This is a genomic window from Shewanella sp. SR43-8 (assembly GCF_014163775.1).
Classification (GTDB): domain Bacteria; phylum Pseudomonadota; class Gammaproteobacteria; order Enterobacterales; family Shewanellaceae; genus Shewanella; species Shewanella vesiculosa.
Map to the genome: position 1 here is coordinate 1 of NZ_JACJDX010000002.1, position 57,671 is coordinate 57,671.

The 57,671-nt window shown below is 40.6% G+C and carries 43 protein-coding genes, 3 tRNA genes and 1 other RNA gene (1 of these 47 running past the window's edge); 29 read left to right on the forward strand and 18 right to left on the reverse strand.

Annotated features, from left to right (window positions below; translation table 11 throughout):
- Positions 1-401: 401 nt before the first annotated feature.
- Entirely contained in the window at positions 402-2,051 is a 1,650-nt protein-coding gene (locus H5114_RS02450; RefSeq protein WP_220492423.1) for a restriction endonuclease, read from the forward strand.
- A 782-nt stretch (positions 2,052-2,833) separates the two neighbouring features.
- Here the strand turns inward: H5114_RS02450 and panP are convergent.
- The 8 genes from panP to H5114_RS02490 all read right to left on the reverse strand — a co-directional run bounded on the left by panP (position 2,834) and on the right by H5114_RS02490 (position 16,764).
- Entirely contained in the window at positions 2,834-4,474 is a 1,641-nt protein-coding gene (panP, locus tag H5114_RS02455; protein ID WP_182722109.1) for a pyridoxal-dependent aspartate 1-decarboxylase PanP, read from the reverse strand.
- Between the two features lie 369 nt (positions 4,475-4,843).
- Positions 4,844-6,013: a glycerate kinase gene (locus H5114_RS02460; protein ID WP_182722110.1), complete on the reverse strand. Its 1,170-nt coding sequence runs from the start codon at positions 6,011-6,013 to the stop codon at positions 4,844-4,846.
- Between the two features lie 20 nt (positions 6,014-6,033).
- The gene (locus tag H5114_RS02465; RefSeq protein WP_182722111.1) at positions 6,034-7,392 is read right to left on the reverse strand and encodes a GntP family permease; all 1,359 of its coding nucleotides are present in this window, start codon (positions 7,390-7,392) and stop codon (positions 6,034-6,036) included.
- 130 nt (positions 7,393-7,522) lie between these two features.
- Complete coding sequence (locus tag H5114_RS02470) at positions 7,523-8,680, reverse strand: sugar diacid recognition domain-containing protein (RefSeq protein WP_124016375.1); 1,158 nt, start codon at positions 8,678-8,680, stop codon at positions 7,523-7,525.
- A 472-nt stretch (positions 8,681-9,152) separates the two neighbouring features.
- Positions 9,153-11,240, reverse strand: a complete 2,088-nt coding sequence (locus H5114_RS02475) for an MtrB/PioB family decaheme-associated outer membrane protein (RefSeq protein WP_182722112.1) — start codon at positions 11,238-11,240, stop codon at positions 9,153-9,155.
- 12 nt (positions 11,241-11,252) lie between these two features.
- Positions 11,253-12,242 carry a DmsE family decaheme c-type cytochrome gene (locus H5114_RS02480; protein WP_124016377.1) on the reverse strand — a complete coding sequence of 330 codons (990 nt, stop codon included), beginning with the start codon at positions 12,240-12,242 and terminating at the stop codon, positions 11,253-11,255.
- A 96-nt stretch (positions 12,243-12,338) separates the two neighbouring features.
- Complete coding sequence (locus tag H5114_RS02485; RefSeq protein WP_124016378.1) at positions 12,339-14,300, reverse strand: OmcA/MtrC family decaheme c-type cytochrome; 1,962 nt, start codon at positions 14,298-14,300, stop codon at positions 12,339-12,341.
- 289 nt (positions 14,301-14,589) lie between these two features.
- A complete protein-coding gene (locus H5114_RS02490) occupies positions 14,590-16,764 on the reverse strand; it encodes an OmcA/MtrC family decaheme c-type cytochrome (RefSeq protein WP_182722113.1) in 2,175 nt (724 codons plus the stop codon).
- Positions 16,765-17,358: 594 nt separating this feature from the next.
- Between H5114_RS02490 and ffs the strand changes: the two genes are divergently transcribed.
- The 7 genes from ffs to H5114_RS02525 all read left to right on the forward strand — a co-directional run bounded on the left by ffs (position 17,359) and on the right by H5114_RS02525 (position 24,223).
- Positions 17,359-17,455, forward strand: an RNA gene (gene ffs / locus H5114_RS02495) — signal recognition particle sRNA small type.
- Positions 17,456-17,699: 244 nt separating this feature from the next.
- Positions 17,700-17,891 carry a TnsA endonuclease N-terminal domain-containing protein gene (locus H5114_RS20635; RefSeq protein ID WP_310736382.1) on the forward strand — a complete coding sequence of 64 codons (192 nt, stop codon included), beginning with the start codon at positions 17,700-17,702 and terminating at the stop codon, positions 17,889-17,891.
- Positions 17,892-18,193: 302 nt separating this feature from the next.
- Complete coding sequence (locus tag H5114_RS02505) at positions 18,194-18,331, forward strand: hypothetical protein (RefSeq protein ID WP_182722299.1); 138 nt, start codon at positions 18,194-18,196, stop codon at positions 18,329-18,331.
- A gap of 398 nt (positions 18,332-18,729) precedes the next feature.
- Positions 18,730-21,564: a TonB-dependent receptor domain-containing protein gene (locus tag H5114_RS02510; RefSeq protein ID WP_182722114.1), complete on the forward strand. Its 2,835-nt coding sequence runs from the start codon at positions 18,730-18,732 to the stop codon at positions 21,562-21,564.
- A 282-nt stretch (positions 21,565-21,846) separates the two neighbouring features.
- Positions 21,847-22,296, forward strand: coding sequence for a hypothetical protein (locus tag H5114_RS02515; protein WP_182722115.1), 450 nt, complete (start codon positions 21,847-21,849; stop codon positions 22,294-22,296).
- Positions 22,297-22,520: 224 nt separating this feature from the next.
- A complete protein-coding gene (locus tag H5114_RS02520; RefSeq protein ID WP_182722116.1) occupies positions 22,521-22,670 on the forward strand; it encodes a hypothetical protein in 150 nt (49 codons plus the stop codon).
- Between the two features lie 14 nt (positions 22,671-22,684).
- Positions 22,685-24,223 carry a sialate O-acetylesterase gene (locus H5114_RS02525; RefSeq protein WP_182722117.1) on the forward strand — a complete coding sequence of 513 codons (1,539 nt, stop codon included), beginning with the start codon at positions 22,685-22,687 and terminating at the stop codon, positions 24,221-24,223.
- A 628-nt stretch (positions 24,224-24,851) separates the two neighbouring features.
- Here H5114_RS02525 and H5114_RS02530 read toward each other — a convergent pair.
- From H5114_RS02530 to dinG, 6 genes are all read right to left on the reverse strand, one after another.
- Positions 24,852-25,148 carry a late competence development ComFB family protein gene (locus H5114_RS02530; protein WP_182722118.1) on the reverse strand — a complete coding sequence of 99 codons (297 nt, stop codon included), beginning with the start codon at positions 25,146-25,148 and terminating at the stop codon, positions 24,852-24,854.
- A gap of 68 nt (positions 25,149-25,216) precedes the next feature.
- A complete protein-coding gene (locus tag H5114_RS02535) occupies positions 25,217-26,128 on the reverse strand; it encodes a histone deacetylase (RefSeq protein ID WP_182722119.1) in 912 nt (303 codons plus the stop codon).
- A gap of 2 nt (positions 26,129-26,130) precedes the next feature.
- Entirely contained in the window at positions 26,131-26,832 is a 702-nt protein-coding gene (locus H5114_RS02540; RefSeq protein ID WP_124016382.1) for a DUF2057 domain-containing protein, read from the reverse strand.
- A gap of 9 nt (positions 26,833-26,841) precedes the next feature.
- A complete protein-coding gene (locus tag H5114_RS02545; protein ID WP_124016383.1) occupies positions 26,842-27,504 on the reverse strand; it encodes a primosomal replication protein in 663 nt (220 codons plus the stop codon).
- Complete coding sequence (locus H5114_RS02550) at positions 27,501-28,274, reverse strand: TSUP family transporter (RefSeq protein ID WP_182722120.1); 774 nt, start codon at positions 28,272-28,274, stop codon at positions 27,501-27,503. The genes H5114_RS02545 and H5114_RS02550 overlap by 4 nt, the downstream gene beginning before the upstream one ends.
- Positions 28,275-28,282: 8 nt before the next feature.
- Positions 28,283-30,358 (reverse strand): ATP-dependent DNA helicase DinG, encoded by a 2,076-nt coding sequence (gene dinG, locus H5114_RS02555; RefSeq protein WP_182722121.1) that lies wholly within the window; start codon positions 30,356-30,358, stop codon positions 28,283-28,285.
- Positions 30,359-30,451: 93 nt separating this feature from the next.
- Between dinG and H5114_RS02560 the strand changes: the two genes are divergently transcribed.
- From H5114_RS02560 to glnS, 15 genes are all read left to right on the forward strand, one after another.
- Positions 30,452-32,872, forward strand: a complete 2,421-nt coding sequence (locus H5114_RS02560) for a DNA polymerase II (RefSeq protein WP_182722122.1) — start codon at positions 30,452-30,454, stop codon at positions 32,870-32,872.
- Between the two features lie 538 nt (positions 32,873-33,410).
- The gene (locus H5114_RS02565; RefSeq protein ID WP_182697038.1) at positions 33,411-36,023 is read left to right on the forward strand and encodes a TonB-dependent receptor domain-containing protein; all 2,613 of its coding nucleotides are present in this window, start codon (positions 33,411-33,413) and stop codon (positions 36,021-36,023) included.
- A 252-nt stretch (positions 36,024-36,275) separates the two neighbouring features.
- Entirely contained in the window at positions 36,276-37,238 is a 963-nt protein-coding gene (locus H5114_RS02570) for a class I SAM-dependent methyltransferase (protein WP_124016388.1), read from the forward strand.
- A gap of 380 nt (positions 37,239-37,618) precedes the next feature.
- Complete coding sequence (locus tag H5114_RS02575) at positions 37,619-38,401, forward strand: DUF3450 domain-containing protein (RefSeq protein ID WP_124016389.1); 783 nt, start codon at positions 37,619-37,621, stop codon at positions 38,399-38,401.
- Positions 38,401-39,756, forward strand: a complete 1,356-nt coding sequence (locus H5114_RS02580; protein ID WP_182722123.1) for a MotA/TolQ/ExbB proton channel family protein — start codon at positions 38,401-38,403, stop codon at positions 39,754-39,756. Before H5114_RS02575 ends, H5114_RS02580 begins: the two co-directional genes overlap by 1 nt.
- Complete coding sequence (locus H5114_RS02585; RefSeq protein ID WP_124016391.1) at positions 39,756-40,283, forward strand: MotA/TolQ/ExbB proton channel family protein; 528 nt, start codon at positions 39,756-39,758, stop codon at positions 40,281-40,283. Before H5114_RS02580 ends, H5114_RS02585 begins: the two co-directional genes overlap by 1 nt.
- A gap of 13 nt (positions 40,284-40,296) precedes the next feature.
- Positions 40,297-40,701 (forward strand): biopolymer transporter ExbD, encoded by a 405-nt coding sequence (locus H5114_RS02590; protein ID WP_124016392.1) that lies wholly within the window; start codon positions 40,297-40,299, stop codon positions 40,699-40,701.
- 1 nt (position 40,702) lies between these two features.
- The gene (locus tag H5114_RS02595; protein ID WP_124016530.1) at positions 40,703-41,320 is read left to right on the forward strand and encodes an energy transducer TonB; all 618 of its coding nucleotides are present in this window, start codon (positions 40,703-40,705) and stop codon (positions 41,318-41,320) included.
- Between the two features lie 3 nt (positions 41,321-41,323).
- Positions 41,324-42,571 (forward strand): tetratricopeptide repeat protein, encoded by a 1,248-nt coding sequence (locus H5114_RS02600; RefSeq protein WP_124016393.1) that lies wholly within the window; start codon positions 41,324-41,326, stop codon positions 42,569-42,571.
- A gap of 356 nt (positions 42,572-42,927) precedes the next feature.
- A complete protein-coding gene (locus H5114_RS02605) occupies positions 42,928-44,757 on the forward strand; it encodes a DUF885 family protein (RefSeq protein ID WP_182697036.1) in 1,830 nt (609 codons plus the stop codon).
- 93 nt (positions 44,758-44,850) lie between these two features.
- On the forward strand, positions 44,851-45,129 hold the full coding sequence (locus H5114_RS02610) for a peptidylprolyl isomerase (protein ID WP_124016395.1): 279 nt from the start codon (positions 44,851-44,853) through the stop codon (positions 45,127-45,129).
- A 69-nt stretch (positions 45,130-45,198) separates the two neighbouring features.
- A complete protein-coding gene (locus tag H5114_RS02615) occupies positions 45,199-45,735 on the forward strand; it encodes a GNAT family N-acetyltransferase (RefSeq protein ID WP_182722124.1) in 537 nt (178 codons plus the stop codon).
- 196 nt (positions 45,736-45,931) lie between these two features.
- A complete protein-coding gene (locus tag H5114_RS02620) occupies positions 45,932-46,171 on the forward strand; it encodes a FeoA family protein (RefSeq protein ID WP_011638067.1) in 240 nt (79 codons plus the stop codon).
- Positions 46,164-48,476, forward strand: a complete 2,313-nt coding sequence (gene feoB, locus H5114_RS02625) for a Fe(2+) transporter permease subunit FeoB (RefSeq protein WP_182722125.1) — start codon at positions 46,164-46,166, stop codon at positions 48,474-48,476. The genes H5114_RS02620 and feoB overlap by 8 nt, the downstream gene beginning before the upstream one ends.
- Before the next feature lie 158 nt (positions 48,477-48,634).
- On the forward strand, positions 48,635-50,305 hold the full coding sequence (gene glnS, locus H5114_RS02630) for a glutamine--tRNA ligase (protein ID WP_124016398.1): 1,671 nt from the start codon (positions 48,635-48,637) through the stop codon (positions 50,303-50,305).
- A 65-nt stretch (positions 50,306-50,370) separates the two neighbouring features.
- Here glnS and H5114_RS02635 read toward each other — a convergent pair whose 3' ends face one another.
- Positions 50,371-50,967 carry a Yip1 family protein gene (locus tag H5114_RS02635; RefSeq protein ID WP_124016399.1) on the reverse strand — a complete coding sequence of 199 codons (597 nt, stop codon included), beginning with the start codon at positions 50,965-50,967 and terminating at the stop codon, positions 50,371-50,373.
- Positions 50,968-51,322: 355 nt separating this feature from the next.
- Between H5114_RS02635 and miaE the strand changes: the two genes are divergently transcribed.
- Positions 51,323-52,090 carry a tRNA isopentenyl-2-thiomethyl-A-37 hydroxylase MiaE gene (gene miaE, locus H5114_RS02640; RefSeq protein WP_182722126.1) on the forward strand — a complete coding sequence of 256 codons (768 nt, stop codon included), beginning with the start codon at positions 51,323-51,325 and terminating at the stop codon, positions 52,088-52,090.
- A gap of 64 nt (positions 52,091-52,154) precedes the next feature.
- Here the strand turns inward: miaE and H5114_RS02645 are convergent, their stop codons facing one another.
- The gene (locus H5114_RS02645; protein WP_182722127.1) at positions 52,155-52,880 is read right to left on the reverse strand and encodes a UDP-2,3-diacylglucosamine diphosphatase; all 726 of its coding nucleotides are present in this window, start codon (positions 52,878-52,880) and stop codon (positions 52,155-52,157) included.
- A 2-nt stretch (positions 52,881-52,882) separates the two neighbouring features.
- Positions 52,883-53,377, reverse strand: a complete 495-nt coding sequence (locus tag H5114_RS02650) for a peptidylprolyl isomerase (protein WP_124016402.1) — start codon at positions 53,375-53,377, stop codon at positions 52,883-52,885.
- A 143-nt stretch (positions 53,378-53,520) separates the two neighbouring features.
- On the opposite strand from H5114_RS02650, the gene cysS reads away from it, so the two are divergent.
- On the forward strand, positions 53,521-54,900 hold the full coding sequence (cysS, locus tag H5114_RS02655; protein ID WP_124016403.1) for a cysteine--tRNA ligase: 1,380 nt from the start codon (positions 53,521-53,523) through the stop codon (positions 54,898-54,900).
- A 71-nt stretch (positions 54,901-54,971) separates the two neighbouring features.
- On the opposite strand, the gene folD is transcribed toward cysS, so the two are convergent.
- Positions 54,972-55,826: a bifunctional methylenetetrahydrofolate dehydrogenase/methenyltetrahydrofolate cyclohydrolase FolD gene (folD, locus tag H5114_RS02660; RefSeq protein WP_182697030.1), complete on the reverse strand. Its 855-nt coding sequence runs from the start codon at positions 55,824-55,826 to the stop codon at positions 54,972-54,974.
- A 290-nt stretch (positions 55,827-56,116) separates the two neighbouring features.
- On the opposite strand from folD, the gene H5114_RS02665 reads away from it, so the two are divergent.
- The 4 genes from H5114_RS02665 to tig form a co-directional block, all read left to right on the forward strand.
- Positions 56,117-56,193, forward strand: a tRNA-Pro gene (locus H5114_RS02665).
- Between the two features lie 86 nt (positions 56,194-56,279).
- Positions 56,280-56,356 (forward strand) — tRNA-Arg (locus H5114_RS02670).
- Between the two features lie 8 nt (positions 56,357-56,364).
- Positions 56,365-56,440, forward strand: a tRNA-His gene (locus H5114_RS02675).
- Positions 56,441-56,832: 392 nt separating this feature from the next.
- Positions 56,833-57,671 carry the 5' portion of a trigger factor gene (gene tig, locus H5114_RS02680; RefSeq protein WP_124016531.1) on the forward strand. The gene runs 466 nt beyond the window's last position, so 839 of the gene's 1,305 nt are visible here — the first part of the coding sequence; its start codon is at positions 56,833-56,835; its stop codon lies beyond the right edge, outside the window.

Here is a 57,671-nt window from a genome sequence, read left to right on the forward strand (position 1 = left end):
TGAAGCTTGAAGCTTGAAGCTTCAATGCAGTCAATCACCTGCAGTGGGCTTATGTGCAGATACTGCTTCGGGACGCTTAACGAAAACGTCCCTGTTTTCGATACCCTCAGTCGCATCTACACTGGTTCATGCTATCTCTTCGATTTAGCTTCATTTGGTACGAATGTTAAGTTAACAGCGAACTTGGTTTTGCCCCGAAGTTTGTTAGTGGCGAGTTTTTTTCTAAGCGTCTGTTCTAGCTAGTTGACCAAATTTTCGTAATGCGAAAAATTTGCTACTTTAATTGTGACGATTCACATAAAATCTTGAATAACGTATTAGAATAAGTGAAGTTTAAAAATAGTAATCTAACATATATGCTTATTTCTTTTTACAGGGAGTTTTAGACTATGGCGCGACAAATGTGGGAAATCGAAGTTAGACACGATGGATTAAATAAATATCGGCATATTCGAGGCTCAGATCGAAATGTTGTCGTCCAGAAGGCATATGTTCAAGAGTTGAAATGGAAAGAAGAATGGGAAAAAAAGAAGATCGCGGATCAGATAAAAAGGGAAAAAATTCAGGTCGCAAAGAACAAAGAAATGAAACTGGATGAAGCTGCTAGTAGAACAGAAGCCGCAGAAGCTTATTTAGCTTCGATGCAAAGCACGCTGAAACACACACTCTCTGTGAATGACGCCATTGATTGGGATCAACTTATTAAACATGAGCGATATACGCTTGCAGAGCCTAAGGCTCCCGAACCAAAGTCAATACCAATAGAACCCCTTCCAAGTAACGAAAAATATATTCCACAACTTGGATTGTTTGACAGAGTCTTCAATAAACGTAGGGCTAGGCGAGAGGAAGAAGCTAAGACGCTATTTCAAGAAGACTATAAAAAGTGGTCAACAACAAAGACAGCAATTGATGTTGCCAATCAAGAAGCGTTCCATATACATCAGAAAAACCATGACAGATGGTTAGATACATCAAGTCAATTCTATGAAAAACAACGAAAGAGCAATGAAGCTATCAAGGCTAAACAACAAAGTTATTTGCATGGTGAAGCCGAAGCAATAGTGGATTATTGTGACATGGTACTAAGTAACTCAGAGTACCCTGAAAACTTCCCTCAAAACTGGGAGTTGGAGTATCAAGCTGACACTAAGCTACTCGTGGTTGATTATTCTCTGCCAAATCCAGATTCCATCAATCGCCTCAAAAGCGTGAAATATGTCGCCACTCGAGATGAGATGGTGGAATCATATATCTCAGACGCGACTCTGAAATCACATTACGATGATTTGCTTTATCAGATGGTATTACGCTCTATCCATGAACTATATGAAGCTGATTTGATAAATAGTATCTACTCTATCTGTTTTAACGGTTGGGTGTATTCAGTCGATAAAGCAACCGGCAATCGGGTTAATGCTTGTATTATGTCAGTTAGCGTTAGCAAAGATGAATTTTTGGCCATTAACTTAGACTTAATTGACCCTAAGTTATGCTTTAAGCAACTGAAAGGGATTGGAAGTAGTAAATTACATGGTCTTTCGCCAGTGGCGCCCATTGTGACGATCAATAAGGAAGATCGCCGTTTTGTATCAGCTTACGAAGTTATTGATGGTATCGATGGGGGTGATAACCTAGCGGCAATGGACTGGCAGGACTTTGAAAATCTCATCCGAGAGATTTTCGAAAAAGAATTCTCCATGAATGGTGGAGAAGTAAAAATTACACAAGCCAGTCGTGACGGGGGTGTAGATGCGATTGCCTTCGACCCAGATCCTATTCGTGGGGGCAAGATTGTAATTCAGGCTAAACGCTATACCAACGTGGTTGGAGTTTCAGCGGTTAGAGACCTGTTTGGTACCACCGTTAACGAAGGAGCTACCAAAGGCATTCTTGTCACGACTGCCAATTTTGGTCCTGATGCATATGAATTTGCCAAGGGGAAGCCATTGACATTATTAAATGGGAGTAACTTGCTTCATTTGCTAGAAAAGCATGGCCATAACGCAAGGATCGATCTCCAAGAAGCCAAGCTCAAACTTAGAGAGTAATTACCCCAAATTCGTGTCAACTATGCCATTCAGCCTATGTCAGTTGACCAATTTTTCGACTTGGATAAAAATAAATTATTATTCTCTAAGCGAAATGTTGAGGCTATAAATGAGGAGTACACTGTACCTTCGTGGATAGAGGAGATTAGGGGTGGGTAAGCTAGCTTATAACAAGCCACAGCACTCGGAAATTTTAATCCGAAACTCACGAATTAGATTTAGGAATCTAACGCGTTTCTGTGCATAAATGATTTAGATTCCCTGATTGAAAAGCCTAAATTCAGCTTTGAACTTGAGGCCGTTGAAGACTTTTTTATAAAAGAATGCGTGAGCTGGCCATGGATGGCTCGCTAGCTTTCGCGGTACAGGTCGTTCCTTGGCATCCTGCCATCACGACATTCGTGAATCCATTCACATCAGATGTACCATCGGAAGCGATAGCATTTTCACTCTTTACTGCAAGATGGGCCGTGGCAGGCTGCGAAGTCAAAAGCTGGATCGTACCACGTAGCGAAATTATCGCTTTTTAGATAATTTTGATGTGGCGGCTGGGCCAATTCTTTTATAAAGAGTAAAGAGGGAACAGCCGTTGGTTTCCTCTTGGTCTGGTGTGGGCGAAGCGCCACGACGTTAGTGGCCGTAGGCCATGAGTACAAAAGTACAAAAGTACAAAAGTACAAAAGTACAAAGAAAACACCGGGATCCCGGCTTAAAAACACTGCCGGGATGACGAGAAGGTCGCTAACAAGCTATAAACATCGAAGTTATTATGAGTCTGTGCTCTACAACGCCAACAGCTGTGGTAAATATTCGCTGTCTAACGCTGCAATTTCGACTTGTTCGGTGAGCACATCATGCAATATTTGATGACTGGTCAACGGATTAGCGAGTACCACTCGAAATACAGTGGTTTGTTGGCGCAAGTATTTTGCCGGTTTAATCCGTGTTCGTGACACAAATGATTTGCCTTGTTCACGTTGATGTTTTTGAATGAATTGAGTTAATCCATCCAGTAGTTCGTTGATTGTTGCAATTAACTCAGTGTCTTGATTCGATATGGCTGTTGTTAATATTGCTTGTACCGATCCGGGGACGTAGCGATAGGTTAGTAAACATAACTCAGGCGCAGTGACTAATTCAAAATCCTTATGTTGCTCAATAATCGTTGCAAAATAACGGGCTTTTTCTAGGCTGTTATTAATGAGTATTTCATAGCCATCGCGACCAATTATCTGTAGGCAAGCGTGCACTAACATCGCCATGCCTGGGCGCGAACCTTCCAGCGTTTGACTGCCTAAATCTTTTGAACCCACGCGTAAAATATATTCAGCATGATGCACAATGGCTTTGGCCAGTTCTGGGTCTTTAAATAGCACCATACCGGCGCCCATTGGCACGTACATTTGCTTATGGGCGTCGATCGTGACTGAGTCAGCTAGCTCGATGCCTTTTAGTAAGTGGCGATATTTGTTGGATAATAAACTCGCGCCGCCCCAAGCTGCATCGACATGAAAGTGACAATTTAACTCGCAGGCTAAAGCGGCTAACTCAGTTAATGGATCGACATTACCGGTTTCGGTTGTGCCAGCCACGCCGACAATCGCCATCACTTTGATATTTTGTTGTGCTAGTTTAGCCGCGGTTGCACGCATGGCGGCAACATCGACTTTATGATGTTCATCCGTAGGGATACTAATGATGTTATCTCGGCCAATACCTAATAAATCGGCCGTTTTACCTAATGAGTAATGACCCCGATCAGACACTAATATGGCAAGGTCTTCATAACCATAAAATCGTAATGCTTTCGTCATGCCTTCACGAGTAATACCTTTAAATTCGCCGCTAGGTTGCAATAATCGGTTTCGGGCTATCCACAGGGCGGTAATGTTGGCTACCGTGCCACCTGAACAAAATGCGCCAAGCGAATGATTTGCGCTGTGCATCCATTGGTCATAAAAGTCGTTTGATTGTTGATAAACCAAGTGGTGCATCATGCCTAATACTTGGCGCTCAAGAGGCGTAAAGGCTTTTGATGTTTCGATTTTAACCAAGTTTTGGTTCAGTCCTACCATCATCTTCGACAGCGGTAACACAAAATAAGGCAATGCTGATGTCATATGACCAATAAAACTCGGTGCAGCGGTATGAACTGAGTGCGCCACTAAATTTTGCATGATTTCGTCGGCATAATCAGAAACGAACTTAGGATCGGTGGGGATCTGATAAGCGTTAAAATCGGTTTCTATTTCTGATAGCGGCTTTTCCAGTGCGGCGATGCTATTACCTAAAAACCCCGCAAGGTCTTGTGACAACTTCTGTTCAATAATGCTCAACGTCGAGGTTGAATCTTCAGGTGCGGTAAAAATACGCAGTAAGCTGTCTTCTGAAGCGTATGCTTGACGGGTGATTTTCGAGGTCATTTTGCTTGCCGTAATGATGAAAACTCCATCCTGTTAGCATTGACTGATGCATTACGATTAACGCTGCACCTTCAGGACGAAATGAGGGTGCTAACTTTACTGTATGGCTGGTTAGGCTTCAAGTATTTATCGTGTTAATGCTGATGGTTAGGGTAGAAAAAATACTGATGACTGCTTATCTGTTGTGGTAGGAATACTTATGGTGGTAATGCCGGTGACATTGTGGTTATTGGTCGGCGCATGTGTGACTCGAGATCAATACTAGGTTATTCATCTAAAACGGATATCAATAGGGGAGACCTATTGCGATAAATTTCATTAGCATTGTAAAGTCAGCATAAATATCAATTGATATTTATGCTGACAGGATTACTTTTTCACTAATGATAATGACAACATTGCCGCAATATTACGGGCGGTATTGGTGAGATTCACCTGTGCTTCAGACAACACTTGTTCTAATGGCTGTAGTGCCGGAATAATAGCGAAAATAGCGTGCATGCCTTCGGCTAAAATAGCATCTGCATTTGGGCCTAGGCATCCGGAAATGCCAATCACCGGAATATTGAGCTGTTTAGCGACATGTAATACGCCCATGGGGGTTTTACCAAACACAGTTTGACCATCAATACGACCTTCACCTGTGATGACTAAATCGGCATTGTGGCAATACTCTGCTAATTTAACACTGTTGGTGACAATATCGACCCCAGGTTTTAAGGAGGCATTTAATATTGTCATCACGCCAAACCCCATACCTCCAGCCGCGCCAGCCCCAGGGTGCAGTTGGCACTGAGTATCAACAGATTGATAAAGTTGTTGGTTAACCATGTGAGCAAAATGGCCTAGAGCATGATCGAGCTGTTCAATCATCTCGGTTGTGGCCCCTTTTTGTGGACCAAAAATCGCACTGGCACCGCGAGGACCACACAATGGGTTATCGACATCGCAAGCGACCTCAATAACACACTCTTTTATGGCAGGATGGCACGACTGAACATCAATATGATGCAATGCGGCAAGGGCAGCTCCACCAAAAGGCAGTGGCTCATTAGCCATATTGCTCAGTGTTACCCCTAAGGCTTGCATCATTCCTGCGCCTGCATCATTGGTGGCACTGCCACCTAAACCTAAGATGATATGACGGATGCCGCGATTTAACGCATCGGCAATTAACTCACCTGTGCCAAAGCTGGTGGTCAATAACGGATTGCGTTGATTGACGGGCACCAGATGTAGCCCTGATGCCGCAGCCATTTCAATCACTGCAGTTTGCTTACCGTCTTCATCGAGTTGCCCCAACACACCGTAAAAAGCGTCAACAGGTAACCCCAGCGGGCCAGTAACAGTAAGATTAATGATTTGCCCTTGAGTAGCATCAACCATGGCTTGTACTGTACCTTCACCGCCGTCTGCCATCGGCACTTTGCAATATTGTGCATCAGGAAACACCTGTTTAAAGCCATCTTCAATGGCATTAGCCACTTCAAGGGCGCTTAAGCTTTCTTTAAATGAATCTGGAGCAATAACGATTTTCATATAAGACTCTGAATAATAAATTACAGTAAAATTAAGCTCAGTAGATAAACGGTGATCATCGCCGTGATACCTTGAATTAATGTCGCCATGGTTTGCGCGCGGTAAGCTTGTTTGACGCTCATGCGGCTAAACTGAGTTACAACCCAGAAGAAACTGTCGTTGGCATGTGACACTGTCATTGCCCCAGCGCCAATGGCCATAACGGTAAGGACGCGGCCCATTTCTGAGGCTAAGCCTATATCGCCTAATAATGGAGCCACTAAGGCCGAGGTGGCGACTAAGGCAACGGTTGATGATCCTTGTGCCGATTTGAGCGCGGCCGCGACGATAAATGGCATAAAAATACCCACGCCCAATGCCGATAAACTGCTACCCAAAAATGCACCAATTTCAGTGGCTTTTAACACCGCACCGAAGGCTCCACCAGCACCGGTGATCAATAGAATTGGCGCCGAAACTACTAAGCCTTGGCTAATACGTTCACTAAACTCTTTAATTTTTTCAGTCCCTTTAAGTAAAAATAATGATAAAAATAAGCCAATCATTAAGGCGTTTACCGGTTGGCCTAAAAAGACTAATAAATCGAATAAACCTTGTTCACCAAGCGGTTTTGAAGGGAAATTGGCAATAGAACCTAAACAAATGAAGATAATAGGCACAAAAATTGGCGCAAAGGCTTTTAGCGGGCTAGGTAATTCGCCGTATGCCTTTTTCAGATCGTCAAAGTCTGGTAGTTGTGCATTAAGTTCTTCAGCCCCTTCGCCGTCAGGTTGTTCGTTGGCAAAACGGTTGGCCCATAACATACCTGCAAAAGCGGCAATCGCGGCAACAAACACACCGACGGCAATAACTAAACCCAGTTGTGATTCAAGGCCTAAGTTACCAGCAGCTGCAATAGGGCCTGGCGTTGGCGGTACAAAGGTATGAGTGGCATATAGTCCCGTTGCGAGGGCGACACTCATGGCAACCTGAGACACTTTCATGCGGTTAGCCATTGATTGCTTTAATGAGTTTAAAATCACAAACCCTGAATCACAAAACACAGGGATAGACACCAAATAGCCAATCATTGACATGGTTAAGGTTGGAAAGCGTTGACCAAACAATTTAATGACAACATCTGCCATGGTGATTGCTGCGCCGCTTTTTTCAAGGATAGTGCCAATAATTGTTCCTAATACTATGACTAGGCCTATATAACCTAAAATACCACCAAAACCACCTGTGATGGTTTTAGCGATTTCGTTACTGGGTAAGCCATAAGCAAATGCGGTGAGAAACGACGCTAAGATAAGGGTTAAAAAAGGGTGAAGTTTGAATCTGGAGGTGGCGATGACGATGAAGGCGATCACGCCGAGTAAGATCAAGATTAGTCCCATAGAGTACTCGTTATTTATTGTTATTGGAGTGGTTTAGTTATTCATCATGGTAAACCTTTAGTGATAAATTACTTTGTTCATCCGCACTAATAACAATGCTCAAATAGACTATTTTTGTACTAATGCACAACTAAGCGCTGGGCTGGTGGATGAGCTGACCTAAATACAAACTCAGTAATCCATTAAAGCTGTGCAAATCAATATTGGTGATGGTTTGAATTTTATCTAATCGATAACGTAATGTGTTTCTATGGATAAATAGACTGTTAGCACAGGTTTGTATATCACCCATATGTTCAAGATACGCGGCGAGTGTTTTTTGCAGTTGTTGGTTTTTATCTACTTCAATCAGTTTCATATAGGGACTTGCCAGTGCGTTACCGCGCCAGTGATGACGTAAGCCGGATAACAGCACCTGTAAGCTGTAATCTTGGTATAAATATTTGCTTTTTTGCGGATGCAGTTTCTTGCCAATGTCCATGGTTTCTTTGGCCGTACGGTAAGAGTAACTGATGCCTAAATCACCACTGAAATAATGGCCTAAGGAAATGTGCAAGCTAAGTTGCATGTTTGCGGGCAAGCGTTTGAGTAATTTATTGATGCGTTGATTTTCAAGTTCAGGATCAAATTGTTTTCCGTCTAAAAAAGCGGGTTTCAAAATAACCAGTTGAGTGAGCGACGTCATGGCAATTAAGTTATCTCGTACCGGATTTTGTAATAAATACAGCACTTGTTTCAATGCCTGGTTGTCTTGCTGATACAAAGGGTTATGACTGTCGAGTTCAATAATCGCCGCCACTCTAGGTACGCTAAAATCGATACCTAATTGCAGCGCCCATTGTTTTAATGAGGGTAAGTCTTGCTCATTTGCATGAATCAACTGAGCAATAAACTCTTCTTTTTGACGGTTTTGCCATTGTAATTGTTCTTGTAGGTTAGCTTGTTCAACAATCATTTCGGCAGTCATTTTAAGCAGCTCACCATAGTGGCTCAATGTGTCTGGTTCACCCGTGATGCCAATCACACCAACAACTTGACCTTGATAATGTAACGGCAAATTAAGCCCGGGCTTCACTCCTTGTAAATTTGAAGCGATGGTTTGATTGATTTCAACATTGCGATTTTGGCTAATAGCCAATAATGCGCCCTCATGTATGGTGCCAATTCGCTCGACTTCGCCTGAACCGAGTATGACGGCTTGCGCATTCATGACATTGATATTATGGCCAATAATTTTCATGGTCCGGTTGACAATTTTAGCGGCAATTTGGGTATCAATCTGAAACATGAATTTCTCTGAGTCATCAATATCGGTATTGAATGATACCTGATGTTGCTTAAATAGTGGGAGTTGGTTGATGTGAATGTGGACTTGATGAGTAAAAAGTCCGTTACTGTTAATCCTAAACAATACGCCTATAAAGCACCTGATCATAACCGATAAGATAATAAAGATTAGCAGTGCTAATTTTGACGGGGGAGGCGAGACATAAAACAATTAATAATAAAATGGGGGGCAAAATCCTTTTGCCCAATTTTCAATCACAAGCAATTCACTTTGTTAATATAATGTTAAATGTATATGGATTGCAAGTTTTTTATACAGTGAAGCTTTAAAATTAATTGATGAGCTTAAGCGCTAGGCGAGAAAGCTATTTACGCGATAGCTAATGTCAAACCGACAGATAGCAAAACGCCAACCTAAAGAGGTTGGCGTTTTCTGTAATATGACTGACTTTGTCACATCATTATTATTTTACTTACAGTTTATAACTGACGTTGAGCATAATCATGTGTGCTGTGTAGTCATGCTGTAAATTGCCGAAACTCATCACATTCCAAATGGTATCGGGTTCGATATCATTGGCGTCGTCATTATCAAGATACTTTTCCATTTTGTAGTCTATTCGCAAGGCTACTTTTTCGGTTGCTTGATACTGTGCATAAACATTAATGTTATGTACTTTGGCAAAATAGTCGCCGTAATCACCACTAATACCTTGTCTGACTTGGGTCGTGCTGTCTGAGTCTGAGTAAGTATAATCTACGCCTAAGCGTAAACGACTGTCCATTAAGTTGTTATAACTTAGGCCAGCACCAACCACATCAACTGTATCTTCTATCTCGGCTTGCCAAGTTGCAATATTCAAATTAGCACTGCCAGATTGAGCGGATGTTATGATTTGATGGTTATAAAATGTGCTCGCATTGATATCGTCATTAATCATGTAGTTAATATTGATATCGTAGTTAGTGTCTTTGGACTCAGTCAAGCCTATCTGGGTGTTGGTATAGTCATCTAGAGCATAACGAACTCCAAAATCGACATTCAAATTATCCATAGGACTATGATTAACGCGGGCCTCAATTTGAGTGCGGTCGCGATCAGCTAAGTAGTAGCGGCGCAATAATGGATTTTGCTCCGCTGATGATGATTCTGATGCTTTATATTCAGAACCATCTCTTTTGCTGAAACTGCCTTTAAGCCACATGTCCCACATATCAAAATTATTAAGGCGTAAACGAGCCCAAACGTTATTGTCGTCAGTGGTTTCTCGACCTTGATTGCTGCGCTCATCGCGCCTGAAATCATAACCAGCATCGAGTTTGATACCATGGCTGATACGGTAGTCAGTTGATAATTTAGCTCTATGAGTGGTGAGATCGTATGGGGTGTTATCCCTTACTTTGCCGGTAACATCGCTAATGCTAATTTGGGTCCATTGTTCAATTTGGGTATTATTTTCACGGTCGTTATAATCATAGCTACCAGTGAGGCGCCATGCACGACTGAGTTTAGTTACCGCTTTAAGTGTCATGCCAGTGATATCGACTTTGGCATCAATACTGTCTGCAGGTAATGAGTAGCTATACCCTAATTGGGTCAATTGCTGATCTTGCGTCATTTGGCCTAAGAGTAAACGACCACTTAGAATGGTAATGGAATCGTTATATTGACCTAACAACGAAATGGTATGAGCTTCGTTATCGGGATCTAATGCAATATAACCTCTATTTTGTGCGCCAAAGGTTGGATTAAAAGCACTGTCAAAGCCGAGTTGCTGGTTATTATTACTAAATACTGAACCATTGTAGTTAATACTAGTAAACCAGTTGTCACCGCGGAGTTTAATTCCAGCGTTTAAAATGTCTGTAGTGTAATCAACAGGCTCTGGCAACATCATCGATTGAGTGAAGAAACTGCCTGAGGTGATCTTAGTGCCCGTTTTTTCTTCGCGCTGAAAATTAACATAAGTGGTGAACATTGATTCAGTTTGATATTCAAACCCAAGTCCAGCACGTTCACGTTTAAGCGACAATTCAAATGGGTTTAAACTGCTATACAGCATTGGCATGTCTGAACTTGCACCTGCGGTAATCCAGTTACTGGCTAAAGTTAGGTTATCGCTACCGATATTTTGGTAAGGGCTTAATGCATTGTTACTTTGATAGGTCGCAATGGATCGATAGCCAAGGTTGATTCGATACAACCCTAGTTTACCAACATCAATTTCCATGCGGCCGTTGTCCATACCTAAGTTATTGGCTGCCACGTTTGCTTGATAGCCATCACTCCCGCGATAGCGAATATCAGCATCTACTTTGCCTGCAGTTTGATTGCTGCTATGAAATGCATTCGCGGATTGAACATCATCTTCACTGTTGTAACCAATACCCACACCTACAGTGCCAGTGGTACCAGTTGCGATAACACAGCCTTTACATTTCCAAGCATCATATTTGATGTTGTCAGTTTTAGCGTTTACTAGGCCATACCCATCAGCCATAAGACTAAAGCTGGTGCTAGTGAGTAACGCTAAGGTAATGAGGTTTAATTTAGTATTCATAATATTATCTCCTTAGCGCTGCAGTAATTTACCAGAAGGATGGTTTGAACCATGTATCTGAGTATGACAATTTAAGCAGCTGCGACCACCCGTAAAGGTATTGCCATTGACAGTTGAACCCATATCCGTGTTACCTAGATAAGCGTTGCTGGTATGGTTGTCACTTGCATGACATTGCTGGCATAACTGTGGCGCGCGAGTTTTAAGCATAGCGTCGTTGACCGAACCGTGTGGGTTGTGGCAATTGACGCAATTTTCGGTAACGGGTGCATGTTCCCAAAGCTTTGGTCCCCGTTTTTCAGCATGACATGAGTAACAGGTTTCATTAACCGTTGGTTGAACCAGATCTGAGTCACTCAAACTGCCATGTGGATTATGGCAATCACTACAGGTCATTTGGTTCCATTTCATAGGATGACTTGAGCGCTTGTTCATATCGGCTTTTTGTTTGGTATGGCAGCTGGTACACACTTCCATTTCAGTTTGCTTTGACAATACAGGGTCGTGAGCAGCATGCACGCTATGACAAGATGCACAAGCTACATCAGCATTGGCATGATGGCTGCTGTCCCATGCTACCCGCTTATCATCTTGGTGACAGCTCATACACACACTATTTTGCTTATCTGCAGCGAGTGTAGAGGTAGGGCCAAAGGTGATCATGGGTTCTTTACCACCACGATTATGTGAACCTAGTGGGCCGTGACAAGCTTCGCATTGCAAGCCTGCCATTGGACTTTTCGAAGAGTCGATAGCGCCATGAACGCCTTTAAATAAGTCCATCACTTTTTCAGACTTTTTATGGCACATCAGGCATGAGTCGGCGCCTTTAGGCGAGTATTTGCCTTCGGCGAATTTTTTATCTAACGTGGCTTCAACTTCTGCCGGCGTCATGCTGGCATCCCATTTTGCCGCCTGTACGTGAGTCGACACAAAAACAGTCGAAGCTGTTAGACACAGTAGAGCGAAAAATAAGGTATTGATTGAGTTTGTGGTCTTCATAAGTAGACTTCCTAATTTGTCCATTTTGATGATCAACATTTGATGAAGTAAGTCATAGCATGAGAGAGAAGCTGTGCTTCTCTCTCAATGAACAAATTAAAATTTCACTTGTGTGTGATTTTCAATGGTAGGTGCATGGCAGAATAAACAGGTTTCTAACTGCGCAGCATCATTGGCTTCTTGATAGCTACCATTCACAATTGCGCCCTGACTTTCAGCATGTTGTTTAATCGTGTCAAAACCATGACAAGAAGCACATGTCGCTGTGATAGGCGTGGTATAGAGGCCAGCAGAAGTGGCGAGTGCACCTTTAACTTTGAATGCATCAAGATTAAAGTCGTTATGACACTGGGTACAGTCTTTGATAATGCCTTGTTCACCATGAACACTGTGAAGTTTCATTTCAATCGCGCCTTGATTAGCCCCAGATGCATAAGTGCCATCGGGAGTATGACAAGCCACACAACCGTCTAAACCTACGGTAAGTTCGCCATTAAGCTCACGGCCTAATTGTTCTGACATGACAAAACCAGCATGGTGACCTTTGTGGAGCTCAAACGTGTCGCCATGACAATTATCACATGAATCAAAATTGACCGAGTCAGTGTGACGATAGCTAGGGGCATTACCAGAGAAAGTGCCAACGGTAAGTTCAGCTTTCATGCTGGTGGTTGCTACGCCGTCTGCACAATCAATGGCTTGGATACCATCGTTACACATTTCAAGACCGATAAAGCTAAAGGCTGTATCTGTGTCGCCGGCACCAAACGGTAATGATGGAATGGTATATACCAAGTTACCTGATTCAATGACCACATCCGCTTGTAATAGACCCGCTTTGATAAAGTCTTTGCTGATTTTAGCTAAACCACTGCCTGGGCTAGGGTTATATCCCATAATCGGGAAGTTAGGACCAACGTTAGTTAGCGTTTCAACTCGTTGAATTTTGCTGACTAAGCTTGCAGCATCAATGGCTACGCCTTTAGCATCTAAAATCGTTACCGATAGCGTTGCTGATTTGTCTTCAGGGCTAGATTTATTCGCGGTCAATGTGGCGGTCATGCCATATGAGTCGATAAATGCTTTTTTCTGAGTATATGAAGTGGTGTGTATTTCTTCTGTCCAGCTTGCATTATGGCATGCAATACAATTTGAATTGTCCACTTGTTGTGGATGGCCTTGACCTGTTTTAAAGTCAATATTGGTATGGCAGCTTGAGCAGGTTTCCATGGTTGGAATTCGAGACCAGTTGTTCGATTCGCTTAGTTGTTCTGAATCGACATGACAAGTGGTGCAATTGTCTTGGACTATCGCATATGCTGCTTCTGCACTCTTGTCTAAGTTGCGGCCATACATTTTGGCATTGTTATGAACATTATGGATCAAATGGCTAAATTCAACTTGAACCTTGTCTTTTTCAATGGCCATTTCGTTGGTATGGCAAGATGTACAGGTTTCTAAGTCCGTGTAGCTATGATAAATGCTTTCACCCTTTGCATGGCAGGTATTACAAGTGGCTCCGCTTACTATGTTTTTGGTGTATTTAGCTTGAAACCCTTCGCCGTCAAAATCTTCGGTGATTTCGGTACGCGGAACACTGGTAACCCCGTCTTGCAAAGTAGAAGCACTTGCTATGACGTTGTAACGTTGTGTCAGCTCTGGATTAAAACCTTCAACATTGACGGTAAAACTGTAATTTCCGTTACCGTGGTCGGTAAAGGTTTTTTCGGATCCAATAAATTGCCATTGCGCTGAATTACCCGGTCCGCTAGCGCCAACTGGAATCAATTGAACCACTTTTTTCACTTCCAAGTCTTTAAGGCCTGCAATCGGAAGGTCTTTTTCATTGGTTGCAAAAACTTCAATAGTCGGTTTGTTGTCTTGATAAGTGACTTTGGTGATATCTAAGTTTAGTGTTTTGATCGCTTCAGCAGGCTCGCCGCCAGGGTTGCCAGGATTGCCAGGTTCACCATCATCGCCTCCGCCACACCCTACTAGTGTCATTGACGCTGACATAGCAAGTAACAATGCCATTTTTGTGTATTTTGTATTCATCATATTTTTCCCTGCAAAGGTCATCCATCTAACTTACTGGCAGTATCTTCTGCAATTATCTTTTTCAGTTAAGTTGATGTTGGAATTAATTTTCCCAACACTAAGATTACTTTACAAACGGCAACTCGTCTGTAAAGCGAACGTAATTGTGTGATGGCGATCTGCCTATTAATTAAGGGGTACATAAAATACAGGGTTTGTAGGGGAATGATTGTTCTCGCTAGAAAAAAGACCTTAGCAATATGCTAAGGTCTTTGATGGGTAAAACAATTTAAGTATTTATATATTAAGCTTAGAAACCATGGGTTTTAGTGACTCGTTCAACCGTATGACAGGTTGAACATATTTCAGATGCACGAGTATGAACATCGTCTTCACTCATACCATCAACAATACCACCATTGGACTCAATATGAGACACAGTGGCATCGGTACGATACTTTTGATGACAGCTTAAACATGCTCCAGTATCTGATGACATCCACACATCTGCACCCGTTTCTATGTCGCCATAACGCCATACTCTGTCAGCGGCTCTACCAAGTTGTATCCCATCAGCCGTGTGGCAGGTTTTACAGTCGGTTTTTAACACAGTGCCAGATTCTACACCGGCATGCTTGAGGTAATGCCCTTCAGCACTGTGAGCTTTAAAGGCAAAGCTGGTTGATTTTTTGCCACCAGGATAAGTGTTGTCAGTCTTAAGAGTCTTATCTGCGGTATGACATGTTTGGCAATTTACACCATTATCATAGTGATACACTTCTTGGTTGTGACAACCTTGGCAGCTTTGGGTATTGATAATATTTCTACGTACGGCAGCGGTTTGGCTATCGTCTATTGCACTTGCAGCCATAACAAAATGATAAGGCTCACTTTTGATTTCCACTGTTTGGATATCATCAGCACTGCAAGCCGTGAGTTTAACTTCCGGTCTACCGTAGCCACCATGATTAAAGCAGGCTGTGACTGCTGACCATAGTTCAAATGTTTTACCCACATAATCTGTTGGTAAGGTGACCTTATCCCAAACTAACGTCCAGCTATTATCTGTGTTGGCAGTACCTTCACTTAATTTAATACGACGATTGCTGTAACTGGCATCTTGATACGTAGGGTAGTTTTTGTCACTGTCCCATGCCATGACAATACGACTACCGTCATCAATATACTCAGCGGGTAATATCTGACCACTGGCATCAGTAAAGCTCACGTTAGTACTGAACTTGTTATCAGCTGTCACGGTAACATCGCTAAAGACTACCTTCATGGTTTGGGTTTCATTATAGGCTTTCATGACATCGCCATGAGCTTCTTTTGCACTGCGACCATAGCCTTCTTCCACATGGCAAGAAGTACAATTTGTACCGACACCAACATGTTGTTGAGACGCCAACTCTGTATGGCATGCAATACAAGCGGTATCACTTTTATTGGCATTAAACAGCGCGGCATCTTTGGGAGCATTAGTCCCTTCAACATGACATGCACTACAATCTGCAGCAGGCTTTTGTGGGTACATAACCTTACCGTAATCGTGCAATCCGCCGCCATAACCAATGACTTTGTAAGGGGCAGCTACTTCGCCGTCTGCGGTACTGGTGACGCGATCTTGACCTTTATGAATCGCATGGATCATATAGGTAAAATCAACACTGTTGCCGGTTTCAGGATCGCCTGATGTTGCGGTATGACAAGAAGCACAGTTTTCAAGATCGATTCGACGACCACCGTGTAATGCTAAGCTTTCCGGTTGATGACAGGTATAACAAGCCGTTATCGATACTACATCCCGTGACACAATACCTTCGGTTAAGCCGGTTGAAGGTTGGAAATCATAATGGGCATTTGCAGTGATTAGTGGCTGCTTTAATTCTAAGGTAATACGCTGAGTGTCATCAGCTTGGTAAGTAATACTTATTGGGTCTGTTACTTGAGCAATATTAGTTTGAAAAGTGTATGAGTATGAACCATCGAGATTATCCACTAAGCAGTCAACACACTTTGATGCAGCTTCAACCTCAGCTTGATATTGTGCTGAAGGAGATATGTTGGTTTCACCATCAGCTATCCAGCTAGCATTAGGTTGTTTGGCCGAGTTGATATAAGACTGCCATTGATAACCACGGTCAACTTCAACTTTAGCCCCCTCAGTACCAACCATTTCGGTCACTGGGGTTAATTGGGCAATACCAAAACGGAGATCATGATCTTTTGTTAGTCCCAATACCGCAACGCCATTGGCATTTTTAAGGTTAAAGGCAACACTGACTTTCCCATCGACGATGCTTGCGTCAGTAAAAGTTGCTTTTAAGGTCGATGTTGCATCAATATTGACACCAATAATGCCGTCAGGTCCGTCCTCGCCATTAGTTCCATCGCTGCCTCCACACCCTGTAAGCGCAAAAGCAATAAGCCCTGCACTCAATACCGCCTTTGTAGCGGGACTAACTGTTATTGTCTTCATCATGTATTCCCTGCATTTTTTGTTATCTCGCATTCACTGTTGGTTAAACGTATGCGGATTTTATTCAATTCTTATGTTAGCTAACCTTGGCGACTTACTCATTGAATTAAGTCTAGAGTTGTGACTAAGATCTGACTATTCCTTTGTGGGTAACAATACTTGATGAAGATTGGCCTATGTTGATAGGAGATATCGCATTAGCTTAAGACGTGAGTACAGGTATTAATGGATCCATTAAGCAGTAATATGGTTCTTGTTTTATCTCGTCGATGAAGTTAAGGCCTATGCAATTACTCTTTGTCGATATCTTCTGCTTAAATGGACGGCCAGCTGCTGAGATATGCTGCGTAAATGAGTCTTGTTAGCCAATAAATGGGGGAGTTTGATATAGATGATCTAAAAATGGATAAATTTTTGTCGGTTAACCCTGCAGTTATTACATGTTGAATTTCGCGTTAAGGTTAAGTATTGCGCAGTTAGGTAAGTGATTGAGAACTTATTAAGATAAAGGCTTGATCAAGGCAATAGGTTAGGGGATAATCGCCCCGTTCTGACACATAAACGTTATATTTCATGTTTCAGAAGTCAATGGTGACCCTAGGGTCCCCCCGCAATGATAACTTGTGAACTCGGCCAGGCCTGGAAGGGAGCAACCGCAGCAAGTGACTCGTGTGCCGGGGTGTGGCTCTAGGGGAACCTCCAATATTCCCCCCAATGATGTTGTTTGAAGTATTAGTTGGTATATTTGTACTAAGAAGATGGCATAGTCTAGTATTTAATCAAATGGTTAGATAATTGACTCACATGTACAGAAGAAAACTCAAAGATTCTCGTGTCAAAAACCTCCATAAATTTGCTAGTTAAAAAATAAATCTACCTGTTTAGTTGAATCCTCCTTAAAGTTCGATTCTTGTTTTTATTTTGAATTTTCACCATCAATAGATGCATTCGAAGCACAACCACTAGGTTATGAATATGAGTTTGATAACCGTATTTGCCGTTACAAACCTGACTTTTTACTAAACCACACTGACAGCACACAAAAATTTATAGAAGTAAAACCGCAAAGCAAAATTGCTGACGAAGACTTTCGTGCACGTTTATTGAAAAGCAAGCCATCGTCAAGCTAGATGGACGCGATTTAATACTGGTACCGATAAATAAATCCTTGTACATATTACACTTAATAACTTAATAACTTAAAACTTTTACATCGCTACTCTGGTTTTCAGTCCCTAGCAGGGTTGCAATCATCTGTATTAGAACTTGTTAAGCTATACTGCTCTATCAAAGCCGGTCAGTTAGTCAGCTTTTTAAAAGTAACTGCCGCTGAGCTACTAGCAACGGTGCTTCGCTTAATATCTTTAGGGCAGTTATTTGCAGACTTAACTACAAATGTTTCTACCAATGGAAACAGCAATTTGGTCTAACAATGATTGATGACGGTTTGTTTGATAATGAGTTTAACCAGCCATTACCCAAAGTAGAAACCAAACTACCTCAAAACTACACTAAAGACTTACAAGCCCTTCCTGAAAAAATAAAAACAACAACTTTTTCAAAAAATTAATTATATTCAATGACTTGATGGTGATGTTCAAGGCGGTTGGACACAACAAATAACAGACGAGCTACAGTGGTCATCGCGTTTATTAGTAAGGCGACAATTGCACACTGAATGATGGAACAATAGCTATTTAATATGAAGCAACGGGTAGTACCCATATCAAATTTATTAACTTCAATATCAATGCAGTAAATTAACTTCCCCTTAAATTAAGCTGTCACTGGATTACAGTCATAACTGCTTAATTTTTAAAATCCTTTTTTTTCATAACCTTAGAAAAAATTTATTGTTTTTCTATTAGATCCTTTTGACAAAAATTAAACGACTGGTATTCTGGTATAACAGGTTAACAATTATACAGCATTTAAAGCTGACAAAAATCTATCAACAGGGTACATAACATGACTAATAAATTGACCAGGCTATTTTCAAAATCGTTCCTCAGCTTTTGCGTTGGGGCAGCAGTAAGTAACTGTGCATTTGCTGAGGAGCAACCTGCAGCACACTCCGAAGTTGAAAAAATCCTAGTGACCGGTTCGCATATCAGAAAAGGTGATTTTGAATCTCCATCACCAATTAAGGTTATAGATTCTGATGATATTGAAGGTGTCGGTGCAGTGAATGTAGGTGACTTGCTTGGTAAAATTCCATCTATTGTTGGTGATACAACATCTTCCAGCTCAAACTCAAGTGAGCAGGATGGTGGTTTAAACACTGTAGCGTTAAGAAACTTAGGCTCTTCAAGAACTTTGGTTTTGGTTGATGGTATGCGTTATGTTTCAGGCATGTCTGTTGGTTCTGGCTATGGTGTAGATTTAAATACAATCCCTACAACTATGATACAGCGTGTTGAAGTATTAACAGGTGGTCAATCAGCTGCCTATGGTTCAGATGCAATAGCTGGTGTAGTGAACATTATTCTAAAAAAGAACTTTAATGGAGTGGCAGTTAAATTACAAAAAGGAGAAACAGAAGCAGGTGCTGCCGGTACAACTGATTTAGAATTTACTGTAGGCCACAACTTCGATAGTGGTAACGCCTGGTTTTCATTAGGTTACTCTGATGATGAAGGTTTGATGGCGACAGATCGTGACTACTCAAGTGTTCATTTAGATTCTGTTGATACTGATGGTGATGGATTAGTCGATACACCACAGTTCGTTGGTTCATCACATATTCCTGAGGGGCGCATTGGTAGTTATATAGGTGATGGTACTCCATTTGTACGAACTGAAGATGTTGCAACATCAGATGCATTTAACTTTCATGAATATCGTTCAATGATCACTCCATTAAATAGAACATTTGCAGCTACAGGTTTATCACTAGATTTAGATGATATATCACGTCTTAACTTTACAGCTAATTATTCACGTGTTGAGTCACGCACGCGTATGGAGGCAATTCCTTTAGATACTCGTAATGATATCTTTAAGTTATCACGTGGTGGCAGCACCGGGATTGATATTGCGACTCACCCTTGGTTTGCAGGCACTGACCTCGGCAATGCGTTACTGCAAGATGGTATAACAAATCTTGATGATGTTAGCTTAACTTTTAGACGTCTATATGAGTTTGGAGATCGCGGTGCAGAAAATGTACGTTCTACGTTTCGTGTTGCAGGTAATTATGAGTATGACCTGACTGACAGTACTTATCTAAATGTAAGTGCTACTTACGGGGTTACTGACCAAAATCAAAAAAATCATGGAGATATTAACCTTGAGCGTGCACGCTTCGCGCTTGATGTCGTGAGCGATGGTGCGGGTGGATACCAGTGTGCTGATGATATCGCGCGGATTAGTGGTTGTGTTCCATTTAACCCATTCGCATATGATGGCATTTCACAAGAAGCTGTCGATTATCTCTCTGCGGATACCGGCTTAAATGGCTCTATAGAGCAATATGTAGTGACATCAGTTATCGCGGGGGATATTGATTTTGCCTTCAGCGATGATGTAAATAACTTAGGTTTTGCAGCAGGTGTTGAGTATCGAAAAGAAAAAGGTCAAGAAACTCCAGATCCACTAAGACAAGCTGGCATAGTTCGCGGTAGTCGTATTGCAAAAACAAAAGGTGAATTTGATGTTGTTGATGTTTTTGCCGAACTCCATGTTCCAATCTTAGAGCAGCTTAACCTTGATTTTGCTGTACGTGTAGGTGATTACTCATCAGTCGGAACTACTACAAATTGGACTGTGGGTATTGATGCACCGATTTCAGACTCAATTAAGTTACGTGGTGCTGTAGCTACTGCGGTAAGGGCACCAAATGTGAGCGACCTATTTGCAGGTGGTACAGCTACCGCAGCATTTGTTGTCGATCCATGTAACGGCATCAGCAATGCGGATACCGGCAACATTGCTGATAACTGTCGCTCAATCAGTGCAATCCAAAATCGTATTGATAGTGATGGTGCATTTTTATTGACACAAGTTGAAAGTCAAAACACTTCAGGTCTATTAAGTGGTTCTGAAAATGTAAAAGAAGAGAAAGCTGACACACTAACTTTAGGGGTTGTATTGACGCCTGAGTGGTTAGATGACTTACAGATGTCGATTGACTATTACGATATTGAAATTGATGATGCAATTGCTAATACAGATCGAACAGTGTTATTAAACCGTTGTTACAGTGTGTCTCCAAGTGAGTTTGATCCTAATTGTGGTAGTTTAGTCCGTCGTGATGGGCGCTCAGGTGCCGCATTAGATGTTAACTCAGCATCAGGCAATGAAAATATCATTAAAACTAGCGGTTTTGACTTAGATATTTCATATCAAACAAGTTTTGATATTGGTGATTTATACCTAGGGTTAGCTGCTAACTACATTGATGAATACAGCATTACAGGGATTGAGTCTGGCGATACACAGCATCTTGAAGGGGAAGTGTTATTCCCTAAACTTCGCTTTAATATGAACGCTTCTTATAGCATCGAAAACTTCAATCTTTATTGGCAATTACGTTACTGGGATAGTACTAAAGATCGTAACGACAACAGCTTGATGACAGACGAATTAAATGAGATTGAGTCTCGCACGTATCATGACGCACGGATCAGTTATAGCTTTTCAGACTCAGTTAATGCCTATTTTGGCATTAAAAATATCTTTGACAAACAACCTCCACAACTTACTCAAACTCATAAATATTATCAGGTTGGAACACTAACCAATGGTACTGCTTATGACTTGTTTGGTCGTTCTTTTTACGCAGGTTTAAAGCTTAACTTTTAACCCTACTCAACTCAGATGTGGGCTATATGCCCACATTTCAAAATGATGGAAGACTGATGATTTTTAAGCCTACCCAGCTCTTTGATGGTGTGAAATTCCATGATGATAAATCAATAAGAGTTGTCAATGACAAAGTTGCAGAGCGAGTAACCTACTACCATGAGCCGTGTATCGAACTTGATGGCGTCATAGCTCTGGTACCCAAGTAATGGAGGCTGTGGAGCGTTATTCAACCATGGAACAACATTAGAGACGCTGCAAAAAATGGTTACAGCGCACGTAATGTTTGGTTCAACAAGTCTCTTACCGACGTTGATTAAAAGTGACATAACCAAGCTAGAGGAAGCTGCAGATGTTGTAAGCCAAGCTATTAGGCAAAGTATGCCCGGTATTATTGGTGTTCACTTTGAAGGGCCTCATTTGAATGTGACCAAAAAAAGCATTCACAACAATGAGCATATTAGAAAAATAAGTAAAGATGAATTGCAAACCTATTGTCGCAAAGATTTAGGTAAAGTGCTTGTGACGGTTGCTCCTGAGTCAATTTTACCTGAGCAAATTTCCTCAGTTACCCCAGAGCAACCTTTTTATTACTATCGTATTCCTGCCTGTACAGGTGTATACGTTTCGATGCTTGCTTTATTAAAAGCTGTTGACGGCCGAATCGCAAACTTTGCAGGTATTAAATATACCTTTAAGCCTTTACTAATACACTCAGTGTCGACGCTATAAAGATGGCAAGTTCGATATGCTTCATGGTCAAGATGAAACTCTACTCCCTTCTTTAGCATTTGGCGGAGCAAGGGTTTGTATCGGTGGCATATTTAATTATGCGGCAGACTTGTACACAGGTATACGAAAAGCATATGCAGAAGGTTATTTAGAAAAAAACATAACATCTACAATACCAGTCGTTTGATTTAATTGATGTTATCGCAAAGTACCATGGAAATATTGTGTCAGGTAAACAAATTATGAAAGTAATAGGTTTAGATTTAGGTGGCAACAGAGTTCCTTTCCAAAATCTTTCCGATGAAGAGTTTAAAGTAATGTCTGCAGAGCTTGAAGCGATTAACTTCAAGTCATTTGCTAACAAAGTAGATTAGAAACGAGGCTTGGTATGACTAAATTTAAAGTTGTTTTGTATTTTTGTTTATTAATTAACTCTATAACACCTGGTTTTTGTTTAGAATTGCCGAGTGTATTTAGCGACCATATGGTTTTACAGCAAGGAAAACCTATCCGGATTTGGGGGAAGGCTGAACCAAAACAGATTGTTAAAGTTAGTTATGCCAATCAGCTTAAGATTTCGAAAGCTAATAAGTATGGGGAATGGCAAGTTGTCCTCGATGCTATGGAGGGTGGGTATCAAGCATATAAGTTGGTAATAACGACATCAAACAACCAACTTACTCTAAAAGATATTTTAATCGGTGAAGTTTGGTTGGCTGCAGGCCAGTCTAATATGCGTTTTGAAGTAGCAAAAACTATAGACGCAAATAGTGAACTCTCGAAATCTAGCAATAATTCGATTCGTTTACTGGATTATAACGGAGACGATTTGTATCCAGATGACGTTATTTTTGATATAGATAAATTAAGCAAGCTTAATAGTGAAAATTATTTACATACAGAAGGTTGGAAGCTTAGTACACAGAAGAACAATGCAAGTTTCTCGGCGGTAGCATTCTATTTTGCGGCTAAATTACAAAAGCAGTTAGATGTTCCCGTAGGAGTAATAAATGTGTCGGTAGGGGGCACTATGACTGAGAACTTTATTAGTAAATCAACTCTTGCTTCTACCCCTGAACTGTCTCCACTTGCAGAGCATTGGCTAACTCATATTATGCCTTGGTGCAAAGAACGTGCACTACTTAATTTATCAGCTTGGATAGAGCATTTTCCTGAAAAACCTTTACCTCATCATCCTTACGAACCAGGTTTTATGTTTGACTCAGGAATTAAACCTCTATCTCCTTTTCAAATAAAAGGGGTTATATGGTATCAAGGTGAATCAAACGCCCCAATTACAGAAAATCAAAGGCTTGATAGTTATTTTTCAAAAGAGCTGAATAAACTCAAGCTAAAAACCATGGTCAAGGAATGGCGTCAGATCTGGCAGGAACCATCACTACCTTTTAATATAGTGCAATTACCTGGCATGAACAGACCTTGGGCTGAGTATAGACAATTACAGAGTGAAATTTCAAATGAACTGTCCAATGTATCCCTGGTGGTTAGTTATGATCAAGGCGATGCTGCAGATGTTCATCCTAAAAGAAAACGTATTTTATCAGAAAGAATCGCGAGGTTAACCCTTTATAAAATTTACGCTAAAAAGCAGCATTACATAGATACAAATATACACCGGGTTGATTTTAGAAATAAGCAAGTTGTAATGAGTTTAACCGATCCAATTTTTATCAACAAGCAGCTTTCAAATTCTATTATAGGAGTTGAAATTGGTGATGAAAATGGAAAGTTTTATAGGGCACAAGCTATGCTCAATGGTAATTCATTAGTTGTTTGGAACGAGCATGTAAGCGAGCCCAAAGCTGTCAGATATGCATGGTTTGATGATCCAAAAGACAAAGCTAACTTAGTGACAAAGTTAAGTGATCCTATTGCGCCATTCTTATATTTTAAACATTTAAAATAGCAGTCTAATCATGACTTACGTCATGCGCTGTTACCTTAATGCAAAAGCGTGTTAAGCATAACAATATATAGTGAGGATTAGGGCATTGGAGGCTATTCCCTTTTTATTTCTAAAATCACGGGATGTTATCCAGAGGATGGTTACTAACGAGCGAAATAGGAAGTTCTATTAAAGTTTTCTTGAACCTAGTTTATGTAGCTCAGTCAGATTAAATGTGAGTTTTTATTTTCAATATTGAAATCTTATTTTATACCTGACCAGATAAGTTCAGATAGACTTTTCTGAACCCACAAGCAACCCTTTATACGCCAGTTAAATAATTAGCTAATTTATGGTAAATACGAAAAGACTAAAAAGGGAAAACAGATAATGTTGTGTCTAAATAGCTAAAAAAATTAGGTGGTCACTGTTCGTTCATGCCACATAGCAGCCCACAGTGGCTGACTGTACTTTCAAGGAATCTCACTTCAAACAACATATGACTTACTCAACAGCATCAATCAATGCGCTTAATAAATACCTTAATCTAGCGACTATTGAATAATAAACACCTATTAGTCTATTTCAACTCATAGCTAAAGCACCAACTTAACTTATTAGTTCCAGTTAATCATGGTTTCGCCATACATTACTGCTGGCCAGCAAGTTCAGCTTCTTCTTGTAAGCGTTTTTGCAAATTCATTTTTAGAAATTTTCTTGAACGTTCCAGTGCTTCACTTATCTCAGTTTTCATCTGTTTGAGTTCTTGATAATTTTCAAAAAAATAGGTGTCGACTAAATGACGAATGTACCTAACCGGTAACTGATTCAATGTGACGCAACATAAATCGGCTAAGTATTCTTCTGGCAACTCGTCCATTAAGCCTTCATCTCTCAGCATTTCCATTAATAGAACTTCATAATAGTTTCGGATCTCTAATTGCATTATTACGCTCCATTGAGACGGTTCGATTTATCGACATTCACTTCGATGTCGAGAGTGTTTTTACTCTGCTACAACCATAATTGATTTGCTGCAATTAACAATTGGCTATGTCTGAGTGTTAATTCATCTTCATTACGACTATAGCCTCCACCTATAACCGCTGCAAGTGGGATGTTGTGCATTTTTGCGATCGATATGACTTGTTTATCTCTATCGAGAATACCTTGAGTCGAAATAGCGAAGTAGCCAAGGTCATCATGCTGATGAATATCGACTCCAGCATCATAAATGATCAGGTCAGGCTGATGCAGACGAATGAGGTATGGCAATATTTGTCTTATGTGGTCAAGATAATCACTATCAGTACAGCCTTTATCGAGATCGATGTCGTGGTCAGATTGCTGCTTTCTAGATGGAAAATTTTGCGCGCAGTGTATTGAACAACTAATGATGTCTGAGTGACCTTGAGTCAATGTGGCGGTGCCATCACCTTGATGCACGTCGCAATCAAAAATAAGTACTTTATCTGCTTTTTTAGCATCAATGGCCGATCTGGCCGCGATGACTAAGTCATTAAAGATGCAAAAACCACTGCCAAAATCGTAATGTGCATGGTGATAGCCACCAGTTAAATGAACCGCTATACCATGCTCAAGCGCTAGCTCAGCACACAAACGAGTTCCATTTACGGCGTGTAAAGTTCGCCTGACTAACTCATTGCTCCACGGGAAGCCGATACGTCTCTGGACTTTGTGATCTAAGGTGCCATTAATAAATTGTTCTACGTACAGAGGACAATGAATGCCATACAGTATTTCTTTATCAATTGGCGAAGGAGTTTGGCGATACTGCTCAAATAACAATTGATGCTTGAGTGCATGCTGGTACAAATTATGATATTTGCTGGTTGGAAAACGATGGGTGCTAGGCAACGCCAGCTGTGAATAGCTGGCGTGATATACAAAGGGAATATACTTCAAGACTAGAGTTGCTTGATGGCCCAGCCCATAAACTCTTTACGGGTTTTATCGTCGGCCTGTAACCACCAATACTGGAGCATTTGTTCTGCTTGGGCTGGGGTGGTTTTTTGAGCCGCTGCTGCAGGCACTGTTGCGATAACTGGTGCACTGATTGTTGTAGCCGATGCAACATCTGATTGTACTGCTACTGTTTGTGTTGGTTGAATACCGCTACCCGTTGCCGAAGCCGATAGGGTTTCAATATCATTTTGGTTTTTTTTGTTAAATAGGCTGGTAATAAATGAGTCTTCAGTAAAATTAGTTTGTTCAACGCTGTAAGTTACAGCCATATTATCTTGACGCTTAATGTTGATTTGTGGTTTTTTTGCAAATGCTTTTGGATTCTTAATCACGTCACCTTGAGCGGGTTGCAATAAGTACTGATGATCGCCATCCACCGTTAAGGTAACAATTAACGGGGTTGATTTTATAAACGTTTGACTATCGCTAAAGGAATCATCGACCACATCATGATAACGAATCGCAATCTTATGGGTGCCATTGGTTAAGGCTAAATCCGATTGGTGATTGAACATGCTCGTTTCAACTTCTGTACCATCAAGTGCAAGGTACTCAAAAGACATTGGGATGGTTAAATTAGCAGCTAATACCGATGATGATGTTAAACATGCCAAAAGCGCACTTGTTGTAAATAAAGATTTCATTGTTTCTCCTTAACGTGGGTAACTTTGGCGAGGTCTTTCAAAAAGTTGAATACGCTCTTCAATATAACTGGTTGCTTGTTTGCATTTCCCTAAGCGACGATGCATTGAAAGGATATCATTTTGCAATTTTATTTTGTCATTACTATGACAGAATTCAAGCGTTGCTTCCATTTGTTGTATTTTTTGCTCTATTTTTTTCGCCCAATTTAAATGTTTATTGAGTTCGGCATAGAGTTGATGGCTGTTTTGCATCACATTACTGGCTATCCAGCCAAAACCACTGTCTTGAATAGCTTGTTGTTGTTTTTTGGCGTATCGAGCCCGATTACTGGCTTTGCGCTGTTGTTCGGATTTAAGATTGATATCTGTGGTGAGCAATGCTCTGCGCAAGGCACTAAATCTGTCTTGAATACGATTACAACTGAGTTGAATAACATTACCACCCAACTTAAGAAATAGTTGTTTTTCAAGTTGTTTAATGTCTTGGCGCAACTGAATGATGCAAGGGCTTAATTGAGCGCCTTGTTGAGCAAACAGTTGACTGTTAAAACGTTCAATGTCGATTAATGATTGCCGTTGTGACGGTGCTAAATTTTGGTCGTGGATTAACGCATCTTGCTCAAGTTGTGCAAGCTGCTGTTTTAACATTGAGACCAATTGTTGGGTGTTCATGCCCAGGCACTCCACGTAAGATGGACCGCTATCGACAATACCATAATAATAAATATTGGTTTAATAAAAGGTATTCCAAATCGAATCGCACTTCTTGCGCCGATAAACGAACCTGCCATCATACATATCCCCATCCATAAGCCCAGCATCCATTGCACTTGACCCATCGATGCAAAAATGATTAATGCGGTGATGTTACTCACTGCTGTCATGACTCGTGCTAATCCACAACTCTGCAGAAGAGGCAGCTTATACAGCGAAATAGACGATACCGTCCAAAAAGCACCAATACCTGGGCCGGCAAAACCATCATAGCCACCTAAAATAAATCCTTGGCTAATTTGTTTGTACTTAGATGAGCTAAATTTTGGCGCGGGTATATTTTCTTGGCCCATCGCTTTGGGGCTAAATAAAGTATATATCGCGATACTAATAATGAGCAGTGGTAATATTTTATCTAACCATTGTGGGTCAATCAAAAACACTAAGCCACAACCTGCTATCGATCCAATAAGGGTAGCAAAAAAGCACGTTTTCCATAATGCGGGGGTAAACAATTGTTTTTTGTAGAAGGTGTAACTTGAGGTAAAGGAGCCAAAACAAGCTGCCAGCTTATTTGTTCCTAACGCTAGATGAGGTGGAATACCTACAGTCAGTAATGCAGGAATAGAAAGCAGCCCACCACCACCAACAATAGCATCAATAAAACCAGCAATAATACCAATGACCGCTAATACAGCCCAGTGGCTAGGGTCTAATAATAAATCCAACTCAATACCTATTCAATGACACGTCTAAAAGGAGGAAGGGCATCAATCAATGATTTGCCATAACGTTTAGTGACTAAACGACGATCTAAAATGGTCACACGACCATAATCTTGTTCTTTGCGTAGCAGTCGGCCACAACTTTGGACTAATTTACGTGAAGCATCAGGAATTGTCAGCTGTAAAAATGGATTACCGCCTTTTACTTTTAAGTATTCCGCGTGAGCTTGTTCAACCGGTGATGTCGGCACTGCAAATGGCAACTTTGTAATGATGAGATTTGTTAAATAATCACCGGGTAAATCAAGACCTTCAGAAAAACTGCCCGTGCCGAAAATAATACTCGGTAAGCCGTCATCACAGCGCTTTTTATGTTGTTCTAATATTTGTTGACGTGGAATAGCGCCTTGCACAAAAAGTTGTTCTTTAGAAATTTTTCCTTCAACTAATTCAACCACTTTGTCCATTTGCCAGTAGGAAGCAAACAGCACTAGGGTGGCCATTTCACCATCAATTAATGTCACAATATGTTGTGCCAGTTCTGCAGTGTAATTATCGTCGGTAGGTTCATTAACCATTTGAGGAATGAATAAGGTGGCATTATTTTCATAATCAAAAGGAGACAGTAAAGCTAAAAAACGACTGCCATCGTTGATTGATAATCCAATTTGGTGAGCAAAATGGTTAAAGCTATTTAATGCCCGCAGTGTGGCACTGCACAATACGACTCCAGCGGCTTTTTGCCACAGCATGGACTCAAGCATAAAGCCGACTTCTATAGGCGATGAACAAAATAGATAATCTTGCTGTTTGCCTGTTATTAATTCAGCCCAACGTGCCATTGGTGCGCCTTTTTTGCTGTCCTCTTTGGCCATCATTTTCCATAACTTATATAAGTTATCTAGTCTTTGTAAGATGAAGCCTGTTTCAGACAGCAAACCTTCAGATTGATGCTTAGGGACTTCTCCATCCTTGATGGCTTCATTTAACACAGAAACGACTTTATTAAACTGCTTTACTGCAGAACCCGATGCCGTGGCCAGGTTTTCTGCCTGTATTAATAATGATGGCGGTAATTTGCCATGTTCAAACCGAAGCCGAGATTCAGGATTGGCAAATAGCTGCGGCTGAGTATCACAATAATGAGCCACTTGGGTGAGTAAATTAGTTAAATCTGTGGTGTGATCAAGCATCGCTTGCACTGGGGCAATAATATGGGTGGTTTTGAGCTGATTCTGCAGCTTAGAACAGGTCTTTGAGGCCTTTTCTAACCAATCACATGCTCCTCGCAATGTGGCTTGAGCACTGGAAAAGTCTCTTGCGACAATGGGGAGATGGTGAGCTTCGTCGATGACATAAAACATGTCTTCCGGTTCAGGTAAAATGACGCCACCACCAAGCTCTAAATCGGCAAATAACAGACTGTGGTTAACAATTAACACATCCCATGTATCGACGTCTTCACGGGCTTTATGAAATGGACAATTATGGTGCGCCGATACTTGACGGTGGCAACTGTGTTTGTCACAACAAATTTGTTGCCATAAAAAATCAGGGATAGGGTGCTTTAAAGTATCGATTTCACCATTCCAACGTTTTTGGTGGAAATCTTGATGAAGCTTTTGTAATTCATTAATTTGACTTTGATCGGGCTTAGTTTGCCACATAGCAATTTGCGAGCTGTCTTGTGCGCCGATCATAGCTTCAAGCTTGGCTAAACAGACATAGCGTTGACGGCCTTTTACCAGACCAAATTTAAAATCAATACCGGATTGCTGTAAAAAATATGGCAAGTCTTTATGCAGTAATTGTTCTTGAAGTGCTACGGTTGCAGTGGCAATGCAGACTTTCTTTTTCGTGGCAACGGCTAAAGGAATAGCGCCTAAAATGTAGGACAAGGATTTACCAATACCCGTACCCGCTTCAACCACAATAATCCGACGGTCTTTGTCATATTCACCTGCTAACGTTTTAGATATTTCCGCTACCATATAGTTTTGCTCGCGACGCGAGCGAAATTGCGGCATTGATGTGGCAATTTCTTTATAAATGGTACGAATTTGACTTTTTATCTTATCCGGTAGCATAGGAAGTATGATTTCTACATAGACTGAATTATGCTGTACATAATAACAGTGAATTAGCATGCCACGAAGTAATAAATCAAATTGAGTAAACTGGTGCAGGAATTCAAACCCGAAGTAAAGCCAACAAATAACCCGGCTACTGATCATAATGTTCAGGGACAAGTATTAACGCGCCATGCGATTTATCGACATGGGCAATTAGTCTTGCAATATTATATTAAAACCGCTCAGGGGCCTGTGCTAGCAGAGCTTTATCACAGTGAGGTGATATGTTTCTGTCGTCAGCAAGATGTTGATCTATTGAGTCAAAAAGTCGGTTTCGTCCTTAAAGCGGAATCAATATCACTGATGAGTTTTGCCCATGAACCGATTAGTGCATTGTATCTAAAGTCTAATACCCAGCTAAAATTAGTCAGTCGCATTGCTCAAGATATCGGTATTACCTTATTTGAAACCGATATCAGGCCTGAACAACGCTTTCTTATTGAGCGCTTTATCGCTTTAGACATTGAGTGTGTTGGTCGTTATCAAGATATGTATTCCGCTTCATCAATGCCAGTGTTATCGATTAATCGTGCCAGAAAAATACCTGCAGACCAAGTGGTTAGCATACCGCTTAAGATGATTTCGTTAGATTTTGAATGCAGCTTTGCAGGAGAGTTATATTCTGTTGGTTTGTATGGCCGCGAATATCAATGTGTGTTTATGGTTGGCGAGCCGCAAGCGGATTGTCATCAATTTATTACTTGGGTTAAAGATGAAGTTGAGCTGATACAGCGATTAATTGCGTGGTTTAGTGAATATGACCCCGATATTATTATCGGTTGGGCAGTGGTTACCTTCGATTTAGCCTTACTGTATAAACGTTGCGTATTACATAACATCCCCTTAATCATTGGCCGTGGAAATAGAGAGTTAAGCTGGAAAGTAGCCGAAAAATATCGACCAGAAACCTTATCGCTCCCAGGGCGAGTGGTGTTGGATGGCATTGATTGGCTTAAAGCGGCTTTTTATCAATTTGATAGCTTTTCGTTAGAGTCTGTATCGCGACAATTATTGGCAGAAGGAAAAGCCATTGACCATGTTGAAAATCGTGGTCAGGAAATTACCCATTTATTTGAACAAGATAAAAATGCGCTGGCTTTTTATAATATTACCGATTGTCGCTTAGTCTGGGATATTTTTGAAAAAACCCAGTTATTAGACTTCGCACTTGAACGTGCCAAGTTAACTGGTTTGGAATTTGGCCGCGTTGGCGCATCAATTGCGGCATTTTATCACTTGTATCTTCCTCACTTACATCGAAGTGGGTTTGTGGCACCAGCACATCCTGCCAGTAATGGTTTAGAGAGTCCTGGTGGCTATGTTATGTCCTCTATCCCTGGCTACTATAAAGATGTTTTAGTATTAGATTTTAAAAGTCTATACCCATCGATAATCAGAACATTTCTGATTGATCCTAAAGGATTAGTCGAAGGCATGTATATAAATGATGTCACAGGTGACACAAACACAGTAGCAGGGTATTTAGGGGCTCATTTTAGTCGTAACTCGCCTATTTTACCGGCACTGGTTGCTAGTCTTGCAGAACAAAGAGAGTTAGCCAAAAGTGATAAAAATGCGCCTTTATCGCAAGCAATAAAAATTATTATGAACTCCTTATATGGAGTGCTCGGCTCTCGAGGTTGTGTTTTTCATGATGCAAAATTAGCCAGTTCAATTACCATGCGCGGTCATCAAATTATGAAACTGACTAAACAGTGGATAGAAGAGTGCGGTTATCAGGTGATTTATGGTGACACCGATTCCACTTTTGTGTGGTTAGGCGATAATCATGGCATTACCGATATTCAAGCTGTGGGTAAGCACCTGTCGGTATCGATTACTCAGCGTTGGCTTCAATGGTGCACGCAAGAATATCAATTAGACAGTTATCTCGAACTCGAATTTGAAACACATTTCGAACAATTTATTATGCCCACACTAAGAGGCTCAGATGAAGGCAGTAAAAAACGCTATGTTGGTGCTGTATTAAATGAGGCTCAACAATTGGAATTAACCTTTAAAGGTATGGAGCAGGTAAGAAGCGATTGGAGTCCCATTGCCCGTAGGATGCAATACCATTTGTACGAACTGTTTTTTAAAGGCGAAGATGTGATTGATTACTTAACCAATGAGCTGGCAGCAATTAATCATGGAGCCAGAGACAATGAACTGATTTTTACAAAGCGCTTAAGACGTAATGTCGAAGACTATACCGCAAAATCATCACCTCATGTGAAAGCAGCTAAACAGCTTGCCGATATTCTAGGAGACAAAAACGTTACCCGAAAAGGCCAAAAAATCCGCTATGTCATGACCCTAACGGGAGCACAGGCCATTGAAGCCAAACCGACTAATATTGATTATGAATATTACATCAGTAAACAAATTCAACCCATCGCAGAACCCATCCTACAACTTTGTGGGCATTCTTTTGACTCACTGGTAAATAATCAACTGCTATTACTTTAATCTATTCATCTCAAATATTAGCTTGTCGCCACAAGATAACAGCATGCATTTAGCTGGAATGGTTAAGTACTCTTCCATAAGAGAGGTTAGGATTGTTTACATTTATCAAAAGTAATCCAGTTGATGAAATGTTAAATTATTATCAACATATCTCTTTTTATTAGTCGATAAGATTTTTATATTTGCTCCAAGTGATGAAAAAAGCTTACTTCGAACAAATGGTAAATTAAAACATAATGTTAACTTTCTCCATTTAGATTTAGCAAAGCCTTACTTAAAAAGCTGTCAAACTTAGTCTATTGTTTTTTATAGTAAAAAAAACACCCTGTTCATAATTGTTAACAGTTGCTTTTGTTACATTTGATTAACTTTTGTGCTTACAGTTCATCAGTTGTTGATTAGTTGTTTCAAATGTGATTTTATTGCATCTGTAATTGGGTGGTTGTGATTGTTTTCTGTTGCATCCTCTCATTGAACTAACAACTAAAAAGTTGTTAGCATTATAAGAAAGACATAAAAAAGTCCAGGGAGATAGACAATGCATAAGAACGTATTAGCTAAATCAGTGCGCTTAGCACTGATCAGTGGTGCAGCAGCAGCTGCATTCGCTTCACCAGCAGTTTTTGCTGCTGATGAAGATGGCGCAAAAGTAGAACGTATTGAGGTTACTGGATCGCGCATTAAGCGTTCTGACCTTGAAGGCGCTTCACCAATTACGACTATTACAACTGAAGATATGAAGATGGAAGGTAACTTTACAGTTGCTGACGCACTTCGTAACAGTAACTTGAACTCTTTCGGTTCATTCTCTGAGCGTTCAGGTAGTTCTGCACAATCTCAAGCAACGATCGATTTACGTGGTGCAGGCTCAAGCCGTACTCTAGTACTTATCGATGGTAAGCGTTTCCCAGGTTCACCTACTCTAGGTGGTGCATCTGCTAACTTGAACGCTATTCCAATGGCCGCAGTAGAACGTATTGACATTCTGACTGACGGTGCATCTTCTACTTATGGTTCTGATGCGATTGCTGGTGTTGTTAACATCATCATGAAGAAGAATTATCAAGGTATCGAATTCAACGTTGGCGGTGGTTCTCGTGACCAAGACGGCGGATTAACAAGTAAAGAATTCTCTGTTGTTGCTGGTTATCAAATGGACAAAGGTAACATTACTTTCTCGTTTGACCACCAGGATCGTAAAGGTATTTCTGACGCTGACCGTCCATACACTGCAGCGAGCATGACAGATTTCAACGGCGACGGTGAAATCCAAGCTTATGAAGAAACTTCAGGTTGGAGTATTTATGGTGCAACTGTAGCTGCTCCAGATTTCTCTACTGCACAAGCATCATTATTATGTAATGACTTAGAAGCACAGTATGGTTCAGATGTATTCCAAACTGTTAAAGCTGACAATGATTGGGGTGGAGCTGGCTCTACTTATTGTATGTATGCTTTTGCTAACGTTTCTTATAACAAAGCATCTACAGAGCGTAATACTGTTTATGTTGATGCTAACTATGAAATTGCAGAAGACATTGAATGGTTTGGCCGTGTGATGGTTACTGCTGGTAACTCATTTGGTCGTTATGCGCCTCCAGCAGCAGCTTGGAATAGCATGGCAGCAGATAACCCACATAATCCATATGGTGAAGAAACTACTGGCTATTTCCGTTGGGTTGGTATCGGTACTCGTGACGGTAACGTTGACGATTACAACCAAGATTATTTAACTGGTTTGCGTGGTACGATTAGTGCACTAAACGATGCTGAGTGGGAATTTTACTACCACCACAACATCGCCGATAACAAGTCTATCGGTGAGTACTACTTAAGCTATGCTGGTCTAGCTTATAACCAAGCAAATGATATTGATTTAGGCTCTGAAGCTGGTATCAATAACATGAAAACCACAACCTTAACACAAGGTCGTGCTACATTTGATCAATACAGTGCTGGTATTGGTTTTGACGCGTTCGAATTACCAGGTGGTGCTGTTGCACATTACGTTGGTATGGAATATTTCGACCAACAATATAGCGAAGTGTATGACGCTCAGTCAGAAGCTGGCTTAGTTGGTGGTAGTGCTGGTAACTCTGCTGGTGGCGATCGTCAAGTATGGGCAATGTTCTATGAAGCGGTATTACCGTTAACAGATGACATTGAATTAAACCTTGCAGCTCGTTACGATGATTACAGTGATTTTGGTGATAACGTAGCACCAAAAGCTTCTGTTCGCTGGCAAGCTCTTGATAACGTTGTAGTACGTGCATCTTACTCTGAAGCGTTCCGTGCGCCTTCATTAGATCAGTTGTATGCAGCAACAACATTCAGTGCTGATACAGGTACCGATTATCCGTTCTGTGAATCTGCAGGTATCTCTGATGCAGATTGTAGTTCAAAACAGTATGATACTTATATTCGTGCTAACGATAGCCTAGGTCCTGAAACATCTAAGTATACTAACTTAGGTGTTGCATGGGATATCGTCGATGATATCGGTGTTAAGGTCGATTACTTTAACTTAAAAATTGATGACGTAATCAGTCGTCGTACAATTACCAACGTTATGCGTGGTATTGGTGCTGGTACTCTAGCAGAAAATGACACTTTCTATGTTAAACGTGCTCCAAATGGCGTTGATGGTTCATTAGGACGTGCTTTAGAAGTTGGTACTGGTTACGGCAACGGTGACAAATTAGAAATTACTGGTATTGACGTCGCGCTTAACGCTAAGTTTGAAACGGCAATTGGTGATATCGGCTTTAACTGGAACAACAGTTTCGTGCTAGATTATATCCAAGAAGTTGAAGGTGGTTCTGAAGCCGTTGACATCGCTGGTTGGAATGGTTCACCTGACTACAAGTCTAACTTTACCACTAACTACAGCATGGGCGATCACAGATTCTCATGGAACATGAGCTACACAGCATCTACTTATGAAGATGATGACACTGGCCATTTAGATTCTTGGTTAATCCACAATATCAGCTACGTGTATGATGCAGGTAACTATGGTTCATTGTTATTAGGTGTTAACAACCTAACAGATGAAGATCCAGTACTGAGTTCTGTTGGAATATACGAAAACCCTGATCTATATAACAACTACGGTCGTGAATACCGTGCAAGTTATACTCTTAAGTTCTAATATTTAATTAGACATAAGACAAGAGAGGCTCCTTCGGGAGCCTTTTTATTTAGTTTATATTTAGCCACGGTATTTTTGGCTTAGCTGTTTAACTCATAATGGAAAATAATTCAGATATCAATATTATTCCTTGTGAGTATATTTATGTGAAGGTTAGGTATCGTTGGCTTGAGTTAAACTCATTTTTATCAATTTATCTCATCCTGAGTTGAGATAATTAAGCAATACATTGTCATTAATTAAGGAGAATCAATGAATAATCACTGGAGTGAATATTGGCAGCAAGGACACACCACGTCATTCGGTGAGGCTTTATCTGGTAATTATGACGGCATATTGAAAAGTGTGTGGAAACCGATTTTTAACGGCTTAACTGAAAAATTTTTAGTTGTCGATGTTGGTACTGGTAATGGCTCATTACCGCTGTTACTTCGCGATGAATTATTAACCAGTGAATTAACCGGTAAGGTTGTTGGTGTCGATTTAGCAGAAGTTAGTTTAGCTAGCTCTGAAAACCAAAATAATCATAATATTGATATCGCCTTGATGTCTAATACTCGCTGTGAACAGCTCCCATTTGAGGCAAACTCCGTAGACCTTTATATATCCCAATTTGGTTTTGAGTATTCAAATGTCGAAAAATCTCTTCAAGAAGCAAATAGAGTCATAAAAAGTGATGGTCAGTTTGTTATTGTGTTTCACCATAAACGTTCGATGATCCTCAATCGAAACCGAAGAATTTTGAATTTAATACAGAAAAAAGAAGTCAATTTGCTTATAGAGTGTTTAGTCAAAATGGCTAATGCAATGGGCAATGTCAATAATTCGAAAGATGTTGATCGTATTAAAAAAGATCCACAATGTGAGAGCGTTAGAAAAGAAGTCAATCAATTGATTAAATCGCTAGTAATGTTTGATGACGCGGCAGCTCAAGATTGCGAGTTGATGCGCTTTGTGGCTCAATTTTTTAAAAATGGATTATTCTGGCCTGTTACAAAAAAGTTAGAGTTTATTGAATTTATTACAATACAAATGGATACGTTAAAATTACGTTTAACTGAATTGGTTGATGCATCTTTTGATGAATCAAAGTTAGCTATTTTTTTGGAAAAACTACAGCTCAATAATATGACGTTAAATGAACTTAAAATACTTAAGAATGATCAAGATGAAGTATTAGCTTGGTATTTGCATGCTTCAAAATTATTTTCATAATTAGAAAAAAGGTGAGGTTACAATAAAGTAACTTGGCCATTACTTTTTAAGCTATTGAATAAAAACAAATAAAAATTATCCCTTAACACTTAATTACTACATAATCATCTTGCACATGTTTAATTATTAACCTTTCATCAACATTCGCTCCTATAACGGCTCTTTCTACTAGTTTTTAAACTTTTCAAATGTTGACATAGGTCAACATTTTGTGGAATGATGCTAATGGGTCTGCGCCTTAATAGGTGCAGAAAAAGGAAGAAAAACTAACAATCACAAGAAAAAGACGTACTTAGTTGAAGTAACATTGATCACAATTTTAGATCATCGCTATTTCACAAAGTTGAACTTTTTAATTCACTTCAAATTGGTTGGGAACTATGTCCAAGGTAAGCAATAGAACAAAAATCGCTACTGCACTTGTTGGCGCTCTGGCTTTAGCTAGTAGCAACTTCGTTGTTGCAGATCCTCTAGCTGACGTTCAAAAAGCGGATAGTAGCCTTAATGCTGCTTCTGCTGCGTCACAACAGAAAGTCGACAAATATTTTGACCAAGCACAAGACATGCTTTTTGAGTATGGCAGCGTAGCTGATGAGCGTGAATCATTGAAAGCATACAATGATTACGTTGCAGGCTTGGTAGCTGATCAACAAAATTCACTTGATTTAATTCAAACTGATATCAATGGCGTTGATAAACTTCGTCAAGGTGTTGTGCCATTAATGTTTAAAATGGTTGATGCTCTAGAACAGTTTGTTAATTTAGATTTACCTTTTAATACGGAAGTTCGTCAGAACCGTGTTAAAAATCTAAAAGATATTCTTAATACTGCAGAAGTTACATTGGCAGAGAAATATCGTCTAATCCTTGATGCTTATAGCATTGAGCGTGAGTATGGTAATTTCGTTGCTGTACATACCGGTAAACTAAGCCTTGATGGCAAAGAAGTGCTAGTTGATTTCTTTAATTTAGGCCGTGTTGCACTTTACGCACAAAGCTTAGATCAAAAAATAGCATGGATGTACGATGCTGATGCTAAGTCTTGGAACAAGTTAGACGACAGCTATCTACGCGACATTACTAAAGGTATCCGTATTGCTCGTAAGCAAGGCGCATTAGACCTATTCGCATTACCAATTCCTGCTGCGGAGACTGCACAATAATGAAGAAGTTAATTACATCAGTGCTAGTGGCTGCAACTTTCTCTTTAACGGCTGGTATGGTTTCTGCTGCAGATGCACCAAAAACCATTGATCAACTATTACAACAAGTTAAAGTTGATCGTGCTAATGAAGGCAAAACAAACGCTAAGCGTGAACAAGAGTTTCAAGCTGAACGTGGTGATAAAGCTGAATTACTTAAGCGCGAGAAAAATGCCCTTGCTGCTGAAAAGCAACGTGGTAAAGATTTAAACCAAGCATTTTTAGATAACGAGCGTAAAATTGCTCAGTTAGAAGAAGACTTAAAAACCGCACAAGGTGACTTAGGTGAGATGTTTGGTGTTGTTAAAGGTGAAGCTGGTGATTTCGCTGGTAAGCTAGCAGCATCTAACATTAGTGCTCAGTATCCAGGTCGCGATACTTTTATTGCTGAACTTGGTGCGCGTAAGTCATTACCTAAAATTGAAGAGTTAGAGCAGTTTTGGGAAGCTCAGCTTTTTGAAATGGTTCAATCTGGTAAAATTGTTAAATTCCAAGGTGACGTTACCGCGATCGATGGCAATGTTGAGACCACTTCTATCCACCGTGTAGGTCCTTTCAACTTAACTGCTGATGGTAAATATGTTGTTTACAAGCCAGAACTTGGTTTAATTCAACAGCTATCACAACAGCCAGAAGGTTACCAAGTTAGCGCTGTTGGTACATGGGAAGACACTACTTCAGGTGTAGCTCCTTTCTATATCGATCCTGCTCGTGGCGTGTTATTGAATATTTTCACTAACAAAGCTAGCCTAGAAGATCGTTTAGAAGCCGGTGGAACTATTGGTTATATCATTCTTGCTTTATTAGCATTGGGTGCATTAATTGCTATTGAGCGTCTAGTGACTCTTACTATCATTGGCGGTAAAGTTAATAGCCAACGTAAGAACATTGAGAAGCCTGGTAATAACGCTTTAGGTCGCATCTTAAAAGTGTATCAATCAAACAAAGATGTTGATGTTGAAACACTTGAGCTGAAACTTGATGAAGCGATATTAAAAGAAACACCTGCTTTAGAAGCGCGTATTTCTATCATCAAAGTTATCGCAGCTATTGCTCCTATGATGGGTCTATTGGGTACTGTTACCGGTATGATCGCAACCTTCCAATCAATTCAATTATTCGGTACTGGTGACCCTAAATTGATGGCTGGTGGTATTTCAATGGCGCTTATTACGACTGTTCAAGGTCTTATCGCTGCATTGCCTCTAATGTTATTACATGCAATCGTAGTGGCTCGTAGCAAGTCTATTGTTCAAGTTCTTGAAGAACAAAGTGCTGGTATCATTGCAGAACATGCTGAGAAGAGGGCTGACTAATGATGCTAATCCTGATGGACGTATGGGATTCCGTCAGGGGCTTCATGGCCTCCGGAGGCGATGTCCTCTGGCTGGTTGCAGCTGTGCTATTCCTAATGTGGGTGTTAATGCTTGAGCGTTACTGGTATCTCAACTGGATATCACCAAAACAACATCAAGCCGTTATCGCGTCATGGGAAGCAAGAGAAGAAACGACTTCTTGGCATGCTCACCGTATCCGTGAAGCTTGGTTATCCCAAGCGAAGCAAGATTTGAATGCACGTATGCTGTTAATCAAAACCTTAGTAGCCATTTGTCCAATGATTGGTTTATTAGGTACTGTAACCGGTATGATTTCAGTATTCGATGTGATGGCAGTTCAGGGGACGAGTAATGCTCGTTTAATGGCCGCTGGTATCTCTATGGCCACTATGCCAACTATGGCAGGAATGGTTGCAGCTCTATCGGGTGTATTCTTTAGCACTCGTTTAGACTCAAAAATGAGAATCAGTTTAGAAAAGCTAAAAGACAGCATGCCTCACCACTAGAGAGAGATTGAACATGGCACGTAAGAAGCATTCCAGTATGGAAGAGGAAGCGCAGATTGATATGACCCCGATGCTAGACATCGTGTTTATCATGCTGATCTTCTTCATTGTAACAACATCGTTTGTTAAGCCATCAGGCTTAGACTACAACAAGCCTAAAGCGTCACAGGCTACGTCTAAACCATCGGCAAACATCTTTATTGGCATCAGCAAAACTGGCGTCATTATGATGGAAAACCGTCAGGTTGATATCGAGCGTGTAACTGCAAACGTAGAGCGTATGTTAGCGGAAGCACCAGAAGCAGCTGTATTGATTCAAGCAGACAAAGACGCTTTACATGGTTTAGTCGTTAAAGTGCTTGATAATGTTAAAGCTGCCGGTATTGACAAAATTTCAGTATCAGCGGGGAATGAGTAATATGCTAAGAGCACTCGTATCAATAATCATTGGTGCTGCAGTGACTTTTGGGCTGTTTGCTTTCATGGCTTTCCTAGTCGGCGGTGGCGCACAACGCAACGGCGACTCAGTGGAATCCCCTGTTATTGAAATTACGATGGATAAACAGGATTCGAAGGCACAGAAAAAACCAAGGGTTACACCTAAGCCACCTCCACCACCGGAGCAGCCACCGAAGCCGGATACTACTCCGCCAGATTCATCAACTAATATTGACACTAATATGGCGTTCAATATGGGTGGTATCGAAGCTGGTGGACCAAGTACAGGTTTTAAACTTGGCAATATGATGACCCGTGATGGTGATGCTACCCCTATCGTTCGTATTGAGCCACAGTATCCAATTGCTGCTGCTCGTGATGGTAAAGAAGGTTATGTTCAACTTTCATTTACGATTAACGAACTTGGTGGTGTTGATGATGTTTCTGTCATCCAGGCTGAACCTAAACGTTTATTCGATCGCGAAGCGATTCGCGCATTGAAGAAATGGAAATATAAGCCAAAGATCGTTGATGGCAAGCCATTAAAACAAACCGGTATGACAGTTCAGCTTGACTTCACACTAGAGAAAGGGAGGTAGATAATGCGTAAAGTTACTAGTATCGCTACAGCGTTATTACTTTCAGTCTGTGGAAGTGCACTATTGTCAAACTCTGTAGTGGCTGCTGAAAAGTGTGAAATTGATAAACGTCAATCTCGTGCTGTTGGCGAAAGCGCTGCAAAAAAAGTTCAAAAATCTTTTGAAGCTTACACTGAAGGAAATTTAGACCAAGCTATTTCAATTTTGCTTGAGGCTAATGCTAAAAACGATTTCGATAAAGCTTATGTCGATCGTATGTTAGGTAACTTCTATGCCGAAAAAGGCCAGATGAAGACAGCAATCAAATATTTAAAGACTGCTGTTGACGCTGATATTCTTGGTGGTACCGATCATGCAGCAACAATGCGTTTGTATGCTGATTTATTACTCCAGGAAAAAATGTTTAAAGAGGCTATTCCTTACTACTACAAGTGGATGGATTTTACCTGTAAGGCTGATTCGCAAATGTATCGCCGTATTGGTATTGCCTACACTGAGTTAAAAGATTGGAATAAAGTTCTTCAAGTATCTGACAAAGGTTTATCTTTAGCTGAATCGCCTGACAAGGGCCTATATCAGATGAAGTTAACCGCTTACTTTAACCAGAAAAAATACAAAGAAGCCGTAAAAGTATTAGAAACTATGGTGCCTTTGTTCCAAGACGATAAACGTCTCTGGGTACAGTTAGCTCAGTTTTACTTAATGACTGAAGATTATGATAAGTCACTTGCAACATATGATTTAGCCTATAAGAATGGCTTTTTAGAGACAGACAGTAACATTACCCGTTTGTCTCAGTTGTTAGCACAAAAAGGTTCGCCTTACAAAGCTGCTACCATTTTCGAAAAGCATTTAAAGTCTGGTCTTATTGTTGAAAACGAGAAGAGTTTATCAACTCTTGCTGGTTTTTATCATAATGCTAAAGAGCTAAAAGAAGCCGCTTTTTATTATGGAAAAGCCGCTGCCGTTAGTAATAAGGGTGATTTGTATTTAAAACAAGGTCGCATTCTTGCTTTAGATCAAAAGTTCGATGACGCTATTCCTGTGTTTAAAAAAGCACTTGATGCAGGCATCGATAATCCGGGTGAAGCTCAGTTTGAGCTAGCTTTAGCATACTTAAGCCTGAAAAAGTACAAGTCTGCTTATAATCGTGCGGTGCTTGCCGCGAATGATAAGAAGACCGAACGTAGTGCTAAGAGCTATATTTCTTACATCAAAGAAAAAGCTCGGATTCACAACGTAGCGCTTTAATTTAAGCTCGCAAAAAAAGCCCCTTCTAGGGGCTTTTTTATTAGCTATTAAAAAATATTAAATCAATTGGTTATGTCTTTGAAATGGTTTTTATTCCGATGTTTAGCGGTCTGTTATCATAGTTGTAAATGCATATCAGTACATATTCACTACCGATTAATTGTTAGTTTGTGTGTTTTTAGTGAAGTTTAGTTTCTTGTCGAGCAAGCCAAAGTTACAATGACATTATTGTACAAGGTTAATAATGTTGTTTAGATTAAAAACTGTACTGTGATACATCGTCATCTTTATATTAAGCCTTTGACCTTTTAAGGATAACAAGGCGTGAGTTAATTTGTGTTTAAGGAATAATAAAAATGAATAAAACATTGTTGGCGTTAACTGTGTCCTTACTCCTAGCTACCCAAGGTTGTTCTGACAATTCAACGGTTACGTCTGTATCTAAAACCACTTCAGAGCCTAGCGCAGCCGTTATGCCTCAATCTGTCTCTGAGCAGTATTTAGCTATGGTAGATAATTTTTTTAATGATCAACTTAAGCTTGAACCAATTTATGCCACTTTTGTAGGCGTAAATGATTATAACGATCAATTTGGTGGTGCATTAACTGATGAATACTTAAAGGCTCGTCATGAGTTGAATAGTCAATATTTCAGTCAAGCCAAAACTATTGATGTTGATAAGCTTCCTGCTTCACTTAAACTCAGTTACGACATGTTTATCTACGATCGAAATATGGAGCTTATTGGCGAAACTTATCCTGAATATTTCTTACCAATTAACCAGTTTTATAGCACAGTATTTACTATGGTTCAGTTAGGAAGTGGTGAAAGTGCTCAACCATTTAAGACGGTAAAAGATTATCAAAATTGGTTGGCTCGTTTACGTGGATTTATTAACTGGACCAAGCTTGCCCAACAACGAATGGATGAGGGCATCGCTAGCAAAGTCGTATTACCACGAGTACTTGTGGAGCGCATCATTCCTCAGTTAGATGCTCAACTTGTTACGGATGCACAGAGTAGTATATTTTATTCACCGATAAACTTGCTACCAGATGATTTTACTGCGGAACAAAAATCACAACTTACTACTGAGTATACTCAACTCATCAATGCCGAATTATTACCTGCTTTAACTCAGTTGCGTGATTACGTAAAGAATGATTATTTACCAAACTCCCGTGCTTCTGATGGTTGGTGGGGATTACCTAATGGTAAAGACTGGTATCAGCATTTAGCCAATAGTCACACAACTACCACTTTGCCTGTCGATGAGATACATCAAATTGGATTATCTGAAGTTGCGCGTATTTTATCCGAAATGGACAAAGTTAGAGTACAAGTTGGTTTCAGCGGTGATCTAAAGGCATTTTTTGCCTCTTTATCTTCAGAACCTCAGTATTTCTTTACAGATAGACAAGATTTAATTGATGGTTATATGACCATTAAAAATAGAATTAATCAGGTGTTACCGCAGTATTTTAATGTGATGCCAAAGGCCGATTATATTGTTAAACCAGTAGAAAGTTTCCGTGAACAGTCGGCAGCAGGTGCATCATATGAATCTCCTGCTGTGGATGGCTCTCGTCCGGGGATCTTTTATATCAATACTTATAACTTAAAAGCGCAGCCGAAATGGGGAATGACAACCCTTTCTTTGCATGAAGCTTCACCTGGTCACCACTTTCAGATTTCAATTAAGCAAGAGTTGACCGAGGTACCGCAATTTCAACGCTTCCAAGGTTATACTGCGTTTGAAGAAGGTTGGGCACTGTATTCAGAGTATTTAGGTGTTGAAATGGGCCTCTTTAACGACCCTTATCAGTATTTCGGTAAGTTATCAGATGAAATGCTTCGAGCTATGCGATTAGTGGTTGATACAGGTCTTCATGCCAAAGGTTGGAGTCGTGAGCAAGCTATTCAATACATGATGGACAACTCACCAATGGCAGAGTCCGATATCATTGCTGAAGTAGAGCGTTATATGGCAATTCCTGGTCAAGCCTTATCATACAAAGTGGGGCAACTGACAATTTTAAGATTGCGTGCTGATGCCGAAAAAGCGCTTGGCGACAAGTTTGACCTTAAAGCTTTTCATGACCAGTTGTTAACGTCAGGTTCTTTACCTATGGCGGTGATGGAAAACAAGATTGCTGATTGGATTGAATCTGAATCAACCAAATAATGTTGCACAAGTTTGGTGACTAAATGGTGTCATCATTTTGTCATTATGTTAGTGTTATTTTTTAGTAGATATTACATTTATAGGAGCCATATCATGGTACAAGCAACCGCTAGACACTTACTTGTGAGTAATCAGGAACAATGTGAAACACTTAAGCAACAGATCGAAGCCGGCGCAGATTTTGCTGAGATTGCTAAGGCAAACTCTTCTTGCCCGTCTGGAGCACAGGGTGGTGATTTAGGTTCTTTTGGTCCTGGCATGATGGTCAAAGAATTTGACGAAGTGGTGTTCAGTGCGCCGTTAAATGTTGTTCAAGGACCTGTAAAAACTCAATTTGGTTATCATTTACTTGAAGTGACTAGTCGCGCCTAGTGTATATTAATTAAGTATCAAAAATGGCAGCCTAGGCTGCCATTTTTCTTGATAAGAAATAGAGGGTGTATGGACATAAATCTTTTTAGCGATCGGTTGATATTACGAAATTTACAAACGAAGGATTGGCCGAACTTTCTTCGCTTGCACCTCGATAAAGATATAAATCAATATATTCGCCGTATTGAATCTGAGTCAGATATCGTTGCTAAATTTGAGCAACGTAAAGCCGCTTGGCAATTTGAATCTGGTGAATGGTTATCTCTGGTCATTGAGCAGATCGACACGAATGAGTTTGTCGGCCTTATTGGTTTTCGATGTGATGATGCTCAATTAAACAGAGCAGAGGTGGGTTACCTTATTGCACCAGAAAAGCACGGTTTTGGATTCGCTACTGAAAGCTTGCGAGCCGTAACCGACTGGGGAGCTTTGCAATTTAATATGCATAAATACATCGGTATTTGTGACCAACACAATACCGCTTCACGTAGAGTCCTTGAGAAAGTCGGTTTCATTCTTGAAGGAACGTTAAGACATAATAACTGTATTGATCAAATATGGTCAGATGATTGCTACATGGGATTGTTGACAGCGCAAAGAGAGTAACGCTTTTACTCATCGCGTCTTTAAATAAAATTAAATCTTCTTGGTACTATATTCTAGCGTGCATTTGTCACATAATACGTAATACAACTGAAAACTATTCTCGTTAACAAGTGAAACTTTGATCTAGATTTGAGTTTGACTGGTTCAGTTCAGATAAAATTTTTAGCGTTATTAATGTTGTTGAAGGTAGTGTGACATGAAGCTGAGTGAACTTAAGCCAGGTGATCAGGCAATTATTTCTGAAATCGGTCAATTAACTTTACCGCAAACGGTTAAACGTAAATTGTTATCCATGGGCATTACTCCCAACACTCGTTTTCATTTTATTCGCCGTGCCCCTATGGGCTCGGGTGTTGAGTTAGATTTACGTGGCAGTAAACTATGTATGCGTTGTGATTTAGCCGATATTATCGAGGTAGTTCTAAAAAATGACTAAACAATTTCATTGTGTCACTGTGGGCAATCCAAACGCGGGTAAATCGACTCTTTTTAATGCCCTTACTGGCGCTAGCCAGCAGGTGGGTAATTGGTCAGGTGTTACCGTAGAAAAGAAGACTGGGAAGTTTAGTGACTCTGGTATAGATATTTTTCTCACCGATTTACCCGGTATTTATGATTTATTACCAGCCGGAAATAGTTGTGATTGTTCACTCGATGAACAAATTGCGCAAGCGTATCTTTCAAACCAAAAAGTGGACGCTATCATCAACTTAGTTGATGCAACCAATGTTGAGCGTCATCTGTATTTGACTACCCAATTACGTGAGTTAGGCATTCCTATTATCGTTGTCATTAATAAAATTGACGCAGCGAAAAAGCTGGGGATTAACATTAATGTTGACGACATGTCGGTCCGCCTCGGTTGTCCTGTCATTGCAATTAGCTCTCGAAATCAAGCCGATGTTAAGCATCTACAAACTGAACTATTGTCATTATTGAAAAAAGGTAATACCGCAGCATCTTTATTATTGCAGTATCATACTGATATAGAAGCAAGTGTTATTGCTTTACAGATACAAAATGATGCACAAGGACTTGCAGAGCTAAGTCGTGGACAAGCACTGGCTATTTTAGCTAACAGCCATGGTAATGACTGTGGTTCCAGTGAAACCCAATTACATGACACGGTAAGACAATGTACTCAACGGGTTGAACAAGCCGGTCAAGACATCGATATTATGATCGCCACCACCCGTTATGATTTTGTTCAACAGGTGTTTGAGGCATCAGTAAGTACTGGCACACATGTTAGTGTCACCGATAGGCTTGATAAAGTCGTGTTACATCCACTGCTGGGTATCCCTATCTTCTTGTTTGTCATGTACCTAATGTTTTTATTTAGTATTAATGTTGGTAATGCATTTATTGATTTCTTTGATATTACTGCTGGCGCTATTTTTGTGGATCATTTTGGTGCCTTGTTGTCGTCAATAGGCTCGCCAGATTGGATTGTAACCATTTTGGCTGGCGGCGTTGGCCAAGGTATTCAAACTGTTGCGACCTTTATTCCTGTTGTTGCCGCACTATTTTTGGCTCTCTCGGTACTTGAAGGCTCAGGCTATATGGCTCGAGCAGCTTTTGTTGTTGATGGTCTAATGCGTCGCATTGGTTTACCGGGTAAAGCTTTTGTGCCTATGATTGTTGGTTTTGGTTGCTCGGTGCCTGCCATTATGGCAACGAGAACCTTAGGCAGTGAGCGTGAACGTATCGTTACTGGAATGATGGCGCCATTCATGTCTTGCAGTGCTCGGCTACCGGTTTATGCATTATTTGCCGCGGCATTTTTCCCGCAGTCTGGTCAAAATTTAGTATTTTTACTGTACATTATTGGTATTTTGGCCGCGATTGGTACTGGGTTATTATTACGAAAAACAGTTTTGCCTGGAACCAGTAGCGCTGTTGTCATGGAATTGCCAAGTTACGAAATGCCGAAATCTAAAGCGGTTTTCTCTCGCACCACGAAACGCACTAAAAGCTTTATTATGGGCGCAGGTAAAACTATCATTATCGTCGTCACACTGCTTAACTTTATCAATGCTATCGGTACTGACGGCTCCTTTGGACATGAAGATAGTAAAGAATCCATGCTCAGTGTTGCCAGTCAGCAAATTACCCCATTGTTTAGGCCTATGGGAATAGAGCAAGATAACTGGGCGGCAACTGTAGGTATTATCACCGGTATTTTTGCTAAAGAAGCTGTCGTCGGTACATTGAATAGTTTATATAGCAATGATGAAGGCGAACAAGTTGAACTGGTTTCAATTTGGGATAGCGTCAAAATAGGTTTAGCCACTATTCCTGCAAATTTACTTGGTATTGAGGCAGGAGACCCATTATCGATTGCTATCGCGGGTATTAGTGATTTAGATGAAGCTGCCATCGCATTATCTGTTGACTCTACGACCTTCAGTGCGCTGCAAACGGGCTTTAAAAGTCAGATAGCGGCGTTCTCATACTTGTTATTTATTTTGCTTTATACCCCGTGTGTGGCGGCTATGGGAGCTTTGGTGCATGAGTTTGGTACCAAATGGGCGCGTTTTGCTGCTATTTGGACATTCTCATTAGCCTACGGCTCAGCTACAGTTGTATATCAAGGGGCTACCTTTACTCAGCATCCTCTGCAATCTGCCAGTTGGATCGGCTTTTTTGTTATGGCTTTGATTGGTTTTTATTTTTGGTTAAACAAAAAGGGCAGAAAGGCTCAACAAATTATTCCTGGAATACGCATCATCACTGAGTAGTTAAGCTAAAACGTTTTGATTTACTCGATAAACCCAGCAAAGCTGGGTTTATTTGCTTTATCGGGTTAACTTTTTCAAGCCTAGGAGTTGTAACTACATAAGATCTGTAGGATCATCTATTTTTATTCATATTGCCATTGTGCGCCAAGAGGAATTCCATGAGTCATATGGACACTGAAGTACGTCCAAGTAACTTCATTCGTAATATCATAGACGAAGACCTAAAAAGCGGTAAGCACAGCCAAGTACATACACGCTTTCCACCGGAACCAAACGGGTATTTACATATTGGCCATGCTAAATCTATTTGCTTGAATTTTGGTATCGCAAAAGATTACCAAGGTCAATGTAACTTACGTTTCGATGATACTAACCCTGAAAAAGAAGATATTAACTATGTTAAGTCTATTCAGGAAGATGTGCGTTGGTTAGGGTTTGAATGGTCTGGCGATATCCGTTATTCATCAAATTATTTTGACCAATTACATCAGTATGCCGTTGAGTTAATCACCAAAGGTCTCGCTTATGTTTGTTTCTTAAATGGGGAACAAACCAGAGAACATCGTGGTACGTTAAAAGAGCCGGGTAAAAATAGCCCTTATCGTGATACCAGTGTTGAAGAGAACCTCGCATTATTTGAAAAAATGCGTCTAGGCGAATTCAAAGAAGGTGAATGTGCTCTGCGCGCAAAAATAGACATGGCATCGCCATTTATGTGCATGCGCGATCCTATTATTTACCGTATCCGTTTTGCTCACCATCATCAAACAGGTGATAAGTGGTGCATTTATCCAATGTATGACTTCACCCATTGTATTTCTGATGCGATCGAAAATATCACCCATTCTATTTGTACGTTAGAGTTCCAAGATAACCGCCGCTTATATGACTGGGTACTGGATCATTTAGATGACTTTCAAGCACCAAACCGTACTCGTCAATATGAGTTTTCGCGTTTAAATCTTGAATATACTCTGATGTCTAAACGTAAATTAAACGATTTAGTTACCCGTAACTTAGTCGACGGTTGGGATGATCCGCGTATGCCAACTATCGCTGGCCTTCGTCGTCGTGGCTATACTCCTGCATCAATTCGAGAGTTTTGCTTGCGTATAGGCGTTACTAAACAAGAAAACTTAGTCGAAGTAGGCATGCTAGATGCGTGTATCCGTGAAGAGCTTAACGAACATGCCCCTCGTGCAATGGCTGTTTTAAGACCGATTAAAATCGTGATTGAAAACTACCCTAATGCACAACCAGAAGCCATTACGGCGCCTGCTCATCCTAATAATGAGGCTATGGGCACTCGTGAGTTATTTTTTGGCAAAGAACTTTTTATTGATGTAGAAGATTTTAAAGAAGAGGCTAATAAGCATTTCAAACGTCTTGTACTCGGTAAAGAAGTCCGCCTACGTAATGCTTACATCATCAAAGCTGAACGTTGTGATAAAGATGCTGATGGCAATGTCACTACCGTTTATTGTAGTTACGATGCAGATACTTTAGGTAAAAACCCTGCCGATGGCCGTAAAGTTAAAGGCGTGATTCATTGGGTTGACGCGGCAACGGCGAAACCAGCTGAGTTTCGTATCTATGATCGTCTATTTACCAAAGAAAATCCTGCGACGTTTGAAACTGTCGATGAGGTCATTAATCCACAGTCTTTGGTGGTGTTAAATGGCCTAGTGGAACCTAGTTTAGTCAATGCTCCTGCTGAGAAATCTTATCAGTTTGAGCGTGAAGGTTATTTCTGCGCAGACAGTAAAGATTCCAGCGCTGATCACTTAGTATTTAACTTAACGGTACCGTTAAGAGACACCTTTGCTTAATGAGTGATGAATGATACAAAAAAGGCGCTTTAAGCGCCTTTTTTATTATATTTTTAACTAAACGATTATTGCATCATTGGGCCTAAACCAATGCTCCATAAAATGACACTACTTGCCATCAGTGCAACCAGTAATACTAAACCTGCTGTAACAACTGAGCTGGCATAAATAAAACCTTTTTCTTCAGGTATATTCATAATGATGGGCACTCCTGCATAGAGCAGATACACCGAATAGGATAATCCGATTAATCCAATCACCATTATGAACCATAATACAGGATAGAGTGCTGCAAGACCGACCATGAATAAGGGGGTTGCAGTGTAGGAAGCCAATTCGAGCGCTTGAGTATAGGTTGGATCTGCATCAAATGTTCTACCCATCCAAAAAGCTAAGTAGGCGAGTGCCAGAACGCCAATAATTAAGCCAAAATACATTGCAATTGACATTAATAGTGCGCTTTGTGATGTCAGAAACAGTGGTTCTCCGACGCCTGGATGCCACCCAATATGAGCCGTTGCAAAATAAGCACAAACGGCAGGAATGAGCGCAATAAGCAATATATGACTCAAGCTGCTTTTCAGTGCTTCATGATTTTTTTCAATTGTTTGCCACTCTTTTTTCGGATGAGTGTAAAGCCCCATTAAGTGATTCAATACCATTATCGTTATCCTTGTTTAGCATTTTTGACCTAGCTCGCCAAACAACGACGAACTGACTACAGCTTTTTATCCATCGCCTTAATCAGTCCACATCAACTTAACAACCTATTTTGTATTGGCAGTAAACTCATTCCATCGTTGCCAATATCTATGTTGTTCAGTTATGACCCTATCCCACACTAGAATCATCATTTAAGGTGATCGATTGCATCTGTTATAAAAGCGTTAAATTAGATGCTTAGCTTATTTATTGAACATAAATAGACTTTCGTCAAGGAGTATTACGTTTTTGGCTTCAGAAATGATCACTCTACAGGTAAACTGAGCGTAGATTCTTGACTGAGTTATTCATTCTATGCAGCAATTACTTGCGCCAATTCATGACTTTTTAGGTTGTGAGACCCCAGACCTTTGGGTTGAAAAAGCAAAACAACCGTCGCAATTAATCCCATTGCTTATTGACCATTGCAACTGCGAGCTCAAAGCTGCGCAAACGGCTATTTTAATGATCCGCAAATATGCGATTGATAAAAGTAGCGCTCATCTATTAAAGGATTGGGCAAAGCCCTACGAGGATTTTGTTTACCAACAAGATCGTGATGCACATGCCTTTTTGGCTCGCGATAGTAAAAAGAATGATATCACTAGTGAATTAGTCGCCAATGAGCAGTTAGCTTATAGCGCTGATGTCATGAGTAAAATGGTGCGCCTGATCAAAGAAGAGTTCCATCATTTTGAACAAGTACTACAGATTATGACGGCACGAGGTATTGATTACAGTAATATTCGCGCAGGGGGTTATGCCAGGCAATTGATCATTCATGTACGAACCCATGAGCCACTGACCATTATTGATAAATTAATTATTGGGGCGTTTATTGAAGCGCGTTCGTGTGAGCGATTTGCTAAAATTGCGCCACACTTAGATGATGAGCTGGCTAAGTTTTACACCTCATTACTTCGTTCTGAAGCTCGGCATTTTCAAGATTATTTAGCCCTTGCTCAAGATATAGCAGGCGTTGATATCTGCGAACGAATTGATTACTTTCGACAAATTGAGAAGAGATTGATTTTGGCTGAGGACAGCGAATTTCGTTTTCACAGTGGTGTGCCGAGTCAATAGCTCAATGGTTGAGCGCGTCTCATTAAGGCTCACAGATAATGCGTCATCATTATCACAAGTGAGCCTATTTGGTGTCTGAGAAGGGCAGTGTAACTAACTCGCACCCATGTTCATTCACATTTAAGACGCTACCTTGAGTATACCAGTCGCCTACTACTACGCGTTGATGTGTTGCAGATAATTGATGAATCGCCGGACGATGCGTATGACCATGGATCATGCGTTGGCAGCCAGTACTCGCCAGCAGAGCAGTCACTGCGCTTGGTTCAACATCCATAATTTCGTAGTGTTTTTGTTGATTACCTTGGACACTTTTTTGACGAATTTTTGCAGCAATGTTTAAGCGTGTCTTTTTAGGTAAGCGAGCATATAACCAGCGCACGACTCTAAAGCTTCTAAAGTGTCTGAATCGCTGATAGTCAACATCAAGTGTGCAAAGGCTATCACCATGCAAGATAACAGTATCAACACCGTACAAGTCGATACAATACACTTCAGGTAATACTTGCATGCCTGCTCGTTGGCAAAATTGTTTACCCACCATAAAGTCACGATTACCATGAATAAAGTACACAGGTAGCGTGTTTGATACCATTTTGATTGCATCAGCGATAGCAACACTAAATGACTCAGCAATATCATCACCCATCCACACTTCGAATAGATCGCCAATGATATAAAGCGCTTCAGCATCGTCTAAACCATAATTTAGAAAATACACGAAGGCTTGAGTAATATCGGGACGATCAGCACTTAAGTGCAAATCGCCCACAAAGATTGTTTTTTTCAAAATTACGCTTTAACGCTAACGCTTTTGATCACAATAGCTTCTAATGGTACATCTTGATGCATACCATTATTTCCTGTTGGGACATTTTTGATTTGCTCAATGATGTCTAACCCTTCAACGACTTCACCAAACACACAGTAACCCCAGCCTTGCGAGGTTTCTGATTTAAAATCAAGGAACGTATTGTCTTTGACGTTAATGAAAAACTGTGCAGTTGCTGAATGAGGATCAGAGGTTCGCGCCATTGCAACAGTGCCTTTGCGGTTAGATAAACCGTTGCTAGCTTCGTTTTTGATTGATGCTTTAACACTTTTTTGGCTCATGTCTTCAGTGAAACCACCACCTTGGATCATAAAACCGTCAATAACACGGTGAAAAATAGTACCTTCGAAAAAGCCATCTTCAACATACTGCATAAAGTTAGCGGCAGTAATAGGCGCCTTTTCTTCATTTAGTTGTAAAGTAATATCGCCCATATTGGTATGTAAAGTAATCATGTTATCTCACTTGAAAATATTAATTTGCGCGATTCTAACTTATCTTAACTGCCGCTTAAAGTGCAGTGTTCAAAACAGGTGACATCATGTTAGAATCTGCATTAACATTTACCGTTATAAATTAGTGTAAAAGAGAACAATCGATGTTGAAGATTTACAATAGTATTAGCCGTGATAAACAAGAATTTAAACCAATAAATCCAGGTAAAATCGGAATGTACGTCTGTGGCGTGACCATTTACGATTTATGTCATATTGGTCACGGGCGTACCTTTGTTTCGTTTGACATGATAGTACGTTATTTACGTTACATAGGTTATGAGGTGAACTTTCAGCGCAATATTACTGACGTTGATGATAAAATTATCAAACGTGCTGCTGAAAATAATGAGTCATGTGAGTCACTTACTGAGCGTTTAATCGGCGAAATGCATCAAGATTTTGATGCGCTGAACATGAAACGACCTGATTTTGAGCCGCGAGCTACGTTACATATTGAAGAAATTATCGATATGGTTCAGCGTTTGCTTGATCGCGACCATGCTTATGTTGCCAGTAATGGTGATGTATTATTTAGTGTTGCGTCGTTTCCTCAATATGGCCAGCTTTCTGGGCAAAACCTTGACCAACTTCAAGCTGGTGCTCGGGTTGAGATTGATAATGCTAAACGCAATCCTATGGATTTTGTGCTATGGAAAATGTCTAAACCCGGTGAGCCTACATGGGAATCACCTTGGGGTCCTGGTCGCCCAGGTTGGCATATTGAATGTTCTGCCATGAACAGTAAGCATCTAGGTTTACATTTTGATATTCATGGTGGCGGATCTGATTTACAGTTTCCACATCATGAAAATGAAATTGCCCAGTCTTGCTGTGCCCATGACACGCCTTATGTGAATTACTGGATGCACACCGGAATGGTGATGGTTGACCGTGAAAAGATGTCTAAATCATTAGACAACTTTTTTACTATTCGTGACGTGCTTAAGCATTATGACGCTGAAACTGTACGTTATTTCTTATTGTCAGGTCATTACCGTAGCCAGTTAAATTATTCTGAAGATAATTTAAAGCAAGCACGTGCAGCATTAGAGCGTTTATACACAGCCATTAAAGATTTAGATTTGACTGTCGACGCTGCGCCTGCTGAAGCGTTTGTTGCCAAATTCAAATCTGCTATGGATGATGATTTTAATACGCCTGAAGCCTATTCGGTTTTATTTGATATGGTCCGTGAAATTAATCGTCTTAAAATAACCGATATGGCAGCTGCGTCGGCATTAGGTGTCAGCTTGAAGCAATTAGCCGATGTACTTGGTCTTATCAGCCAAACGCCTGAGGCTTTCTTTAAGGGTGAGGGCAGTGACGATGAAGTGGCAGAAGTTGAAGCACTAATTGTTGAGCGTAACCGTGCCCGAACTGAAAAAGATTGGCCTGCAGCCGATATCGCGCGTGATCGCTTAAATGAGTTAGGCGTTGTGTTAGAAGACGGCCCTAGCGGAACGACATGGCGTAAAAAGTAATTTAGTTTGCCCATAAAACAAAAAAGCCTGCAATAGCAGGCTTTTTTATTATTCATCAGCAGCCAGCTGGACTAGCTATGATACTGCTCACAAGCATAAAGAGTATTCTCTAATAAGCTCGCAATGGTCATTGGACCAACGCCGCCAGGAACCGGAGTTATAAATGCGGCTTTTTCGGCGGCAATATTAAATTCCACATCACCGACTAAACTGCCGTTTTCCAAGCGATTAATACCGACATCAATCACAATAGCGCCAGGTTTTATCCACTCACCAGGAATGAAACCAGGCTTACCCACAGCAACAACCAATAAATCGGCTTGACGCACTTTTTGCTCTAAGTTTTTGGTAAAACGATGACAGGTGGTTGTAGTACAACCAGCTAATAAGAGTTCCAGTGTCATTGGACGGCCGACAATGTTCGACGCTCCGACAACAGTAGCATCCAAACCGTAAGTATCAATACCGGTAGATTTGATTAACGTCATAATCCCCATCGGCGTACAAGATCGCAGAACCGGGATACGTTGAGCTAAACGGCCAACATTGTATGGATGAAAACCATCAACATCTTTATCTGGACGAATATGTTCAATGACTTTTGAATCATCAATATGATCAGGTAAAGGAAGTTGTACTAAAATTCCGTCAATATTGGGATTAGCATTACACTCATCGATTAACGCTAATAGTTCAGCTTGGGTTGTACTTGTGTCCAGGTCAAAAGATTGAGATTCAAAACCGACTTCTTCACAAGCTCTGCGTTTACTGCCGACATAGACTTGAGATGCGGCATCACTGCCCACTAAAATAACCGCAAGACCTGGCGCGCGGAATCCAGCTTGTCTTCGAAGTGCTACTTTTTGTTTTAGTGTGGTGCGGATAGATTGTGCAATGGCTTTACCGTCAATAAGTTGAGCAGTCATGGCTGTAGAGTTTCCTTTGAGTGACGCAGGTGTTGAAGTCGATGGTCGAACGGCGGTTATTCTAGCAGGCGCAATGAAAAGTGTCATTTGCTAGACGATGAAAATACAGTGAATAAACTATTCGCGCTATGATGCTAATCATGGTTTTTGCTGCTAAATTCGTCATATAGCATCCAGAGTTAAAAAAATCGTTGACGATATCAAGGTGACTAGTTAAGATGCGCTCCGTTCTCGAGACAACAAGGTTACTGTATAGCAGTAATAAATATTTCGAAAACAAAGTAAGATTTCGGTGATTAGCGCAGCCCGGTAGCGCATCTCGTTTGGGACGAGAGGGTCAGAGGTTCGAATCCTCTATCACCGACCAAATTAAATGTTATTTGCTATAGTAGCGAGTAATAGAACAAGTAAACTTGTTCAGCCAGACAGGAAACAGCTTATTGCTGTAACCATGCGCCCGTAGCTCAGTTGGATAGAGCACCCGCCTTCTAAGCGGGTGGTCGCAGGTTCGAATCCTGCCGGGCGTACCATTTCAATGGTGATTGTAGCTCAGTTGGTAGAGTCCCGGATTGTGATTCCGGTTGTCGTGGGTTCGAGCCCCATCAGTCACCCCATTTTTTTCTGTTCAAATCAACGTGTATTTTGAGACACTCATTGTGTTGCTGAAAAATGTATTTGTTTACCATAGTTGATTTACTGCAATGCATATCCAATCTGATAAAAACTCATTTCGCGCATTAAACGTGCAAACACATCAAAATTGACCATCAGTTAGCCCTTTTATCACGTAAATCGACCTTTTCAGGCTCGACTCTGTTAAAAACGGTAGCTATAATGTCGCGTCTTGATAAATATCAAAAATAAGCTACCTATACCAACAGCGTCTTCAGCATCGATATTATCGCTGTGCTGGGTATCAGAGCTAAACCCGTAGTCAAGAAACGAATATCTAATGGTTGAGTTGTCGACCATTCAAAGAACGTTAGACATATTTCGAGGTAAAAAAATGCAAGTTTCTGTTGAAACAACTCAAGGCCTAGAGCGTCGCCTAACTATTTCTGTACCTGCTGAGCAAATCGAGAAATTGGTTAAAGACAACGTATTGCGTGAAGCTAAGCGTGCTCGTCTTCCAGGTTTCCGCCCAGGTAAAGTGCCTATCGGCGAAATCAACAAGCGTTATGGTAAAGCCATTCGTCAAGACATCACTGGTGAAGTGATGCAACGCAACTTTATAGAAGCTATTGTAGCTGAGAAGTTAAACCCAGCAGGCGCACCAGTATTTACTCCTGGTTCAACTGAAGGTGATTCTTTCGAATTCGTTGCAACATTTGAAATCTACCCAGAAGTTGTTTTAACGGGTTTAGATAGCATTGCAGTTGAACAGCCTAAAGCTGAAGTTAATGATGCAGACGTTGATGTAATGATTGAAACGTTACGTAAGCAACATGCTACTTTTGCTGCTGTTGAACGTGAAGCTACAGCTGACGACAAAGTTAAAATGAACTTTATTGGTTCTATTGATGGTGAAGAATTTGAAGGCGGAAAAGCTGATGATTTTGAACTTCAATTAGGCAGCAATCGTATGATTCCTGGTTTTGAAACCGGTATCATTGGTCATAAAACGGGTGATGAATTCGAAATCGAAGTGACTTTCCCTGAAGATTACCACGCTGAAAACTTAAAAGGTAAGGCGGCTAAGTTCGTTATTACGTTAACTGAAGTTCAAGCAGCTAACTTACCTGAAGTGAATGATGAGTTTGCTTCTTTGTTTGGTATCGCTGAAGGTGGCTTAGACGCACTTAAAGCTGAAATCCGTAAAAACATGACTCGTGAACTAGAGCAAGC

Excerpts from the sequence above, each read along its gene's own strand:
- H5114_RS02450 (WP_220492423.1), top strand. The coding sequence starts at position 402 with ATGTGGGAAATCGAAGTTAGACACGATGGATTAAATAAATATCGGCAT.
- panP (WP_182722109.1), bottom strand. The coding sequence starts at position 4,474 with ATGACCTCGAAAATCACCCGTCAAGCATACGCTTCAGAAGACAGCTTA.
- H5114_RS02460 (WP_182722110.1), bottom strand. The coding sequence starts at position 6,013 with ATGAAAATCGTTATTGCTCCAGATTCATTTAAAGAAAGCTTAAGCGCC.
- H5114_RS02465 (WP_182722111.1), bottom strand. The coding sequence starts at position 7,392 with ATGGGACTAATCTTGATCTTACTCGGCGTGATCGCCTTCATCGTCATC.
- H5114_RS02470 (WP_124016375.1), bottom strand. The coding sequence starts at position 8,680 with ATGTTTCAGATTGATACCCAAATTGCCGCTAAAATTGTCAACCGGACC.
- H5114_RS02475 (WP_182722112.1), bottom strand. The coding sequence starts at position 11,240 with ATGAATACTAAATTAAACCTCATTACCTTAGCGTTACTCACTAGCACC.
- H5114_RS02480 (WP_124016377.1), bottom strand. The coding sequence starts at position 12,242 with ATGAAGACCACAAACTCAATCAATACCTTATTTTTCGCTCTACTGTGT.
- H5114_RS02485 (WP_124016378.1), bottom strand. The coding sequence starts at position 14,300 with ATGATGAATACAAAATACACAAAAATGGCATTGTTACTTGCTATGTCA.
- H5114_RS02490 (WP_182722113.1), bottom strand. The coding sequence starts at position 16,764 with ATGATGAAGACAATAACAGTTAGTCCCGCTACAAAGGCGGTATTGAGT.
- H5114_RS02505 (WP_182722299.1), top strand. The coding sequence starts at position 18,194 with ATGATTGATGACGGTTTGTTTGATAATGAGTTTAACCAGCCATTACCC.
- H5114_RS02510 (WP_182722114.1), top strand. The coding sequence starts at position 18,730 with ATGACTAATAAATTGACCAGGCTATTTTCAAAATCGTTCCTCAGCTTT.
- H5114_RS02515 (WP_182722115.1), top strand. The coding sequence starts at position 21,847 with ATGTTTGGTTCAACAAGTCTCTTACCGACGTTGATTAAAAGTGACATA.
- H5114_RS02525 (WP_182722117.1), top strand. The coding sequence starts at position 22,685 with ATGACTAAATTTAAAGTTGTTTTGTATTTTTGTTTATTAATTAACTCT.
- H5114_RS02530 (WP_182722118.1), bottom strand. The coding sequence starts at position 25,148 with ATGCAATTAGAGATCCGAAACTATTATGAAGTTCTATTAATGGAAATG.
- H5114_RS02540 (WP_124016382.1), bottom strand. The coding sequence starts at position 26,832 with ATGAAATCTTTATTTACAACAAGTGCGCTTTTGGCATGTTTAACATCA.
- H5114_RS02545 (WP_124016383.1), bottom strand. The coding sequence starts at position 27,504 with ATGAACACCCAACAATTGGTCTCAATGTTAAAACAGCAGCTTGCACAA.
- dinG (WP_182722121.1), bottom strand. The coding sequence starts at position 30,358 with ATGCTACCGGATAAGATAAAAAGTCAAATTCGTACCATTTATAAAGAA.
- H5114_RS02565 (WP_182697038.1), top strand. The coding sequence starts at position 33,411 with ATGCATAAGAACGTATTAGCTAAATCAGTGCGCTTAGCACTGATCAGT.
- H5114_RS02570 (WP_124016388.1), top strand. The coding sequence starts at position 36,276 with ATGAATAATCACTGGAGTGAATATTGGCAGCAAGGACACACCACGTCA.
- H5114_RS02575 (WP_124016389.1), top strand. The coding sequence starts at position 37,619 with ATGTCCAAGGTAAGCAATAGAACAAAAATCGCTACTGCACTTGTTGGC.
- H5114_RS02580 (WP_182722123.1), top strand. The coding sequence starts at position 38,401 with ATGAAGAAGTTAATTACATCAGTGCTAGTGGCTGCAACTTTCTCTTTA.
- H5114_RS02585 (WP_124016391.1), top strand. The coding sequence starts at position 39,756 with ATGATGCTAATCCTGATGGACGTATGGGATTCCGTCAGGGGCTTCATG.
- H5114_RS02590 (WP_124016392.1), top strand. The coding sequence starts at position 40,297 with ATGGCACGTAAGAAGCATTCCAGTATGGAAGAGGAAGCGCAGATTGAT.
- H5114_RS02595 (WP_124016530.1), top strand. The coding sequence starts at position 40,703 with ATGCTAAGAGCACTCGTATCAATAATCATTGGTGCTGCAGTGACTTTT.
- H5114_RS02600 (WP_124016393.1), top strand. The coding sequence starts at position 41,324 with ATGCGTAAAGTTACTAGTATCGCTACAGCGTTATTACTTTCAGTCTGT.
- H5114_RS02605 (WP_182697036.1), top strand. The coding sequence starts at position 42,928 with ATGAATAAAACATTGTTGGCGTTAACTGTGTCCTTACTCCTAGCTACC.
- H5114_RS02610 (WP_124016395.1), top strand. The coding sequence starts at position 44,851 with ATGGTACAAGCAACCGCTAGACACTTACTTGTGAGTAATCAGGAACAA.
- H5114_RS02615 (WP_182722124.1), top strand. The coding sequence starts at position 45,199 with ATGGACATAAATCTTTTTAGCGATCGGTTGATATTACGAAATTTACAA.
- H5114_RS02620 (WP_011638067.1), top strand. The coding sequence starts at position 45,932 with ATGAAGCTGAGTGAACTTAAGCCAGGTGATCAGGCAATTATTTCTGAA.
- feoB (WP_182722125.1), top strand. The coding sequence starts at position 46,164 with ATGACTAAACAATTTCATTGTGTCACTGTGGGCAATCCAAACGCGGGT.
- glnS (WP_124016398.1), top strand. The coding sequence starts at position 48,635 with ATGAGTCATATGGACACTGAAGTACGTCCAAGTAACTTCATTCGTAAT.
- H5114_RS02635 (WP_124016399.1), bottom strand. The coding sequence starts at position 50,967 with ATGGTATTGAATCACTTAATGGGGCTTTACACTCATCCGAAAAAAGAG.
- miaE (WP_182722126.1), top strand. The coding sequence starts at position 51,323 with ATGCAGCAATTACTTGCGCCAATTCATGACTTTTTAGGTTGTGAGACC.
- H5114_RS02650 (WP_124016402.1), bottom strand. The coding sequence starts at position 53,377 with ATGATTACTTTACATACCAATATGGGCGATATTACTTTACAACTAAAT.
- cysS (WP_124016403.1), top strand. The coding sequence starts at position 53,521 with ATGTTGAAGATTTACAATAGTATTAGCCGTGATAAACAAGAATTTAAA.
- folD (WP_182697030.1), bottom strand. The coding sequence starts at position 55,826 with ATGACTGCTCAACTTATTGACGGTAAAGCCATTGCACAATCTATCCGC.